Source organism: Pseudomonas sp. AP3_22 TE3818 (assembly GCF_053628995.1).
The window spans coordinates 5643535-5698430 of sequence record NZ_JBRJHL010000001.1 but is presented as its reverse complement, the minus strand read 5'-3'; the positions used below and the strand labels follow the sequence as shown (position 1 = coordinate 5698430).

Here is a 54896-nt window from a genome sequence, read left to right as displayed (position 1 = left end):
GACCGTCGGGATGGTGACGGCGTTTTGCCTGGGGCTGGCTGAAGACGTGCTCTACGGTACCTTGCTGGGGCAGAATGCCTTGATCCTGACCCTCATCACCTATCTGGTACTGGCGCTGCAACAACGCCTGCGGATGTTCCCGATGTGGCAGCAGAGCCTGGTGATCCTGGTGATCTTCGGCCTCGCCCAGCTGGTACAACTCTGGCTCAGTGCCTTGACCGGCAATCGTCAGCCGACGCTGGCGCTGGTGTTGCCGGCACTGGTCAGTGCGTTGCTCTGGCCCTGGATCAGTTTCGGTTTGCGCGGACTGCGTCGACGCTACAAAATCAATTAATTCGCTCAGGCATTAGACAGGGAGAGGTCTTGATGAAACGGTTGTACCTCGCCTCTGGCTCGCCACGCCGGCGTGAATTGCTCACGCAGATCGGCGTTCCGTTCTCCGCCGTCAGTGCGGACATCGATGAAACTCCTATAGATCAAGAGTCCCCGTCGGCCTATGTCGAGCGTCTGGCACGTGGCAAGGCCGAGGCCGGGCGCGGCAGCGTCGTGTCTGACGAGCCGTTCTGCGTGCTCGGAGCCGATACCGCCGTGGTGCTCGATGGAAAAATTCTCGGCAAACCGGTTGATCAAGCGGATGCCTGCGCCATGCTGATGATGTTGTCAGGGTGTGAGCATGAAGTCCTGACCGCGATTGCGCTGCTCTACGGCGAACGCTGCGAGTCCCGGGTTGTCACCAGTCGCGTGCGTTTTCGTGATATCAGTCGTGAAGAAGCCGCAGCCTACTGGGCCAGTGGCGAACCAAGGGACAAGGCGGGCGGTTATGGCATTCAAGGACTGGGTGCGGTGTTTGTCGCCGGGCTCAATGGAAGTTATTCAGCGGTGGTCGGACTGCCGCTTTGCGAAACCGCGGAACTGCTCGGCCATTTCGGCATACCCTGTTGGCAAACCCGGAACGCACACTAAGCAACGTTCTGAACAGATGCGGCCATTATCGTGAACATGCCTGAACGAGACCCTGCCATGAGTGAAGAGATCCTGATCAACATCACGCCGATGGAGTCGCGCGTGGCGGTGGTCGAAAACGGTGTCCTGCAAGAGGTCCACGTCGAGCGTACGCAAAAGCGCGGGATCGTCGGCAACATCTATAAAGGCAAAGTCGTGCGGGTATTGCCGGGGATGCAGGCGGCATTCGTCGATATCGGCCTGGATCGCGCGGCGTTCATTCACGCGTCGGAAATTTCCCTGCGCGAAGGCCCGGCGGTCGAGAGCATCAGCGCACTGGTGCACGAAGGCCAGAGCCTGGTGGTGCAAGTGACCAAGGACCCGATCGGTTCCAAAGGCGCACGCCTGACCACCCAGCTGTCGATCCCTTCGCGCTACCTGGTGTACATGCCGCGCACGGCCCATGTCGGGATTTCCCTGAAGATCGAAGACGAAGCCGAGCGCGAACGTCTCAAGCAAGTGGTCACCGATTGCGTGGCCAAGGAAGGTATCAAGGAGGCCGGCGGTTTCATCCTGCGCACGGCCGCCGAAGGCGCCGGCGCCGATGAAATCCTCATGGACATCCGCTACCTGCGAAGGCTCTGGGATCAGATCAGCGCCCAGATCAAAACCATCAGCGCGCCCAGCGTGATCTACGAAGACCTCGGTCTGGCGCTGCGCACCCTGCGTGACCTGGTAAGCCCGAAAATCGAGAAGATTCGCATCGACTCCCGGGAAACCTTCCAGAAGACCACGCAATTTGTCGCCGAATTGATGCCGGAGATTGCCGACCGTCTGGAGCATTACCCGGGCGAGCGGCCGATTTTCGACCTGTATGGCGTCGAAGACGAAATCCAGAAGGCCCTCGAGCGCAAGGTCCCGCTCAAGTCCGGCGGATATCTGGTGGTCGACCCGGCGGAAGCCATGAGCACCATCGACGTCAATACCGGGGCGTTCGTCGGCCATCGCAACCTCGAAGAAACCATCTTCAAGACCAACCTCGAAGCCGCGACGGCCATCGCCCGTCAATTGCGCCTGCGCAACCTCGGCGGAATCATCATCATCGACTTCATCGACATGGAGGATGAAGAGCACCAGCGCCAGGTGCTGCGCACGCTCGAGAAGCAGCTGGAACGCGATCACGCCAAGACCAACATCATCGGTATCACCGAGTTGGGCCTGGTGCAGATGACCCGCAAGCGCACCCGCGAAAGCCTTGAACAAGTCTTGTGCGAACCGTGCAACGCCTGTCAGGGGCGCGGCAAGCTCAAGACGCCGGAAACCGTGTGTTACGAAATCTTTCGCGAAATCCTGCGTGAGGCTCGCGCCTATCAGGCAGAGGGCTATCGTGTATTGGCCAACCAGAAAGTTGTCGACCGCCTGCTCGACGAGGAGTCGGGCAACGTCGCCGAGCTGGAAGGGTTTATCGGGCGCACCATCCGTTTCCAGGTCGAAACCATGTATTCCCAGGAACAATACGACGTGGTGCTGCTCTGAAGCGTTTCGTTTTGATTATTCGAGAATGGCTGGCCTCAGCTTTTTGCAAAACTTTTGCCATGGGGGCCATCTGACATGGACCGTCTGACACGCATTTTGGCCGCACTGACCCGCTGGGGTCTGGGCCTGTGCGCGTTGGTTTTGGTATTGATGGCGCTCTACGTCAGCCTTGGCCGGGAACTGACGCCGCTGGTCGCCGAGTACCGTACCGATATCGAAACCAAAGCCAGCGATGCCTTGGGCATGCCGCTGCAAATCGGTGAGCTGGAAGGCAACTGGAGTGGATTCGCCCCCGTATTGATGGCGCACGACGTGACCGTCGGCGAGGGCGCCAATGCCCTGCACCTGGATCAGGTGCGCGCGGTGCCGGACCTTTGGGCCAGTCTGCTGGCGCGTGAGGTACGCATCGCTCATCTGGAGCTCAGTGGCCTGAAGATCAGCGTCAAGGAAGGCGACGACGGTCAGTGGGCGCTGGAAGGTTTGCCGGTGCAACAGGATCAGCGGACCGATCCGGAACAATTGCTCAATCGCATGCAGATGATCCAGCAACTGTCGGTACTCGACAGCCAGGTGACCTTGCAGCCGTTTGCACAGTCGCCGTTGACCCTGACCTATGTCGGCCTGAATCTGAAAACCGGTGCGTCGCGGCAGCGGCTCGACGCCCGCCTGACCCTGCCCGACGGCCAGCCCGTGGCCATGAGCCTGCGTACCCGCATTCGAGCCAGCCAATGGCAGGACGGTGAAGCCGAGTTCTACCTGAGCCTGCCGCAAAGCGACTGGTCGAAGTGGCTGCCCGAGCGCGTCAGCCAGCAATGGAATTTCTCCGAGATCAAGGCCGGCGGCGAGCTGTGGCTGACCTGGGGCAAAGGCCTCTTGCAAAGCGCCGCAGTGCGCTTGAATGCGCCACAACTCAAGGGCGCCTACGCCGAGCGCAAGCCGATCCACATCAACAACCTGGCACTCAATGGATACTTCGAGCGCAGTGCCGAAGGCATGCGGGTGACCCTGGACTCCCTGGCAATGAACCTGGGCGACGTTCGCTGGGAAACGCATTTGCAGCTCAAGCAAAGCGCCGCCACCGACAAGACCGAAGAGCTCTGGCATCTACAGGCCGACCGCGTCGACCTGACCCCGCTTACGCCGCTGCTCAATGCCCTGGCGCCGTTTCCGCAAGGCTTTGCCACCGTTGTCGAGCGGCTCAAGGTGAAGGGCGGACTGCGCAATGTATTGATCGACGTGCGACCCAATGCCACCGACGACAGCAAGTTCAGCTTTGCCGCCAACCTCGACCAGGTGGGCTTCGATGCCTATCACGGTGCGCCGGCGGCGCGAAATGTCAGCGGCAGCATCAGCGGTGACCTGGGGCACGGCGAACTGCGTATGGACAGCAAGGACTTCATGCTGCACCTGGACCCGATTTTCGCCAAGCCATGGCAATACATTCAGGCCAACGCGCGGCTGACCTGGAAACTCGATAAAGAAGGCTTCACCCTGATTGCGCCGTATCTGAAGGTGCTGGGCGAAGAGGGCAAGATTGCCGGCGATTTCCTGATTCGCCTGCATTTCGATCACACCCAGGAAGACTATATGGACCTGCGGGTGGGCATGGTGGACGGCGACGGTCGCTACACCGCCAAGTACTTGCCGACGGTCCTCGGCCCGGCGCTGGACGAATGGCTGCGCACGGCGATTCTCAAGGGCGCGGTGGACCAGGGCTTCTTCCAGTATCAAGGGTCGCTCAACCACGGTGCTGCAGACGTCGATCGCAGCATCAGCCTGTACTTCAAGGTTCACGATGCCGAACTGGCCTTCCAGCCGGGCTGGCCCCATGTCAGCAAGGTCAGCGGCGATGTGTTTGTCGAAGACAGTGGCGTGCGGATCCTGGCCAGCAAAGGCCAGTTGCTCGACACCCAGGTCAGCGATGTTTACGTCAACATTCCTCATGTGCCTGCCGGGCAGAACGTTCATTTGTTCCTCGATGGCGGATTTGCCGGTGGTTTGGGCGATGGCCTGAAAATCCTTCAGGAAGCGCCGATCGGCACCGGGGCGACCTTTGCCGGCTGGGAAGGCGAGGGTGATCTGACAGGCAAGTTGAAGCTGGATATTCCGCTGGCAAAAGGCGAGGAACCGAAGATCCTCGTCGATTTCAAGACCGCCAAGGCACGCTTGAAACTGGCCGAACCTGTGCTGGAACTGACCCAGCTCAAAGGTGACTTCCGTTTCGACAGCGCCAAAGGTCTGAGCGGGCAGAACATCAGCGCCCGGGCATTCGACAAGCCGGTCACCGCACAGATTTTTGCCGATGGCAGCCCGGGTAAGCTCAATACCAGGGTGATCGCGTCGGGCCAGGTCGAGGTCAAGAAACTGACCGACTGGCTGAAGGTGACCCAGCCTCTGCCGGTAAGTGGCGTGATCCCTTATCAACTGCAACTGAGCCTGAATGGCGCCGACAGCCAGTTGCTGGTCAACTCCAACCTCAAGGGCGTGGCGGTCGATTTGCCTGCGCCCTTCGGCATGGCCGCCGATGCCGGGCGCGACACGACGTTTCGCATGACGTTGCAGGGCGACGAGCGGCGCTATTGGGTCAACTACGGGGATCTGGCGAGTTTCACGTTTGCGGCCCCGGCCAGCAATTTCGCCGAGGGACGCGGGGACTTGTTCCTCGGTGGCGGCGAGGCTGTGTTGCCGGGCACCAAAGGCCTGCGGGTACGGGGCGTGTTGTCGGAGCTGGACGTAGGCCCGTGGAAGGATCTGGTGGATAAATACGCCGGGCAGGACCCCGGTGGCAGCGCCAAGCAATTGCTCAGCGGTGCGGATTTCAAGGTGGGCAAGCTCAGCGGTATCGGCACCACGCTTGATCAGGCCTCGATCCAGCTGGCGCGCAAACCCTCCGCCTGGGCGCTGCAACTCGACAGCCAGCAGATCAAGGGCAGCGCCAACCTGCCCGATTCTAAGGCCACGCCAGTCGCGATCAATCTGCAAACCGTGCGCTTGCCGGCACCGGACCCGACCGTACTGGCCGATGAGAACTCGCCGGATCCGCTGGCGTCGGTGGACCCGACGAAAATCCCCGCGATGGACATCACGATCAATCAGCTATTCCAGGGCCAGGATCTGGTCGGTACCTGGTCGCTGAAGGTTCGCCCGACGGCCAGGGGCATCGTGTTCAACTCGCTGGATCTGGGACTCAAGGGCATGCTGCTGGTGGGCAGCGGTGGCTGGGAAGGCGTACCCGGTGCCAGCAACAGCTGGTACAAAGGCCGCATCAGCGGCAAGAACCTCGCCGATGTGCTCAAGGGCTGGGGGTTTGCGCCGAGCGTCACCAGCCGGGACTTTTATATGGATGTCGATGGCCGCTGGCCCGGTTCGCCGGCCTGGGTGGCGACCAAGCGTTTCTCCGGCTCGCTCGATGCGACACTCAATCAGGGCCAGTTCGTCGAAGTCGAAGGCAGTGCCCAGGCCCTTCGGGTATTTGGTTTGCTCAACTTCAACTCCATCGGCCGGCGCCTGCGCCTGGACTTCTCCGACCTGTTCGGCAAAGGCCTGAGTTATGACCGGGTCAAGGGGCTGCTGGTCGGGACGAATGGTGTGTATGTCACCCGTCAGCCGATCCAGCTGACTGGCCCGTCGAGCACCATCGAACTCGACGGCACGCTGAACATGGTGGCCGATCAGATCGATGCGAAACTGATGGTGACCCTGCCGGTGACCAATAACCTGCCGATTGCCGCGCTGATCGTCGGCGCACCGGCGGTCGGCGGGGCGTTGTTCCTGATCGACAAGCTGATCGGTGACCGGGTCTCCCGTTTCGCCAGTGTGAAGTACAGTGTCAAAGGGCCGTGGAAAGAACCGAAAATCACCTTCGACAAGGCTTTTTGAAAAACCATCCTTCGGGCCTGTGGAGTAGCATGGCCATTGCGGCTCGCCCCCCTGTAGGAGCGAGCTTGCTCCGGGCGGCGTTCCGACGATGAGTTTGAATGCGACGCGTTATTTCAGACAACCTGCGTCATCGTTCACCTCCATCGCGAGCAAGCTCGCTCCTACAGGGGCTGTGTTGATTTCAATAAGGAAAAGGCCATGTCTGTAGCGGTGATTCAAATGGTCAGCCAGAGCGATGTGCTGGCCAATCTGGTCCAGGCCCGTCGACTGCTCGAACAAGCGGCCGCCGGCGGCGCGAAACTCGCGGTATTGCCGGAAAATTTCGCCGCCATGGGCCGGCGCGACGTTGCCGACATCGGGCGCGCCGAAGCCCTGGGCGAAGGCCCGATCCTGCCCTGGTTGAAACAGACCGCACGCGACCTCAAGTTATGGATAGTGGCCGGCACGTTGCCGTTGCCGCCGGTGGATCAGCCGACGGCGAAGGCGCATGCCTGTTCGTTGCTGGTCGATGACCAGGGCGAAACGGTGGCGCGCTACGACAAGCTGCACCTGTTCGATGTGGATGTGGCGGACAATCGTGGCCGTTACCGTGAATCCGATGACTATGCTTATGGCAGTGGAGTAGTCGTGGCGGACACACCGGTCGGTCGGGTCGGCCTGACGGTTTGCTATGACCTGCGCTTTCCCGAACTGTACAGCGAACTGCGCGCTGCCGGCGCGGAACTGATTACCGCTCCCTCGGCCTTCACGGCGGTGACCGGCGCGGCGCATTGGGATGTGCTGATTCGTGCGCGGGCCATCGAGACCCAATGTTATGTGCTCGCGGCTGCCCAGGGCGGCACGCATCCGGGGCCGCGGGAAACCTTCGGGCATGCCGCCATCGTCGACCCGTGGGGGCGCGTGCTGGCACAACAGGATCAAGGCGAGGCCGTGCTGCTGGCCGAACGCGACAGCAGCGAACAGGCGTCCATCCGGGCGCGGATGCCGGTGTCCAGTCACCGGCGCTTTTTCTCGCAGGGCGCCCAGCGACCTGCATCAGAAACATGAATTTAAGGCGTAAAGCATATGAGCGAGTTGTTGTCCTCAGTCAGTGAACACCTGCTGGCGCCCGGTGGCGTCACGATCGAGAGCCTGCAAGGCGTGCTTGGCGATCTGGCCGGTCCGGGCATCGATGCCGCCGACCTGTATTTCCAGGGGCAGATCTCCGAGTCCTGGGCGCTGGAAGACGGCATCGTCAAGGAAGGCAGCTTCAACCTTGACCAGGGTGTCGGCGTGCGTGCGCAATCGGGTGAAAAAACCGGTTTTGCCTACAGCAATGCCATCACCCTTGAAGCCCTGGGCGCGGCGGCGCGTGCCGCCCGTTCGATTTCCCGGGCCGGGCAGCACGGTACGGTGCAGGCATTCACCAGCCAGGATGTCGCGCAGTTGTATGCGCCGGACAACCCCCTGGAAGTGCTGAGCCGTGCCGAAAAGGTCGATTTGCTCAAGCGCGTCGACGCTGCGACCCGTGCACTTGACCCACGCATCCAGCAGGTCACCGTGAGCATGGCCGGTGTCTGGGAACGGATTCTGGTGGCGTCCACCGACGGCGGCCTGGCGGCGGATGTACGTCCGCTGGTGCGCTTCAACGTCAGCGTGATCGTCGAGCAGAACGGTCGCCGCGAGCGCGGCGGTCATGGCGGTGGCGGCCGGACCGATTACCGCTATTTCCTCGGCGAAGACCGCGCCATGGGCTACGCCCGTGAAGCGTTGCGTCAGGCGCTGGTCAACCTTGAAGCCATTCCGGCTCCTGCCGGTACCTTGCCGGTGGTACTCGGCTCCGGCTGGTCGGGCGTGCTGCTGCACGAAGCCGTCGGTCATGGTCTGGAAGGTGACTTCAACCGCAAGGGCAGTTCGGCTTATAGCGGGCGTATGGGCGAGATGGTTGCCTCCAAGCTGTGCACCATCGTCGATGACGGCACCCTGGCCGGTCGCCGTGGCTCCTTGAGCGTCGATGACGAAGGCACGCCGACCGAGTGCACCACGCTGATCGAAAACGGCGTACTCAAGGGCTACATGCAGGACAAGCTCAACGCCCGCCTGATGGGGGTGGCCCGCACCGGTAATGGTCGTCGCGAATCCTATGCGCACCTGCCGATGCCGCGCATGACCAACACCTACATGCTCGCCGGCGAAAGCGATCCGCAGGAAATCATCGCCTCGGTGAAACGCGGCATCTATTGCGCCAACCTCGGCGGCGGTCAGGTGGACATCACCAGCGGCAAGTTCGTGTTCTCCACCAGTGAGGCGTACCTGATCGAGGACGGCAAGATCACCGCTCCGGTCAAGGGCGCGACCCTGATCGGCAACGGGCCGGAAGCCATGAGCAAAGTGTCGATGGTGGGTAATGACCTGTCGCTGGACAGCGGCGTGGGCACATGTGGCAAGGATGGGCAGTCGGTGCCGGTGGGTGTCGGCCAGCCAACGCTGAAGATTGATGCGATCACCGTGGGTGGCACGGGCGCGTAAGACGTGAAGCTTCGGGTGAGTCGTCTGGCGACTCACCCGATCAGAGATTCAGCGCAGTCCGCGTTGAGTCTCGTCCAGCTCACGGATGTACTTGAAGATTTTACGGCTGGAAGCAGGAGGCTTGTTTTGCGCAACCTCATGCTGGGCCTGACGGATCAGGGAGCGCAGTTGCTGGCGATCCGCGTCGGGATACTCGACGACGAATTTTTCCAGTACGGCGTCGTCACCGGCAATCAGACGATCGCGCCAGCGTTCCAGGTTATGGAAGCGTTCGTTGTATTGACGGGTGGAGGCATCGAGTTGATCGAGCAGAACCAGAATCGCGTCAGTGTCCTGATCGCGCATCAGTTTGCCGATGAACTGAAGGTGCCGTTTACGCGCGATGTTCGCGGTGTGCTTGGGTGCATCAGCCAGGGCCCGGCGCAATCCGTCGGTCAATGGCAGTTTGTTGAGCAAGTCAGGCTTGAGCGTTGTAAGGCGCTCGCCGAGGTCAACCAGAGCATGCAGCTCGCGTTTGACCTGGGATTTGCTTTTTTCTCCCGTATCGAGGGAGTCGTCGTAAGAATCAACCATGGTGGCAGTCCGCAAAGAAACGCCGCCATGATAACCAGTCGGGGGCCGCTTGTCCGGCCCGGTCGCTCGATGACCGTTACCGAAAGCAGAATTTGAGTGGAGAACAGCATGAGTGCAGTTGAAAGCGTCGGCCCACAAGCATTGCCGGCACTGCAGGAACAGGTCGAGCAGATCATCGCTGAAGCCAGGCGCCAGGGGGCCAGCGCCTGTGAAGTGGCCGTCTCCCTGGAGCAGGGCCTTTCGACGTCGGTGCGCCAGCGTGAAGTCGAAACGGTCGAATTCAACCGCGATCAGGGTTTTGGCATCACCCTGTACGTAGGCCAGCGCAAGGGCTCGGCCAGCACGTCGGCCAGCGGTCCGGAAGCGATTCGCGAAACGGTGGCCGCTGCTCTGGCTATCGCCAAGCACACCTCGGAAGACGAAGCCTCGGGCCTGGCGGATGCCGCGTTGATGGCGCGGGATCTTCAGGATTTCGACCTGTTTCACCAGTGGGACATCACGCCGGAGCAAGCCATCGAGCAGGCCCTGGCCTGCGAAGCCGCGGCGTTTGCCGCCGACAGCCGGATCAAGAACGCCGACGGTACCACCCTCAGCACCCATCAGGGCTGCCGCGTTTATGGCAACAGTCACGGGTTTATTGGTGGTTATGCGTCGACTCGCCACAGCCTCAGCTGCGTGATGATTGCCGAAGCGGACGGCCAGATGCAGCGTGATTACTGGTACGACGTGAACCGTCAGGGTAACTTGCTGGCCGATCCGGTAAGCATCGGCCAGCGTGCCGCGCAACGGGCGGCGAGCCGTCTGGGCGCGCGTCCGGTGCCGACCTGCGAGGTGCCGGTGCTGTTTTCCGCAGAGTTGGCGGGTGGCCTGTTCGGCAGCTTCCTGTCGGCGATTTCCGGCGGCAGCCTGTATCGCAAATCGTCGTTCCTTGAAGGCACGCTGGGGCAGAAGCTGTTTCCAGAGTGGCTGACCATCGACGAGCGCCCACACTTGATGCGTGCCATGGGCAGCGCGGCGTTCGATGGAGATGGTCTGGCAACCTATGCCAAACCGTTCGTCGAAAAAGGCGAGTTGGTGTCGTACATCCTCGGCACCTACTCCGGCCGCAAGCTCGGCATGCCGAGCACCGCCAATGCCGGCGGCGTGCACAACCTGTTCGTCACCCATGGCGATGAAGACCAGGCGGCCTTGCTGCGGCGCATGGGGCGCGGGCTGTTGGTGACTGAGCTGATGGGGCAGGGCCTGAACATGGTGACCGGTGACTATTCCCGCGGCGCGGCGGGTTACTGGGTCGAGAACGGCGAAATCCAGTTCGCGGTCCAGGAAGTGACCATCGCCGGCAACATGCGCGACATGTTCAAACAGATCGTGGCCGTGGGTAATGATCTTGAGTTGCGTAGCAACATTCGTACAGGTTCGGTGTTGATCGAGCGGATGACGGTGGCGGGCAGCTAAGCCAGGGCCACGGCACAAAAAAAGGCGCGCCACCCATCGGGTGGCGCGCCTTTTTATTGGCCGTCTGGTGCATTGCATTGACGGAATTTGGGGCCGCTTCGCGCCCCGGCGGGAGCAAGCTCCCTCGCCACAAAATCAACAGGAAAGGAGGGTGTAGTTGTTACTCGCCTTCGTCGAAGAAATTGTTGATCAACGCCACCAGCGCATCCAGGGCTTCCTGTTCCTGCTCGCCTTCTGTGCTCAAGTGGATCGTGGTGCCTTTGCCGGCGGCCAGCATCATCATCGCCATGATGCTTTTGCCATCGACCATGGACTCTGGTGTGCGACCGGCCCGGATCTGGCACGGGAACTGACCCGCGACCCCAACGAATTTTGCAGAAGCGCGGGCGTGCAGGCCCAGTTTATTGATGATTTCGATTTCCAGAGCAGGCATCGCGATGTGAATCCTTTAGCTGAGGTCGCGGTGGCGAACCTGGACGTTCTTCAGGGTTTTTTGCAGCACCTGCCCCAGACGCTCGGTCAGGTAGACGGAGCGGTGATGTCCGCCAGTGCAGCCAATGGCAATGGTGACGTAGGCGCGGTTGCTGGCGGCAAAACGAGGCAGCCACTTTAGCAGGTATGTGGAAATGTCCTGGAACATCTCTTCGACATCCGGCTGTGCCGCCAGGTATTCGGCAACCGGTTGATCGAGCCCGGACTGCTCGCGCAGTTCCGGTTTCCAGTAAGGGTTGGGCAGGCAGCGCACATCGAACACCAGGTCGGCGTCCACCGGCATGCCGCGCTTGAACCCGAAGGATTCCACCAGGAACGCAGTACCGGGTTCCGGCTGGTTCAACAGGCGCAGCTTGATGGTGTCGCGCAGTTGATAGAGGTTCAGGCTGGTGGTGTTGATCTTGAGATCGGCGAGGTCGGCGATCGGCCCGAGCAGGACGCTTTCGACGTTGATGGCTTCGGCCAGCGAGCGGTTGGCGTTGCTCAGGGGGTGACGCCGGCGGGTTTCCGAGAAGCGCTTGAGCAGGGTTTCTTCGTCGGCATCCAGGTACAGGACATCGCACTGGATGTGGCGGCTGCGGACTTCTTCGAGCAGCTCGGGGAAGCGTGACAGGTGGCTGGGCAGGTTGCGGGCATCAATGGAAACGGCCACCAGCGGCTGCATCAGCTCGGTATGAATTAACGCTCGTTCGGCCAGTTCCGGCAGCAGGCCGGCAGGCAGATTGTCGATGCAGTAGTAGCCGTTGTCCTCAAGAACATTGAGGGCGGTACTTTTACCCGAGCCGGAACGGCCACTGACGATGATCAAGCGCATGATTACTGACCGTTTTGCTCGTCCAGGACAACCTGATACAGGGCTTCGTTGCTTGCGGCATGGCGCAGTTTTTCGCGAACGTCCTTGCGGTCGAGCATGCTGGCGATCTGTCGCAGCAGCTCAAGGTGCGCATCGGTAGCGGCTTCCGGAACCAGCAGAACGAACAGCAGGTCAACCGGCGCGCCGTCGATGGCGTCGAAATCGATTGGGGCGTCCAGGTGCATCAAGGCACTGATGGGCGATACACAACCCTTGAGACGGCAGTGTGGAATAGCGATGCCGTTGCCAAAACCGGTGGAGCCGAGTTTTTCACGGGCAATCAGCGCCTCGAAGACATCTTGCATCTCCAGAGCCGGCACTTCGCGGGCGATCAGATTGGCAATTTGTTCGAGGGCTTTCTTTTTACTGCCGCCCGGCACGTTCACGAGGGAACGGCCGGGGGTCAGGATACTTTCAAGTCGGATCATGGGTTGGGAGTGTTAACGACCGGTTGCGCCCTGAAGGAGGCTCTGGGTCTTTTCCTTATGCTTTTTGAGTTGTTTATCCAGCTTGTCGGTGAGTGCATCGATCGCAGCGTACATATCGGTATGTTCCGCATTGGCGACCACTTCATTCCCGGGAATATGCAGCGTGGCTTCGATTTTCTGCTTCAGCTTTTCGACGGTCATCGTGACCTGCACGTTAGTGATCTTGTCGAAATGTCGCTCCAATCGTTCGAGTTTTTCGCCGATGTAGGTGCGAAGAGGTTCGGTCACTTCCAGTTGGTGTCCACTGATGTTGACTTGCATACAGCTTCTCCTTCGTTGCCAGTGCATAAAGCGGTAGATCAGATGATCTACCACTGGAACGCTGTGGCGTGGCTCTACATCAACCGCTTGCGTTCGCTCGAAGGCGCGATCCCGAGGGATTCGCGGTACTTGGCGACGGTGCGGCGAGCCACCTGAATGCCTTGTGCCTCCAGTAAACCAGCGATCTTGCTGTCACTCAACGGCTTTTTCTGATTTTCCGCGGCAACCAGTTTTTTGATGATCGCCCGGATCGCCGTGGACGAGCATTCGCCGCCTTCGGAGGTGCTTACGTGACTGGAGAAAAAGTATTTCAGTTCATAAATGCCCCGGGGGGTGTGCATGAACTTCTGGGTGGTCACCCGTGAAATCGTCGACTCATGCATGCCGACCGCTTCGGCGATGTCATGCAGGACCAGCGGCTTCATGGCCTCGTCGCCATATTCGAGGAACCCGCGCTGATGCTCCACGATCTGGGTGGCAACCTTCATCAGGGTTTCATTGCGGCTCTGCAGGCTCTTGATGAACCAGCGGGCCTCCTGCAACTGATTGCGCATGAACGTGTTGTCGGCGCTGGTATCGGCGCGGCGCACAAAACCGGCGTACTGGGCGTTGACCCGCAGCCGTGGCACCGACTCCTGATTCAGCTCCACCAGCCAGCGCTCGTTGTCCTTGCGTACGATAACGTCAGGAACGACGTACTCGGCTTCGGTGGACTCGATCTGCGAGCCCGGGCGCGGGTTGAGGCTCTGGACCAGTTCTATGACCTGGCGCAGCTCATCTTCCTTGAGCTTCATGCGGCGCATCAACTGGCTGTAGTCGCGGCTGCCGAGCAGGTCGATGTAATCGGTGACAAGGCGCTTGGCTTCGGCCAGCCAAGGGGTCTTGGCGGGCAACTGACGCAATTGCAGCAGCAGGCATTCGCCCAGGTTGCGTGCGCCGATGCCGGCCGGCTCGAATTGCTGGATGCGGTGCAGGACGGCTTCGATTTCGTCCAGTTCGATGTCCAGTTCCGGATCGAAGGCTTCGAGGATTTCCTCGAGGGTTTCGTCCAGATAGCCCTGATTGTTGATGCAGTCGATCAGGGTCACGGCGATCAGGCGATCGGTGTCGGACATCGGAGCCAGGTTCAGCTGCCACAGCAAGTGGCTTTGCAGGCTTTCACCGGCCGAGGTGCGGGTGGTGAAGTCCCACTCGTCATCGTCATTGCTGGGCAGGCTGCTGGCGCTGGTCTGGTAAACGTCTTCCCACGCGGTGTCGACGGGGAGTTCGTTGGGGATGCGCTCGTTCCAGTCACCCTCTTCGAGGTTATCAACCGTCGGGGCGCTTTCCTGGTAGGAGGGTTCCTGGATATCGGTGTTGGGCTTTTGTTCGGCGTTGTCGGCCAAGGGGTCGGAATTGTCGAAGTCGTCGCCTTCTTCCTGGCGTTCGAGCATCGGATTGGACTCCAGGGCCTCCTGGATTTCCTGTTGCAGGTCCAGGGTCGACAATTGGAGCAGGCGGATGGCCTGTTGCAGCTGAGGTGTCATCGTCAGCTGCTGGCCCATTCTCAAGACTAGCGATGGTTTCATGGCAGGGGCTTAACACCTTATTCGCCGGCGCACATGCGCCATCCACTACAGGGCGCCGGGGCGCCAAACATAAGCAAATTATATGCCTGAAACTGAAGGATTTGCCTAGAGCGCTGTAACAATAAAAAACTATAAATTTGTGTTGCGCTGCTGCCCTTGTTGGGAACTGAACACGCGGGGTCGCAGGAGGCGCCGATGAATCGCGAGACCGGTGCCCGGGCAGTTGCCTGGGCACACCTCAGCGTTTACAGGCGGAACTCATGGCCCAGGTACACTTCCTTCACCAGATTGTTGGCCAGGATGGTCTCTGCATCACCTTCGGCGATCAGTTGACCGTCATTGACGATATAGGCGGTTTCACAGATGTCCAGGGTTTCACGAACGTTGTGGTCCGTGATCAGCACGCCAATGCCTTTGGCCTTGAGGTGGTAAATGATCTGTTTGATGTCGCCGACTGAAATCGGGTCCACGCCGGCAAACGGTTCATCGAGGAGGATGAACTTCGGGTTGGTGGCCAGGGCGCGGGCGATTTCCACGCGGCGGCGCTCACCACCGGACAGGCTCATGCCGAGGTTGTCGCGGATGTGGCTGATGTGGAATTCCTGCAGCAGGCTTTCCAGCTCCTTGCGACGACCGGCCTTGTCGAGCTCCTTGCGGGTCTCGAGGATGGCCATGATGTTGTCGGCCACCGACAGTTTGCGGAAGATCGATGCTTCTTGCGGCAAATAGCCGATACCGGCTTTTGCACGGCCGTGCATCGGCTGGTGGCTGACGTCCAGGTCATCGATCAGGACGCGGCCCTGGTCGGCTTGCACCAGGCCGACGATCATGTAGAAGCAGGTGGTCTTGCCGGCGCCGTTCGGGCCAAGCAGGCCGACGATCTGACCGCTGTCGATGGACAGGCTGACATCACGCACGACCTGGCGGCTCTTGTAGCTCTTGGCCAGATGCTGAGCTTTCAGAGTTGCCATTACTGGGCCTTTTTCTCGTCGGTTTTCTTCTTCGGCTGGATCACCATGTCGATGCGCGGACGCGCCTCGGTGACCTTGCTGCCGGTGGCGCGCCCGGCGCTGGCCAGCTTCTTCTCGGTGTCGTAGACGATTTTCTCGCCCTGGGTGACGTTGTTGTCCTTGTCGACAACCTTGGCCTTGTCGATCAACACGACGCGATTTTGCGTGGCGTGATACTGGATAGTCACGCCCCAGCCCTGAACAGGCTTGGTATCGCCAGCCGTCTGCAATTGCTCGAAGTACGCCAGGTTGCCCACCGAGGTCACTACGTCAATGTCGCCAGTCGGGGTGCGGGTGATGGTAACGGTGTTGCCTGTCACCTTCATCGAGCCTTGGGTGATGATCACGTCACCCTTGTAGGTAGCAATACCTTGTTTGTCGTCCAGTTGGGCATCGTCGGCCTGAATGCGGATAGGCTGCTGTTGGTCTTCCGGCAGAGCCCAGGCGCTCACGCTTCCCAGTGCTGCGCCCAGACTGAGCAAAATCGGGAGGGTTTTAACGAGCCTCATACTGTCCTCTTACGTTCGATAGCAGGTGTATCCTGCTTTCTTTCAAATACGCTTTCATTCCCTTGCCAGTCGATACACCGCCAGCGCCGTCGATTCTAACGTCTTGCTCGGTCTGCGCATATTGCTGCTGCGGGAACACGGTCATGCGGGTGCTGGTGATCAGGGTCTTGCGGTTTTTCTCGTCGAAGCGCGTGATGCGCACGTCATCGATCAGCTCGACCTGCGTGCCATCAGGGTTGACCTCGCCGCGCAGGCTCTGGACGTGCCACGGGAACTCGGTGCCGCGGAACACGTTCAGGTCGGGGTTGGTCAACAGTGTCACCTCGGTCGCCTTCAGGTGCTCGACCTTGTCGGACACCAGATCATATTGCAGCTTGCCGTCCGGCAGGTACTGCACGCTGTGGGCGTTGATGGCGTAATAGTCGATCGCGCTTTCATCGACCGGCGTTACCGGCTTGTCGAGGAAGCGTTCCGGGCTGATGTTCCAGTAGCCAACCGCGGCGAATATCGCCGCGATGCAACTGTACAGCAGGGTGTTGCGAAACTTTTTGCTCAGCATGTCGGGCTCACAGGTACGCCGCATTGGCCGCATCGAGGCGGTCCTGGGCGCGCAGGATCAATTCGCAGAACTCGCGAGCGGCACCTTCGCCGCCACGGGCGAGGGTGATGCCGTGAGCATGTTCGCGCACGAAGCTGGCGGCATTGGCCACCGCCATGCCCAGGCCTACGCGGCGAATCACCGGCAGGTCCGGCAGGTCGTCGCCGAGGTAGGCCACCTGCTCATAGCTCAAATTCAGTTGGGCCAGCAGCTCGTCGAGTACCACCAGTTTGTCCTCGCGGCCCTGATACAGGTGCGGGATGCCGAGGTTTTTGGCCCGCCGCTCGACCACCGGGGTCTTGCGGCCACTGATGATCGCAGTCTGCACGCCAGCGGCCATCAGCATCTTGATGCCCTGGCCGTCGAGCGTGTTGAACGTCTTGAATTCGCTGCCGTCTTCGAGGAAGTACAGGCGTCCATCGGTCAGCACGCCGTCGACATCGAACACCGCCAGTTTGATCTGTTTGCCGCGTTGCAGCAGGTCCGCACTCATTACATTACTCCTGCACGCAGCAAGTCGTGCATGTTCAAGGCGCCGACCGGGCGGTCTTCGCTGTCGACCACGACCAGCGCGCTGATTTTATGATCTTCCATGATTTTCAGTGCTTCGGCGGCCAGCATTTCGGCGCGGGCGGTCTTGCCATGGGCCGTCATGACCTGGTCGATGACAACGCTGTGGATGTCGATGCTGCGGTCCAGTGTGCGGCGCAAGTCACCATCGGTGAAGATTCCGGCCAACTTGCCGTCGGCCTCGAGGATGACGGTCATGCCCAGGCCCTTGCGGGTCATTTCCATCAAGGCGTCCTTGAGCAGGGTGCCGCGCTGGACCTGCGGCAGTTCCTGGCCGGCGTGCATGACATTTTCCACTTTCAGCAGCAGGCGTCGGCCCAGGGCGCCGCCGGGATGGGAAAAGGCGAAGTCTTCGGCGGTGAAACCACGGGCTTCCAGCAGCGCGACCGCCAGGGCGTCACCCATGACCAGGGCGGCGGTGGTCGACGAGGTGGGTGCCAGGTTCAACGGGCAGGCTTCGTGTTCGACGTGAACATTCAGGTTGACCTCGGCGGCCTTGGCCAGCGGCGAATCGGGGTTGCCGGTCATGCTGATCAACTGTATGCCCAGGCGCTTGATCAGTGGCAGCAGGGTGACGATTTCATTGGTGGAGCCGGAATTCGAGAGCGCCAGAATGATGTCGTCGCGGGTAATCATGCCCATGTCACCATGGCTGGCTTCCGCCGGGTGCACAAAAAATGCCGTGGTGCCGGTGCTGGCCAGGGTTGCGGCGATCTTGTTGCCGACGTGCCCCGACTTGCCCATGCCAACCACGACCACGCGGCCTTTGCTGGCCAGAATCATCTCGCAAGCGCGTACGAAATCTGCGTCGATATGGGGTAGCAAGCCTTGTACGGCTTCTACTTCGAGGCGGATGGTGCGTTGTGCTGATTGAATCAGGTCGCTGGATTGGCTCATGTCAGAAATCGTATAGCCTGATGAAAAGGCGGCGATTATAGCGGTTATGATCGAATCCCTCACGCAAGTTCGTCGTGCATTGTTATTTTCAGTCACCGGAAAGCTTCTAAATGGGGCTTTCACCCTGTCATGCAGTTGAACATGACCCGGCTTTGGCCTTGGGCGCGCAGCCTTTGCAGTGATATAGTTCGCCGCCAGTTCGGCCTGCCCGGGAGGTATGTGCTTTTGTCAGAAAGCCAGGCGTCCGAGTGAGAGGCTGCATCGCAAGGAGTTTAGATGAGTGCCGATAACGCCTACGCGGTCGAGCTGAAGGGACTGTCCTTCAAGCGCGGTGCGCGCAGCATTTTCAACAATGTCGATATCCGTATCCCGCGCGGCAAGGTCACCGGCATCATGGGGCCTTCCGGGTGTGGCAAGACCACGCTTCTGCGTCTGATGGGCGCCCAACTGCGCCCCACCAAGGGCGAAGTCTGGGTCAACGGTCAGAACCTGCCGAAACTGTCGCGCAGTGACCTGTTCGATGCGCGCAAGCATATGGGCGTGCTGTTTCAGAGCGGCGCGCTGTTTACCGACCTCGATGTCTTCGAGAATGTCGCGTTTCCGCTGCGGGTTCACACTCAACTGCCAGAAGAAATGATCCGCGACATCGTCCTGCTCAAATTGCAGGCCGTCGGTTTGCGCGGTGCCATCGACCTGATGCCCGACGAGCTTTCCGGCGGCATGAAGCGCCGAGTTGCGCTGGCCCGGGCAATTGCGCTCGATCCACAGATCCTCATGTACGACGAGCCCTTTGTCGGCCAGGATCCCATCGCCATGGGCGTTCTGGTGCGTCTGATTCGTTTGCTCAACGATGCGCTGGGCATCACCAGCATCGTGGTTTCCCACGACCTGGCCGAGACCGCGAGCATTGCCGATTACATTTATGTGGTGGGCGATGGTCAGGTGTTGGGGCAGGGGACCCCGGACGAATTGATGAACTCGGATGAACCGCGCATTCGTCAGTTCATGACCGGCGAACCCGATGGCCCGGTTCCGTACCACTTTCCAGCGACGGATTACCGCGCAGATATTCTGGGGAAGCGCTGATGCGCAGAATTTCATTGATGGAACGCGTTCGCCGCTTCGGCCAGGCCGGCATCGATGTGCTGGCGGTGTTCGGGCGTTCGGCCTTGTTCCTGTTTCATGCCTTGCTTGGTCGCGGTGGTATCGGTGGCGGCTTCGGGCTGCTGGTCAAGCAGCTGCATTCGGTGGGCGTGATGTCCCTGGTGATCATCGTGGTCTCCGGGGTGTTCATCGGCATGGTGCTGGCGCTGCAGGGCTTCAACATCCTTTCCAGCTACGGTTCGGAGCAGGCTGTCGGGCAGATGGTTGCGCTGACGCTGCTGCGGGAACTGGGGCCGGTGGTGACCGCCTTGCTGTTCGCCGGGCGCGCCGGTTCGGCGTTGACCGCGGAAATCGGCAACATGAAGTCCACCGAGCAGTTGTCCAGCCTGGAAATGATCGGGGTTGACCCGCTCAAGTACATCATCGCGCCACGTTTGTGGGCCGGCTTCATTTCCCTGCCGGTGCTGGCGATGATTTTCAGCGTGGTGGGCATCTGGGGCGGCTCGTGGGTCGCTGTCGACTGGCTGGGGGTCTATGAAGGTTCCTACTGGTCGAACATGCAGAACAGCGTGACGTTCACTGAGGATGTGCTCAACGGGATCATCAAAAGCATCGTCTTTGCCTTTGTCGTGACCTGGATCGCCGTATTCCAAGGCTATGACTGCGAACCCACTTCCGAGGGGATCAGTCGTGCCACTACCAAGACCGTTGTCTATGCCTCGTTGGCAGTGCTCGGCCTGGACTTTATTCTGACCGCCTTGATGTTTGGAGATTTCTGATGCAAAACCGCACCCTGGAAATCGGTGTCGGCCTTTTCTTGCTGGCTGGCATCCTGGCTTTGCTCTTGTTGGCGTTGCGGGTCAGTGGGCTGTCCCCGACTCCGAGCACCGACACCTATAAACTTTACGCCTACTTCGACAATATCGCCGGTTTGACTGTCAGAGCAAAGGTGACCATGGCCGGTGTGACCATCGGCAAGGTCACGGCCATCGATCTGGATCGCGACAGCTTTACCGGTCGGGTGACCATGCAGCTGGAAAAACGCATCGATAATCTGCCGGCGGACTCCACTGCATCTATCCTGACCGCAGGACTGTTGGGCGAGAAGTACATTGGTATCAGCGTGGGCGGGGAAGACACCTTGCTCAAGGATGGTGGAACCATCCATGACACGCAGTCATCGCTGGTGCTCGAGGACCTGATCGGTAAATTCCTGCTCAATACCGTTAGCAAAGAAGCTAAATGAGGAACTGTTAAATGATCTCTACCTTGCGACGTGGCCTGTTGGTAATGCTCGCGGTGTTTCCGTTGGTGTCCCACGCCGTAGCGGCGCCTTCGGCGCACGATCTGGTGCAGGACACAACCAACCGTATGCTCGCGGACCTGGCGGCAAACAAAGAGAAGTACAAGCAGGATCCGCAAGACTTTTATACGGCGCTGAACACCATCGTCGGGCCGGTCGTGGATGCCGAGGGTATTTCCAAGAGCATCATGACGGTCAAGTACTCGCGCAAAGCTACGCCTGCGCAGATGAAGACCTTCGAAGAAAACTTCAAGCGGGGCCTGTTCCAGTTCTATGGCAATGCCTTGCTGGAGTACAACAACCAGGGCATCACCGTTGAACCGGCCAAAGACGAGTCGGGCGACCGTACCAGCGTTGGCATGACTGTCAAAGGCAGCAGCGGCGCGATCTATCCGGTGTCCTACACGCTGGAAAAGATCAACGGCGAGTGGAAACTGCGTAACGTCATCATCAATGGCATCAATATCGGCAAGCTGTTCCGCGATCAGTTCGCCGATGCGATGCAGCGCAATGGCAACGACCTGGACAAGACCATCAATGGTTGGGCCGGGGAAGTCGCCAAGGCCAAGGAAGCCACCGACAAGAAGCCAGAGCAGTCAGCCCAATGAGTGAGTCGGCAGTCCAGATGGACGAAGCGGGTGAGCTGCGACTCAGTGGCGTGCTGGATTACCGCACCGGCCCTGGCCTGCGTGAGCAGGGCAAGGTGCTGATCAAGGCCAGCAAGGCTGCGGCGCTGGTGGTCGATTGTTCGGCGGTGACCAAGTCCAGCAGTGTCGGTTTGTCATTGCTGCTGTGCTTCATCCGCGATGCCCAGGCGGCCGGCAAGGCGTTGAGCATCCGTGGAATGCCGGAAGACATGCGTGAAATCGCTCAGGTCAGCGAGCTGACCGAGCTGTTGGCGCATCCCTAACCCGCATCTATAAAGAAGCCCCCCGTCAGAGTCCTGCTTCGCGGGGTTCGCAGGCGCGGGGCTTTTTTGTATGATGTCCGACCCGCGCGCACAGGGCGCCGATTGAGGTTGAGCATGCAGGCCGTAGAAGTGAAGAGCTTCCTTGAAGGAAAGCTGCCAAACACGAAGGTGGAAGTTGAAGGCGAAGGCTGCAATTTCCAGCTGAACGTGATTAGCGATGAACTGGCGGCGTTGAGCCCGGTGAAGCGTCAGCAGCAGGTCTATGCCCATTTGAACCCATGGATCACCGATGGCAGCATCCATGCGGTCACAATGAAATTTTTCAGCAGCGCGGCCTGGGCCGAGCGCACCTGAGCCCAAGGGCGTCGAGATTCTTATGGATAAATTGATTATTACTGGCGGTGCTCGTCTTGACGGCGAAATCCGCATCTCCGGGGCAAAGAACTCTGCCCTGCCGATCCTGGCTGCCACGCTGCTCTGCGATGGTCCGGTGACCGTTGCCAACCTGCCGCACCTGCACGACATCACCACCATGATCGAACTGTTCGGTCGCATGGGGATCGAGCCGGTGATCGACGAAAAACTCGCCGTCGAAATCGACCCGCGCACCATCAAGACCTTGGTCGCACCGTACGAACTGGTTAAAACCATGCGTGCGTCGATCCTGGTGCTGGGCCCGATGGTTGCCCGTTTCGGCGAAGCCGAAGTCGCGCTGCCTGGCGGTTGCGCCATCGGTTCGCGTCCGGTTGACCTGCACATCCGTGGCCTGGAAGCCATGGGCGCGGTCATCGACGTCGAAGGCGGCTACATCAAGGCCAAGGCGCCTGAGGGCGGCTTGCGCGGTGCGCACTTCTTCTTCGACACCGTCAGCGTGACCGGTACCGAAAACATCATGATGGCTGCCGCGCTGGCCAAGGGCCGTAGCGTTCTGGCCAACGCCGCGCGCGAACCTGAAGTGGTCGACCTGGCGAACTTCCTCAACGCCATGGGCGCCAAGGTTTCCGGCGCCGGCACCGACACCATCACCATCGATGGCGTCGAGCGTCTGCACACCACCACTTACAAAGTGATGCCGGACCGTATCGAAACGGGCACCTATCTGGTGGCGGCGGCTGTGACCGGTGGTCGTGTGAAGGTCAAGGACACGGATCCGACCATCCTCGAAGCCGTTCTGGAAAAACTCCGGGAGTCCGGTGCCGAAATCACCTGCGGCGAAGACTGGATCGAGCTGAACATGCACGGCAAGCGTCCGAAAGCCGTCAACGTGCGGACCGCTCCGTACCCAGCGTTCCCGACCGACATGCAGGCGCAGTTCATCTCCCTCAACGCCATTGCCGAAGGCACGGGTGCTGTGATCGAGACGATCTTCGAAAACCGCTTCATGCACGTCTACGAGCTGCACCGCATGGGCGCCAAGATCCAGGTCGAGGGCAACACCGCGATCGTCACCGGGACCGAGAAGCTCAAGGGCGCGCCAGTGATGGCGACCGACCTGCGTGCTTCGGCCAGCCTGGTCATCTCGGCCCTGATCGCCGAGGGCGACACCCTGATCGACCGCATCTACCACATAGATCGTGGCTACGAGTGCATCGAAGAAAAACTGCAGATGCTGGGCGCCAAGATCCGTCGCGTACCGGGCTAGTACTGCTGCATGGGCATAAGGACATGCCCGTTGATTTGTTGAAGTCGAGCCGTTTTCGGCTCGATGTGTGTCCGGCGCCATTTGCGACCGGGCATGAGTACCTTGATAAGGACTGACGTTTCCCATGTTGACCATCGCACTGTCCAAGGGCCGCATCCTTGACGATACCTTGCCGCTTCTGGCTGAAGCGGGCATCGTGCCGACCGAGAATCCGGACAAGAGCCGCAAGCTGATCATCCCCACGACCCAGGACGATGTCCGTCTGCTGATCGTGCGTGCCACCGATGTGCCGACCTATGTCGAACATGGTGCTGCCGACCTCGGCGTCGCCGGTAAAGATGTGCTGATGGAATACGGCGGCCAGGGCCTGTACGAGCCGCTGGACCTGCAAATTGCCCAGTGCAAGCTGATGACCGCCGGTAAAGTCGGTGCTGTCGAGCCCAAGGGCCGTCTGCGCATCGCCACCAAGTTCGTCAATGTTGCCAAGCGCTACTACGCCGAACAGGGTCGTCAGGTCGATATCATCAAGCTCTACGGTTCGATGGAGCTGGCGCCGCTGATCGGTCTGGCGGACAAGATCATCGACGTGGTCGACACCGGTAACACGCTACGGGCCAACGGCCTGGAGCCACAGGATTTCATCGCGGCCATCAGCTCCCGCCTGATCGTCAACAAGGCTTCGATGAAAATGCAGCACGCCCGTATCCAGGCGTTGATCGACACCCTGCGCAAGGCAGTGGAGTCTCGACACCGCGGCTGATTCACCTGCGCGACCGCAAGGCGCGCCGTCTATCCGCCTCATAGCCAGAATTCTCAGGTGCCCAAGCGGATCGAATGTTAGCTTCGGGCGCCTGAGTTTTTTGCCATTCCTATGAGGCTCTCGCTATGACCGCACTGACTGCAATTCGCCGACTCAACGCTGCTGACCCGGATTTCGCGCATCATCTGGATCATCTGCTGAGCTGGGAAAGTGTGTCTGACGACTCGGTCAATCAGCGGGTGCTGGACATCATCAAGGCCGTGCGCGAGCGCGGTGACGCGGCGCTGGTGGACTTCACCCGTCAGTTCGACGGCCTGGACGTGAAGTCCATGGCCGACCTGATCCTGCCGCGCGAGCGTCTGGAGTTGGCACTGACCCGCATCTCCGTGGCCCAGCGCGAAGCACTGGAAGTCGCCGCAGCCCGCGTGCGCAGCTACCACGAGAAGCAGAAGCAGGACTCCTGGAGTTACACCGAGGCGGACGGCACCGTACTGGGCCAGAAAGTCACGCCGCTGGATCGTGCCGGTCTGTACGTGCCGGGCGGCAAGGCGTCGTACCCGTCGTCGGTGCTGATGAACGCGATTCCGGCCAAGGTTGCCGGCGTGACTGAAGTGGTCATGGTCGTGCCGACCCCGCGCGGTGAAATCAACGAGCTTGTGCTGGCTGCGGCCTGCATCGCCGGTGTCGACCGCGTGTTCACCATCGGCGGTGCCCAGGCCGTTGCGGCGCTGGCTTACGGCACCGAAAGCGTGCCGAGGGTCGACAAGGTCGTCGGCCCGGGCAACATCTATGTGGCTACCGCCAAGCGCCACGTGTTTGGCCAGGTCGGCATCGACATGATCGCCGGCCCTTCGGAAATCCTCGTGGTGTGCGACGGCCAGACCGATCCGGACTGGATTGCCATGGACCTGTTCTCCCAGGCCGAGCACGACGAAGACGCCCAGGCCATTCTGGTCAGCCCCGATGCCGGGTTCCTCGACAAGGTCGCCGCCAGCATCGCCAAATTGATGCCGACCATGGAGCGTGCCGCAATCATTGAAACCTCGATCAATGGCCGTGGTGCACTGATCAAGGTTCGCGACATGGAACAGGCCATCGAAGTGGCCAACCGCATCGCGCCGGAGCACCTCGAGTTGTCCGTTGCCGACCCGCAGGCCTGGCTGCCGCAGATCCGTCACGCCGGTGCGATCTTCATGGGCCGTCACACCTCCGAAGCCTTGGGCGACTACTGCGCAGGCCCGAACCACGTGTTGCCGACCTCCGGCACCGCGCGTTTCTCCTCGCCGCTGGGTGTGTACGACTTCCAGAAACGCTCGTCGATCATCTTCTGCTCCGAGCAGGGTGCATCGGAACTGGGCAAGACCGCATCCGTGCTGGCCCGTGGCGAGTCGCTGACCGCGCACGCGCGTAGCGCCGAATACCGCATCGTTGACGACAAGCAGGGGAACTGAACATGAGTAAATTCTGGAGCCCGTTCGTCAAGAATCTGGTGCCTTACGTGCCGGGCGAGCAGCCGAAACTGGCAAAGCTGGTAAAGCTCAACACCAACGAAAACCCGTACGGTCCATCGCCCAAGGCCTTGGCCGCGATGCAGACCGAACTGAACGACAACCTGCGCCTGTACCCGGACCCGAACAGCGACCTGCTGAAGAGCGCCGTCGCCAGGTACTACGGCGTGCAAGGCAATCAGGTGTTCCTCGGCAACGGTTCCGACGAAGTCCTGGCGCACATCTTCCACGGTTTGCTGCAGCACGATCAGCCGCTGCTGTTCCCGGACATCAGCTACAGCTTCTATCCGGTCTACTGCGGACTGTATGGCATCAACTTCGACGCGGTGCCGCTGGACGAGCAATTCCAGATCAATCCGGCGGACTACGCCAGGCCGAACGGCGGGATCATCTTCCCCAACCCGAACGCACCGACCGGCTGCCTGCTGGCGCTGGACGCGGTGGAGCAGATTCTCAAGGCCAGCCCGGATTCGGTGGTCGTGGTGGACGAGGCTTACATCGATTTCGGCGGCGAGACGGCAATCACTCTGGTCGATCGTTATCCCAACCTGCTGGTGACCCAGACCCTGTCCAAGTCCCGCTCCCTGGCCGGTCTGCGGGTTGGCCTGGCGGTGGGGCATCCGGACCTGATCGAAGCGCTGGAGCGGATCAAGAACAGCTTCAACTCCTATCCGCTGGATCGCATGGCGAATGTCGGCGCCGCTGCCGCGTTCGAGGATCGTGAGTATTTCGACAAGACCTGCCGGTTGGTGATCGAGAATCGCGAGAAGGTCGTCGGGCAATTGCAGGCCAAGGGATTTGAAGTGCTGCCGTCAGCGGCGAACTTCATTTTCGCCCGTCACCCCCGGCACGATGCGGCGGGGTTGGCGGCGAAGTTGCGTGAGCAGGGCGTGATCGTCCGGCACTTCAAGCAGGAGCGGATTGCCCAGTTCCTGCGGATCTCCATCGGCACGCCAGAGCAGAACCAGGCACTGATCGACGGTCTGGGCGACCTCTAAGCCACCGCCAACCCTGTGGGAGCGGGCTTGCTCGCGAAAGCGGTGTGTCAGTTAACTTCTGCGTCGACTGACACACCGCTTTCGCGAGCAAGCCCGCTCCCACATTGGTTTTGGAGGGCGCTTACTCTTCTTCTTTCTCTTTGACCGGTGCCGGCGGCGGACGCAAACCGATTTCCGCGGTCAGCTTGAGTTCCTTGCCGTTGCGCATCACCTGGATCGCGACCTTGTCGGTCGGCTTGATCCGCGCCACCTGATTCATCGAGCGCCGCCCATCACCGGCCGGTTCGCCATCGATGGCAAGAATCACGTCACCCAGTTGCAGGCCGGCCTTCTGTGCCGGACCATCGCGGAAAATCCCCGCCACGACAATGCCCGGACGCCCGGACAAGCCGAACGATTCGGCCAATTCCTGGGTCAGCGGCTGCACTTCGATACCCAGCCAGCCACGAATCACCTGGCCGTGCTCGATGATCGACTTCATCACTTCCATTGCCAGTTTTACCGGGATCGCGAAGCCGATTCCCTGGGAGCCGCCGGACTTGGAGAAGATCGCCGTGTTGATGCCGGTCAGGTTGCCAATGGCGTCCACCAGTGCACCGCCCGAGTTGCCGGGGTTGATCGCGGCATCGGTCTGGATGAAGTCTTCGTAGTTGTTCAGGCCCAGTTGATTGCGCCCGGTGGCACTGATGATGCCCATGGTCACGGTCTGGCCGACGCCGAACGGGTTACCGATGGCCAGCGCCACGTCGCCGATGCGGATGTTGTCGGAGCGCCCGACGGTGATCGACGGCAGGTTTTTCAGGTCGATTTTCAGCACCGCGAGGTCAGTCTCCGGGTCGCTGCCGATCACCCGGGCCAGGGTTTCCCGGCCGTCCTTGAGCGCCACGACGATCTGGTCGGCGCCGCTGGTCACGTGGTTGTTGGTCAGGATGTAGCCTTCCGGGCTCATGATCACGCCGGAACCGAGGCTCGATTCCATGCGTTTCTGCTTGGGCGAGTTATCGCCGAAGAAACGGCGGAACTGCGGATCTTCGAACAACGGATGATTGGGTTTGTTGATGACTTTGGTGGTGTACAGGTTCACCACCGACGGCGCTGCGGTGGTGACCGCGTCGGCATAAGACACCGGGCCCTGTTGCATGCTGGTGGTTTGCGGCGCTTGCTGCAGATTGACGTCGAGGCTCGGGAGCCCGACCCACTGCGGGTAACGCTGGATTATCAAAAGAGCGACAAGCACGCCGGCCAACAGCGGCCAGCCGGAAAAACGCAGCGCCTTGAGCATTAAGCAGTTCCTGAGAGAGTTGCAGGCGGTATGAGACCGCTCATAATGACGCGCATTATACGAGGCCGCACGCGCCTCTGAACGGGATATTTAGGAGTCTTTCATGGCCGTCGCCCTGAGCACCCTGGTCGAAGAAGCCGACCGTTACCTCAACAGCGCCAAAATCGCCGATTACTGCCCCAATGGCTTGCAAGTCGAAGGCCGTCCGCAAGTGATGCGCATTGTCAGTGGCGTCACTGCCAGCCAGGCGTTGCTCGACGCCGCCGTGCAGGCCAATGCCGATCTGGTACTGGTGCACCACGGCTACTTCTGGAAGGGTGAAAACCCGTGTATCACCGGCATGAAGCAGCGCCGTTTGAAGACCTTGCTCAAGCACGATATCAGCCTCCTGGCCTATCACCTGCCGCTGGATCTGCACCCGGACGTCGGCAATAACGTGCAGCTTGCGCGGCAGCTCGACATTACCGTCGAAGGTCCGCTGGACCCGGATAACCTGAAGGTTGTCGGCCTGGTCGGTTCGCTGAACGAGCCGATGCTGCCCCGGGATTTCGCTCGCCGCGTACAGGAAGTCATGGGCCGTGAGCCGCTGTTGATCGAAGGCAGCGCCATGATCCGCCGCGTCGGCTGGTGCACCGGTGGCGGCCAGGGATACATCGATCAGGCCATTTCGGCCGGCGTCGACCTGTACCTCAGCGGCGAAGCTTCCGAGCAGACCTTCCACAGTGCACGGGAAAACGACATCAGCTTCATCGCCGCCGGTCACCATGCCACCGAGCGCTACGGCGTTCAGGCGCTGGGGGATTATCTGGCGCGGCGCTTTGCGCTGGAGCACATCTTCATCGATTGCCCAAACCCGATCTGAATCCGGGATCCCCTGTAGGAGCGAGCTTGCTCGCGATGGTCGTCAACGATAACGCTGGAAGCCTGACACCCCGCGGTGGTCTCAGGTTCATCGCGAGCAAGCTCGCTCCTACAGGGGGGGGGCGATGTGCCCAAACAGCGGGGCATATTCATATGCTCTTTCGATCTAGTTGGCGTCCTGATTAGAAGAGGTCGCTGTGCTAGGATCCCCGCTCGAACACGGCCCGCTGGCCGTTCATAAGAAAGCTTTCGTGAGTAGCCATGGTCGACAAACTGACGCATCTGAAACAGCTGGAGGCGGAAAGCATCCACATCATCCGCGAGGTGGCCGCCGAGTTCGACAACCCGGTGATGCTGTACTCCATCGGTAAAGACTCCGCCGTGATGCTGCATCTGGCACGCAAGGCGTTCTTCCCGGGCAAGCTGCCGTTTCCGGTGATGCACGTCGACACTCGCTGGAAATTCCAGGAGATGTACGCCTTCCGCGACAAGATGGTCGCCGAGCTGGGCCTCGACCTGATCACCCACGTCAACCCGGACGGCGTGGCGCAGAACATCAACCCGTTCACCCACGGCAGCGCCAAGCACACCGACATCATGAAGACCGAGGGCCTCAAGCAGGCACTCGACAAGCATGGTTTCGACGCAGCCTTCGGCGGCGCCCGTCGCGATGAAGAGAAATCCCGCGCCAAGGAGCGCGTGTACTCGTTCCGCGACAGCAAGCACCGCTGGGACCCGAAGAACCAGCGTCCCGAGCTGTGGAACGTCTACAACGGCAAGGTCAACAAGGGCGAGTCGATCCGCGTCTTCCCGCTGTCGAACTGGACCGAACTGGACATCTGGCAGTACATCTACCTTGAAGGCATCCCGATCGTCCCGCTGTACTTCGCCGCCGAGCGTGAAGTCATCGAGAAGAACGGCACGCTGATCATGATCGATGATGAGCGCATCCTCGAGCACCTGAGCGATGAAGACAAAGCGCGCATCGTCAAAAAGAAAGTGCGTTTCCGTACCCTTGGTTGCTACCCGTTGACGGGCGCGGTGGAGTCCGAGGCCGAAAGCCTCACGGACATCATTCAGGAAATGCTCCTGACGCGAACTTCCGAGCGCCAGGGCCGTGTCATCGACCACGATGGCGCAGGCTCGATGGAAGACAAAAAACGTCAAGGTTATTTCTAAGGGGCTGTCATGTCGCATCAATCTGATTTGATCAGCGAGGACATCCTCGCCTACCTGGGCCAGCACGAACGTAAAGAACTGCTGCGCTTTTTGACCTGCGGTAACGTCGACGACGGCAAGAGCACTCTGATCGGGCGCCTGCTGCACGACTCCAAGATGATCTACGAAGATCACTTGGAGGCGATCACCCGCGACTCGAAAAAAGTCGGCACCACCGGCGAAGACATCGACCTCGCGTTACTGGTCGACGGTCTGCAGGCCGAGCGTGAACAAGGCATCACCATCGATGTCGCGTACCGCTATTTCTCTACCGCCAAGCGCAAATTCATCATCGCCGACACCCCCGGCCATGAGCAGTACACCCGCAACATGGCCACCGGTGCGTCCACCTGTGACCTGGCGATCATCCTGGTCGACGCCCGCTACGGCGTGCAGACCCAGACCCGTCGCCACAGCTTCATCGCCTCGTTGCTGGGCATCAAGCACATCGTCGTCGCCATCAACAAGATGGACCTCAAGGACTTCGACCAAGGCGTGTTCGAGTCGATCAAGGCCGACTACCTGCAGTTCGCCGAAGGCCTGAAGATGAAGCCCACCAGCATGCACTTCGTGCCGATGTCGGCACTGAAGGGCGACAACGTGGTGAACAAGTCCGAGCGCTCGCCGTGGTACACCGGCCAGTCGCTGATGGAAATCCTCGAGACCGTGGAAGTGGCGGGCGATCGCAACTTCACCGATCTGCGTTTCCCGGTGCAGTACGTCAACCGTCCGAACCTGAACTTCCGTGGCTTCGCCGGTACGCTGGCCAGCGGCATCGTCAAGAAAGGCGACGAAGTCGTGGTGCTGCCGTCGGGCAAGAGCAGCCGCGTGAAGTCCATCGTCACCTTCGAAGGTGAGCTGGAACACGCAGGTCCAGGTCAGGCAGTCACGCTGACCATGGAAGACGAAATCGACATCTCCCGTGGCGACCTGTTGGTGCACGCCGACAACGTGCCGCCGGTGACCGACAGCTTCGAAGCCATGCTGGTGTGGATGGCTGAAGAGCCGATGCTGCCGGGCAAGAAATACGACATCAAGCGCGCCACCAGTTACGTGCCGGGCTCCATCGCCAGCATCGTCAACAAAGTCGACGTGAACACCCTGGAAGAAGGTCCAGCCAGCGCGTTGCAGTTGAACGAAATCGGCAAGGTCAAGATCGCGCTCGACGCGCCGATTGCCCTCGACGGTTACGACAGCAACCGCACCACCGGTGCCTTCATCATCATCGACCGCCTGACCAACGGCACTGTCGGCGCCGGCATGATCGTCGCCCAGCCTTTGGCCCATGGCACCAGCACGCACCACGGCAAGCTGGCCCACGTCGCCACCGAAGAACGCGCACAGCGCTTCGGCCAGCAACCGGCCACCGTGTTGTTCAGCGGCCTGTCGGGCGCGGGCAAGAGCACCCTGGCGTATGCGGTTGAACGCAAGTTGTTCGATCTGGGTCGTGCAGTGTTCGTACTCGATGGCCAGAACCTGCGTCACGACCTGAACAAGGGGCTGCCACAGGATCGCGCCGGGCGTACCGAGAACTGGCGTCGTGCCGCGCACGTTGCGCGTCAGTTCAACGAAGCCGGTCTGCTGACCCTGGCAGCGTTCGTTGCGCCGAGTGCCGAAGGTCGTGAACAGGCCCGGGAACTGATCGGCAAGGAACGTCTGCTGACGGTCTACGTCCAGGCTTCGCCGACCGTCTGTGCCGAGCGTGATCCGCAAGGCCTGTACGCGGCGGCCGGGGATAACATCCCGGGTGAGTCCTTCCCGTACGACGTACCGCTGGATGCCGATCTGGTGATCGACACCCAGTCCGTGTCGCTGGAAGAAGGCGTCAAGCAAGTGCTGGCTCTGCTGCGTGAGCGCGGTGCGATTTAAGCGCTAGCCAGAAATGAAAAACCCGCCGATGAGTGATCATCGGCGGGTTTTTTTGTGTCCTTGAAATCGTCATCGCTGGCAAGCCAGCTCCCACAGTGTTTGAGGTGTTCACGTTTCTTGTGTACGGCGCGATTCCTGTAGGAGCTGGCTTGCCAGCGAAGAGGCCAGTACAGGCACCTCAAGACTTCGCTGGATACTCGCGATGCATCTGTTCCAGCAACGCATCCTTGTTCTGCCACATCTGATTGATCCAGCCCTGGAACTGCAATCGATACTCACCATCCTGGTCGTAGTTCTTGCCGATGAACTGTGGCGGAATCTTCAGCTGCTGAAAACGCACCACCGCGTCTTTCACGCATCCACATAGCAGGTCCCAGAACCAGGAAACCTCTGAAAATCTAAAGTCAGAAGGAATGGCCAGAATCCTTGATCGGAAATGGACTACAAAAAGGTCGGAAGTAGTGAAGTTTAATTGTTTTGTAAGTGAGAATAATATTTGTGGCAGCGTAGAAGTGTTTTCGCGCAACTTGTATCAAGTGAAGCAATTGCAAGGAAGTAGTTGGTGGTTTAAGAAAACTTGTGCTCGAGGATCAAGGTGTGCGAAATAAATTTTTTCCAGTTCCGGTTGGTTATGTTTCTAGTGTTTTTGAAATCGTTTTTTGTGCAGTCGTCTTGTTGTTGTATGTTGTTTTTTTTCTTTATATTTATAGTAAGTTGATAGATGTTCCTCCGGTTCCTGATAAATTAGTTATGGAAGAAGCCTTTGTATATAGAGGGCTTTCGCAAGCTTCAAAGACAACATCTTTTTTGTATCTGAGGGTTGGGGTTGATGAGGCTGCTTATAAATATATCATTGAGGCTTCGAGTCGCGATGTTGTGTACGCGAACTTTGATAAGCCGCGAAAGCTGTGGGTGGCGGTAGATTCTGATCGAAGTAAAAAATTTGTTTGGGGAGTATATGATGATAATTATGGGTTGTTGATAAGTCGTCAGGATATATTGCGCTGGATCAACTCAGTTAATGTTGATAATTATTTTATACTTTCTTTGGCGTTTATTTCGTCATTGTATTTTCTCTATATTATTTTTTGGACTGGTGTTTGGAACAGGTGTGCAGCTAAAAGGATGGCTTGTGAAAATAAATAAGGTTGATGGTGAGGTATTTGTAATTGACGATTTTCTAACTCAGGAGGAGGAGGAATGTATAAATGTTCAACTCAAGGGCTCAGTTTGGAGATACAACTGGCCAAATTATGAGGAGCTTCCGTTTGTTAGGCCTTGTTGGCATGTTTTTATTGCGGGTAAAGGTCGGCCGGATCGGAAATCATGTTTGGATGAATTAGGTAAAAGTGAATCTTGGCGTTTTCTTGTCCGCTTCTGGGAAAGGCTATCAATATTACATGATTTCAAAATCACGTTGTTAGGTGTTTATGCAAATGGGCAAACATTTGGGCAGGACACGATTATACATCGGGATAACAAGACGCACCCAGGGATGACAGTGATCGTATTTTGTAATGAACACTGGCCAACTTCCTGGGGAGGTGAGCTTGTATTCTACGATGACAAAAAAGAAAATATTATTAAATCAGTACTTCCAAAATCGCGGCGTGTGGTGATTTTTGATGGGCGAATTCCACATGCGGCGAGATCGCCTTCAGTAAAGTGTGATCAGGTAAGGATGACGCTTGCGTTCAAAACTGTGATTAAGGAGTAATATATGGCCGGGAAAGCCGAAATATTTGTAGCTGTCGTCAATGATGGTGTAACTATTGGCTCAGGGGCGACTGCAGTAGCAGATCAGTTTTTAGTCAACGGAACTGGAATGGTGTTGCTGAGTCAGTCGGCGCAAACCGGTGCTGTGATAGCGAGTGTTACCTCTGTGACAAAGTTGGCAGGCCCTTATGTTCCGATTGTAAATATGCCCGCCAATGTAGTCGCCGGTACGATAACTTTTCTAAAAATAGGGATCGACTTCAGAGATGGGCGCGCAATCAAGACGGGTGACGTTGTCAGTCTGGTAGGTAATGTTGCGGGGGTGATTGCAACCATGGCTGTTTTGCTAACTGCGCCATTTTCGGTTGTTGCTACCTTGAGTGTTGTAGCTATCGGTACCGGGATATATTCGATTTATAACTCAGAAGTGCTCCATACTATTGCGACAAATGCCAAGAATTTCTTCAGCGATAAAGGGTTGGAAAGCTACCTTGACTATGTATGTGCGCCCGATATGCAGATTGTCCACAAAAACACCCTGAGGGATGTCTACGGCAATCAAATGCTTTCCTGTAATTGGATATCTGAAACCGGAGAGCTACAGCCCTCAGCGGTACCTGTTTTCGATGAGAATATTGGCGGTGGAGGGGTATATGCCCCAATATCTCCTGTTTTACCGGCTCCACCTCCTGACGTTATCCCAGTTGTAACCATTGGACCGCTTGAGGTTAATGATGGCTCTGATGACAGCGGTGATGAGTATGGTTGCTGTACAGGAGGAAGTGATGGTTATGTGTAGCGGCCCGTATGTTTAGATTTTCTGCTCCTCACGTTTGACCTCCGATGTTTAATACAGATTAACTAGCTATTTGACACTCTTAAGAGCTAAGCCCGAGTCAGGCTGAACTTGAGATGGCGGTTGCGTGTGGATAATCGTCAGCCTGGCTTCGTAAAGCTTGCGTGCAATAACGCTCCGACCGGTGTCACTGGAAATGGGCGTCAAGCAAGTGCTGGGTCTGCTGCGTGAGCGTGGTGCGATTTAAGCGCTAGGCAGAAATGAAAAAACCGCCGATGAGTGATCATCGGCGGGTTTTTTTGTGTCCTTGAAATCGTCATCGCTGGCAAGCCAGCTCCCACAGTGTTTGAGGTGTTCACGTTTCTTGTGTACGGCGCGATTCCTGTAGGAGCTGGCTTGCCAGCGAAGAGGCCAGTACAGGCACCTCAAGACTTCGCTGGATACTCGCGATGCATCTGTTCCAGCAACGCATCCTTGTTCTGCCACATCTGATTGATCCAGCCCTGGAACTGCAATCGATACTCACCATCCTGGTCGTAGTTCTTGCCGATGAACTGTGGCGGAATCTTCAGCTCTTCAAAGTGCACCACCACATCCGCAATGTTCCCGCACAACAAGTCCCAGAAACCAGGACGCCCGGCGGGGTAGTGGATGGTCACGTTGACCATCGACTCCAGTTGCTCACCCATCGCATCCAGCACAAAGGCAATGCCTCCGGCCTTGGGCTTGAGCAGGTACTTGAAAGGTGATTTCTGCTGGGCATGCTTGCCCTCGGTGAAGCGCGTGCCTTCGACAAAGTTGAAAATGCCCACCGGGTTGTCGCGGAATTTCGCGCAGGTCTTGCGGGTGGTTTCCAGGTCCTTGCCTTTTTTCTCCGGGTGCTTCTCCAGGTACGTCTTTGAGTAGCGCTTCATGAACGGAAAGCCCAGTGCCCACCAGGCCAGACCAATCACCGGAACCCAGATCAGCTCTTGTTTGAGAAAGAACTTCAACGGTTGGATGCGTCGATTGAGCACGTATTGCAGCACCAGGATGTCGACCCAGCTCTGGTGGTTGCTGGTGATCAGGTACGAGTGCCGGTAGTCGAGGCCTTGCAGGCCGCTGATGTGCCAGCGCGTGCGGCGCACCAGGTTCATCCAGCCTTTGTTGAGGCTGATCCAGGCTTCATGGGTATGGCTCATCAGCCAGCCCGCGATGCGTTGGGTGAGGGCGAACGGCAATACCTTGACGAGCGCCACGCAGAACAGGAACGAGCACAGCAAAATCGTGTTCAAGGCCAGCAGCAGCGCGGCGATCACGCCGCGCAACGGGGCGGGTAGGAAGTCCAGCATTTACACATCCATAGGTCGATTGGCGGCTTGAATCGCGGTCAGGGCGATGGTGTAGACGATGTCGTCGACCTGCGCGCCGCGCGGCAAATCGTTCACCGGTTTGCGCAGGCCTTGCAGCATCGGCCCGAGGCTGACGCAGTCGGCGCTGCGCTGCACGGCTTTGTGGGTGGTGTTGCCGGTGTTGAGGTCGGGGAACACGTACACCGTGGCACGACCGGCCACCTGGCTGTTCGGCGCCAGCTGCCGGGCCACGCTTTCGTTGGCCGCGGCGTCGTACTGCAAGGGGCCGTCGATCAGCAGCGAGTGCTGTTGTTCGTGGGCGAGCAGAGTGGCCTCGCGGACCTTTTCGACTTCCTCGCCGCTGTCCGATTCACCGCTGGAGTAGCTGATCATCGCCACCCGCGGCGTGATGCCGAAGGCGGCGGCCGAGTCGGCGCTTTGCAGGGCGATCTCGGCCAGTTCGCTGGCGCTCGGGTGCGGGTTCATCACGCAGTCGCCGTAGACCAGCACTTCTTCGGGGAACAGCATGAAGAACACCGAAGACACCAGGGTGCAGCCTGGCGCCGTTTTGATCAGCTGCAGGGCCGGGCGGATGGTGTTGGCGGTGGTGTTGATCACGCCCGACACGAGGCCGTCGACTTCATCCAGGGCCAGCATCATGGTGCCGATCACCACGGTGTCTTCGAGTTGCTGCTCGGCCATCGGCGCATTGAGGCTTTTGCTTTTGCGCAACGCGACCATCGGCTCGACGTAGCGTTCGCGGATCAAGTCCGGATCGATGATTTCCAGGCCGGGCGGCAGCTCGATGCCCTGGGCGCGCGCGACGGCCTGCACGTCCTCGGGCTTGGCCAGCAGCACGCAGCGAGCGATGCCGCGGGCCTGGCAGATCGCGGCGGCCTGCACGGTCAGCGGCTCGCTGCCTTCGGGCAGCACGATGCGCTTGTTGGCCGCCTGGGCGCGCTGGATCAGTTGATAGCGGAACACCGCTGGCGACAGGCGCATCTCGCGCGGTGTCCCGCAGCGCTGGTGCAACCAGTTGGCATCGAGATGGCCGGCGATGAAATCGGTGATGATTTCGGCGCGCTCGCGGTCATCGATGGGGATTTCCTTGTTCAGGCCATTGAGCAGGTTGGCGGTGTCATAGGAGCCGGTACTCACCGACAGCACCGGCAGCCCGGCCTGCAGGGCGCCGCGGCACAGGTCCATGATGCGTGGGTCGGGCAGGGTGTCGCTGGTCAGCAGCAGGCCAGCGAGCGGCACGCCGTTCAAGGCCGCGAGGCTGACGGCGAGGATGATGTCGTCGCGGTCGCCAGGGGTCACCACCAGCACGCCGGGCTTGAGCAACTCCACGGTGTTGCGCATGGTGCGGGCGCAAATGATGATTTTGGTCATGCGCCGGGTTTCATAATCACCGGCGTTGAGCACTTGCGCCCCCATCAGGTCGGCGACGTCGCGGGTGCGCGGGGCGTTCAGTTCCGGCTGGAACGGAATGCAACCGAGCAAGCGGAAATCACCACTGCGCAGCAACGGCGAATGCTCTTTCAGGCGCGTGGCGAAGGCGTCCATGCTTTCGTCGGTCTTGACCTTGTTGAGGATTACGCCGAGGACTTTCGGGTCTTTTGGGCCGCCGAACAATTGCGCCTGCAGTTCGACGCGACCGGAGAGCTCGGTCAGCACTTCGTTTTCCGGTGCCGAGACCAGGATCACCTCGGCGTCGAGGCTCTTGGCCAGGTGCAGGTTGACCCGTGCGGCGTAACTGGCGCTGCGGGTCGGCACCATGCCTTCGACGATCAGCACGTCCTTGCCGATGGCCGCCTGCTGGTACAGGGTGATGATTTCTTCGAGCAACTCATCGAGTTGACCGTCGCCGAGCATGCGCTCGACATGCGCAAGGCCCAGTGGCTGAGGCGGTTTCAAGCCGTGGGTGCGCGCCACCAGTTCGGTGGAGCGTTCCGGGCCCGTGTCGCCCGGATGCGGCTGGGCAATCGGTTTGAAAAAGCCGACCTTGAGCCCGGCGCGCTCAAGGGTACGCACCAGCCCGAGGCTGATGGAGGTCAGACCCACACCAAAGTCGGTGGGCGCGATAAAAAAAGTTTGCATGCGGATTCTCTGGAGGTGCATTGCAAAGGCGATCATCTATATCTGACGATCTACCGAAATTCAGTCGCCAAGGTTATCGCTAACCGTGCCTTGTGCGCACCAACCGCAATCAAAGGGCTGGCCTATTTTTTCCTGGCGCTGCACAGGGTCCATGACCCAGACGCGGGATTGCCAGGGCGGCTGGTGCCGCAGGTGTTGGGTGTGGCCGCAGGAAAGCTCGGCCACCCAGTGGCCGTCCTCGTCTTGATGGAAGCCTGTGACCGTCGAATCCCGTTTGTCCGGGTTGTGTTCGCTTTCGGTCGATTGCTTCGCTAAACTTGGCCTTTCAATCTTCTTATGCAAAAGGTCTCGCCCCATGCTGATCGCCGCCAATAAGGCTGTCTCCATCGACTATACCCTGACCAACGACGCTGGTGAGGTCATCGACAGCTCCGCCGGCGGCGCGCCGCTGGTCTACCTGCAAGGCGCAGGCAACATCATCCCGGGCCTGGAAAGGGCTCTGGAAGGCAAGGCTGTCGGCGACGAGCTGACCGTAGCCGTTGAACCGGAAGACGCTTACGGCGAATACGCTGCCGAACTGGTCAGCACCCTGAGCCGCAGCATGTTCGAAGGCGTCGACGAGCTGGAAGTGGGCATGCAGTTCCACGCTTCCGCTCCGGACGGCCAGATGCAGATCGTGACCATCCGTGATCTGGACGGCGACGACGTGACCGTTGACGGTAACCACCCGTTGGCCGGTCAGCGCCTGAATTTCCAGGTCAAGATCGTTGCCATCCGTGACGCCAGCCAGGAAGAAATCGCTCATGGCCACGTCCATGGCGAAGGTGGCCATCACCACTGATTTCTGCGCTAAGCTCAGATAACTGGAGAGGCGCCCCGAGGGCGCCTTTTTAGTCTGCGGCTGTCCCTGACGACACCGCCAAGTGGCTGTTTCGAGAAGAACACGGGAATCTGGAGTACGCCATGAGTGCTTTTCACGACCTTAAATTGACAGCCCTGGATGGACAGGAGCTACCTCTGGCGCCTTTCAAAGGCCAAGTCGTATTGGTGGTCAACGTCGCCTCCAAATGCGGCCTGACCCCGCAGTACGCGGCGCTGGAAAACCTCTACCAACAATACAAGGGCAAAGGCTTCAGCGTGTTGGGCCTGCCGTGCAACCAGTTTGCCGGGCAGGAGCCGGGGACCGAGCAGGAGATCAAGGATTTCTGCAGCCTCAACTATGGTGTGACCTTTCCGTTGTCCAGCAAGCTGCAAGTCAACGGGCATGACCGTCATCAGTTGTACCGCTTGCTGGCGGGCGAGGGCGCGGAATTCCCCGGCGATATCACCTGGAACTTCGAGAAGTTCCTGCTGGGCAAGGACGGCCGCGTACTGGCGCGGTTCTCGCCACGCACGGCGCCGGATGATCCGACCATTGTTCATGCGATTGAAAAAGCGCTGAGCTGATTCCCCTCCCCTGTAGGAGCGAGCTTGCTCGCGATGAACCTGAGAACGCCGCGCTGTGCCTGGATTACAGTGTCATCGTTGACGACCATCGCGAGCGGGCTCACTCCTACAGTACTCCCTGCCTTTTGACCCTTAATCACGCTGATCAATAATGCTGTTCAATGCGTTGGACTCTCCATATTATCACCGTCATAAAGTCCTTCTTCCGTGGAGCGTCCCATGCCCGTAAAAGCCCTGTTCAAACCGTTCCACCTCGGCACCCTCGAATTGCCGACCCGTGTCGTCATGGCGCCGATGACCCGCTCCTTTTCTCCGGGCGGCGTGCCGAATTCCAAAGTGATCGAATACTACCGTCGTCGCGCCGCTGCGGGCGTCGGCCTGATCATCACCGAAGGCACCACCGTCGGTCACAAGGCTTCCAACGGCTACCCCAACGTTCCGCACTTCTATGGTGAAGCGGCGCTGGCCGGCTGGAAGAAAGTCGTCGACGCCGTTCACGCCGAAGGCGGCAAGATCGTTCCGCAGTTGTGGCATGTGGGCAGCGTACGTCGTATCGGCACCGAACCGGACGCCAGCGTACCGGGCTATGGCCCGTCGGAAAAAATCAAGGACGGCCAGGTCGTTGTGCACGGCATGACCCAGCAGGATATCCAGGACGTGATCGCCGCGTTCGCCCAGGCTGCCAAGGATGCCCAGAGCATCGGCATGGACGGCGTGGAAATCCACGGTGCCCACGGTTACCTGGTCGACCAGTTCTTCTGGGAAGGCAGCAACCAGCGTACCGACGAATACGGCGGCAGCCTGGCCAACCGTTCGCGCTTCGCCATTGAATTGATTCAGGCCGTGCGTGCCGCAGTCGGAGAAGGTTTCCCGATCATCTTCCGCTTCTCCCAGTGGAAGCAGCAGGACTACACCGCACGTCTGGTGCAAACCCCGGAGGCGTTGGGCGAGTTCCTCAAACCGTTGGCCGATGCTGGCGTGGATATTTTCCACTGCTCGACCCGCCGCTTCTGGGAGCCGGAGTTCGAGGGTTCCGAGCTGAACCTGGCTGGCTGGACCCGCCAACTCACCGGCAAGCCGACCATCACCGTGGGCAGCGTCGGCCTGGATGGCGAGTTTCTGCAGTTCATGGTCAACACCGACAAGGTGGCACAACCGGCCAGCCTGGAAAAACTGCTGGAGCGCCTGAACAACGATGAGTTCGACCTGGTGGCGGTCGGTCGTGCGTTGTTGGTGGACCCGGACTGGGCACAGAAAGTGCGCGATGGTCGTGAGGAAGACATCCTGCCGTTCAGCCGCGAGGCGTTGATGACACTGGTATAAGCGGCGTCTGCAGTGACGCCATCGCCGGCAAGCCGGCTCCTACAGGTGTTTTCAGAATCTGTAGGAGCCGGCTTGCCGGCGATAACGTTCGCCAAAACACCAAAGATTCAAGGCACGGTGGGTGCATTCGGCACCACCATCTCCCCGGTACAAGCCCCCCGCAACTGTCCCTCGAACTGCTCGATGATCGTCGCCCAGCCTTGGCGACTGGCATGCTGGCGTGCATTGAGCCGCACATTGCGCAAGGTTTCCCTGTCCTCCAGCAGCCATGCCGCTGCATCGCAAAACGCTTCTTCATCCCCCGGCATCGCCAACACACCGTTGTAGCCATGACGAATATGCTGGGCCGCCGCTGCCTGATCGTAGGCCACCACGCCGAGTCCCGAGGCCAGTGCTTCAAGCACCACATTGCCGAAGGTTTCAGTCAGGCTCGGAAACAGAAACACGTCGCCCGACGCGTAGTGACAGGCCAGGGCTTCACCCCGCTGGGTGCCGCAGAAAATCGCCTCGGGCATTTCGTTTTGCAGTTCCTGGCGCTGCGGACCGTCGCCGACCACGATCAGTTTCAGGGTGCGCCGGGGATAACTCGCCTTGAGGGTATTGAAGGTGCGTTTGAGCAAGCCAAGATTCTTTTCCGGGGCCAGGCGTCCGACGTGAATGACGACGATGTCTTCCTCGGTCAGTCCCCATTGCTCGCGCAGGGCACTTAATCGTTTGGCCGGGTGAAACAACTCACTGTCGACCCCTCGGGAGAGCAACGCCAGTCGTTCGAAATGCCGTCGTTCCAGCTCCAGGCGCTGACTGACGCTGGGCACCAGGGTCATGGTCGAACGGTTGTGGAACCAGCGCAGGTAGTGAGTCAGCAGGCGCGTGAGCAAACCTAGGCCGTACTGGTTGGAGTACTGCTGGAAATTGGTGTGGAAACCGCTGACCACGGAAATCCCCAGACGCCGTGCCGCACGCAAGGCCGACAGGCCCAACGGACCCTCGGTGGCAATGTAGAGCACGTCCGGACGGTGACGCGTCCAGCGCCGCAGCAGCTTGTGCATCGACGACTGACCCCATTGCAGACCGGGATAGCCCGGGAGCGGCCAACCGCGGCACAGCAGCAGTTCATCGTCGCTGGCCGACTGCTGGTCACAGCTCTGGCGTGGTCGCACCAGTTCCACCTGATGCCCTCGCGCGCGCAAACCGTCGCACAAGCGACCCAGGGTATTGGCCACGCCGTTGATTTCCGGAGGGAAGGTTTCGGTGATCAGGGTGATATGCAGAGCTGTCGTCATGACCCCAGTGTCGGCTGGGGCGATGTCGTCAGTGTGACGTCGGGATGATGGATTTGTGACGATGCAAACTTGTGTTCATCAAGCCTGGGCAGTTGAAACCGAGGCCGGTTACGCAGAATCCGATTCAGGAAACAGCGCACCGTTCGCCTGGACTGTCAGTTTTGAGAGGTTGTTTGCACGCTGTCGCAGGGCTAAAAAGGTTCCGCTTGCCGGCAATTCCGCCGCGAACTGGAGCACTAATATCATGACCGACCAGACAAAAAATCCATATCAATTACAACTTTCGTCAGAGGTGGCAAAAGGAACTGACGCAGTCGCGGTGAATCCGCCAACGACTCTTTACCCCCCACAAAACAGTCAACATGCCCCTGGATACGTGATGTTAGCGGGGGACTGTTTACAAGGCGCCAAGGTTCACATTTTGAATCCGGATAACACCATCTGGGCCGAGGCTATCGTTGAAGGCAAAAAGTGGCGATACCTCCATAAGTGGGTCGAGGGTCAGTGGTCCGTCAGGACTGGACAGATTGTGAATGGAGTGCCCTCCTATCCAAGCGTAGAGCGAAGGTTCACTGTGTCCGTAAAAAGCGATGCGCCATTGATTGCGGCACCCGTGGACGATAGCCGATACCGGCAAGGCCCTGTGCCAATTGTCGTGGGCTGTGACCCTGCAGCGAGCGCTGTTCAGATACTGAACTATGACGATAGTATCCTAGGCTCGGCCACAAAATTAATGCCTGGTCTTTGGCGTTTCACCCGTTCGTGGGACCGCGGTCTCAAGGGCGTCAAAGCGGTGGCGTTTGTGAACGGCATGTCTTCTTCGCCTAGCGGGATGATTATGTTTCAAGTTGAATAATCGAGTCGGAGAGGGCAATTCGCGAAACTGTTTTCATCTCCCCGCTGCAGGCGGTCAAATTCGAAGGTGACGGAGTACGGCCCCTCCTGAGGAATCTGCGGCAAGGATCAAGCGTCCTTACCGCAGGTTTTTTACCAAACGTCTCTGGGAGAATCAGGTCCGCTGATGAAGGGTCTTCAACTGGTTCTGCCAGTTTGCTGCCTGCATGACGTCTGTCATCGGGCAGGAATCCCCCGCGCCTCGGCACCCCGCTCACGCACCCAGAACAACGTCGCCCCCGCCACAGCCGCCGGCATCATCAGGATGTTGACCACCGGAATCAGCAACACCAGATAAACACTCCCGCCAAAACTCATGCTCTGCCAGCGCTTCTCGCGCAGCCAGCCAAGCATTTCGTTCCAGCCCAGCTTGTGGTTGTCCGCCGGGTAGTCGATGTACTGGATCGCCATCATCCACACCCCGAACAATAGCCATAGTGGCGCGGCGATGATGTTCACCACCGGGATGAACGAGAGGATGAACAGCCCGATCGCCCGCGGCAGGAAGTAGCCGAGCTTGCGCATTTCCCGGGCCAGGGTGCGCGGGATCATCGCAATCAGTTCGCCCCAGCTGAAGGCCGGAAAATCATCGGTGCCGCGCACCACCACTTCGACTTTCTCCGCGAGGAAGCCGTTGAATGGCGCGGCAATGACGTTGGCGAGCATGGTGAAGGTGAAGAACACCATCAGCACGACGAGGACTACGAACAGCGGCCAGAGGATGTAGCTGAGAAAACTCAGCCAGTCGGGCAGGGACGGCATCAGCGTGTCGACCCACAGGCTGAATTGATGGCCGGCCAGGTAGATCAATCCGACGAACAGCACCAGGTTGATCGCCAGCGGCAACAACACAAACAAACGCAGGCTGGGGCTCAGCACCAGCTTGAGGCCTTCACGCAGGTATTGCGGGCCGGACAGAACAGGGGCGGGCATAAGGTGCTCCGGGCAGAGGGTAAACGCGCCGACCTTACCGGCTTTGCTTCACAGGCGAAAGCGCGGTGGCGGTATCGACATTCACTGTAACAAAGACGTCGATATCGTCGGGCAGATTGCATAGAGACCACCTATGAGCTGGATTGTTAATCCGTATTTCCTTAATCTTCGCCCCCTCGATACGCTGCACCCAATCTTTTTACAGGACGGTCGGGTTCAAGCCTTCCCCAAGTGCTTTCAACCGTTCTTTTTTATTCCAGCCGGCAATCCGGCGTTCCGCGCCAGGTGTTCCGGGCCGGTCAACAGGAGCAGGTCATGTCTGAAGTCCGTCATTCGCGAGTGATTATTCTCGGTTCCGGCCCTGCCGGTTACAGCGCCGCGGTCTATGCCGCCCGTGCCAACCTCAAGCCACTGCTGATCACCGGCATGCAGGCCGGCGGTCAACTGACCACCACCACCGAAGTCGACAACTGGCCGGGCGACGTCCACGGCCTGACCGGCCCGGCGCTGATGGAGCGGATGCGCGAGCACGCCGAACGCTTTGAAACCGAGATCGTTTTCGATCACATCAATGCCGTGGACTTCGCTGCCAAGCCGTACACTCTGACTGGCGACAGTGCGACCTACACCTGCGACGCCCTGATCATCGCCACCGGCGCCAGTGCTCGTTACCTGGGCCTGCCGTCTGAAGAAGCGTTCATGGGCAAAGGCGTCTCCGCCTGCGCAACCTGCGACGGTTTCTTCTATCGCAACAAGCCGGTTGCCGTGGTCGGCGGTGGCAACACCGCTGTCGAAGAAGCCCTGTACCTGGCCAACATCGCCAGCAAAGTTACCCTGATCCACCGTCGCGAAACCTTCCGCGCCGAGAAGATCCTGATCGACAAGCTGAACGCCCGCGTTGCCGAAGGCAAGATCGAGCTGAAGCTGAACGCGACCCTGGACGAAGTACTGGGCGACAACATGGGCGTGACCGGTGCCCGCCTGAAGAACAACGACGGCAGCTTCGACGAAGTGAAAGTCGACGGCGTGTTCATCGCCATCGGCCACACCCCGAACACTTCGTTGTTCGAAGGCCAGCTGACGTTGAAAGACGGTTACCTGGTCGTGCAGGGCGGCCGTGACGGCAACGCCACCGCCACCAACCTCGAAGGCATCTTCGCCGCCGGTGACGTGGCCGACCACGTGTACCGTCAGGCCATCACCTCGGCTGGCGCCGGCTGCATGGCGGCACTGGATGCCGAGCGTTACCTCGACAATCTGCAGAACGCTTGATTCTGCTTTCGTCGAAATGAAAAAACCGGCTTCGGCCGGTTTTTTTATGCCCACAATTTTATGCCTGAGCACATTCCAGTGTGGGAGCGGGCTTGCTCGCGAAGAGGCCATCAAATTCAACATCATCATTGCCTGACACACCGCATTCGCGAGCAAGCCCGCTCCCACATTTAATTGATGTCGCCCACAAATGTTGTGCTGGCCTCAAATCCCTTGTGGGATTTGCTTTCACGCCAGTTTTGCCAGGCACGCCTCAAGAATATCCAGCCCTTCTTCCAGCACTGTCGCCTCAATGGTCAAGGGCGCCAGCAAGCGAATGATGTGCCGCGATTTGCCACTGGGCATCAGCAGCAGGCCCGCATCCCGCGCCAAAGCCAGCAGTTGGGCCAATTGTGCCGGGGCGGGCGAGCCATCGGCGTTGATCAGCTCGATGCCGCGCATGGCGCCGACGCCGGTCAGGCGTCCCAGATACGGCGTCAGGTTGTTCAAACGCCAGGTTTCATAGCGGCCGACAATCGCTTCTTCCTGCTGTGTGCCCCAGGCGTGCAGGTTGGCATCGGTCATTTCATCCAGCGTTGCCAGTGCGGCGGCGCAGGCGATGGGATTGCCCGAGTAAGTGCCACCGAGTCCGCCCTTGGGCAGGTTATCCAACAGCGATTTGCGCCCGACCACCGCCCCCAGCGGTACGCCGCCGGCGATGCTTTTGCCGAGCAGGACCAGGTCCGGTTCGATGCCCAGCCGCGAGAACGCGAACCGCTGGCCGGTGCGGCCGAAACCGGACTGGATTTCATCGGCGATCAGCACAATGGCCTTGTCGTCGCACAACTTGCGCAGCGCCTGGGCGAACTCGACGTCCATGGCCAGGAAGCCCGCTTCGCCCTGCACCGGTTCAACGATAAAGCAGGCGACGTCTTCGACATCAATCTCGACGCTGAACAGGCGCTCCATGGCTTTGAGGGCTTCGGCGCAGGTCACGCCGTTGTCCGGGCCGGGAAAGGGCAGGTGATACACCGGCCCCGGTAGCACGCCGATTTTCTGTTTGTAGGGCGCCACTTTGCCATTGAGGTTGAGCGTGGCCAGTGTGCGGCCGTGGAATGCGCCGTCGAAGGCGATGACCGCGCTGCGACCGGTGGCGCCACGGACGATCTTCAGGGCGTTTTCCGCCGCTTCCGCGCCGCTGTTGGTGAGCATGCCGCTGACCGGGTAACCCACCGGCATGAACGCACTGAGGCGATCCATCAGTTCGAGGTAAGGCACATGGGGCGCCGCGTTGAACGCATAGTGGGTCAGCCGCGTGGCTTGTTCGCGAATGGCCTCGACGATGCGCGGATGGCAATGGCCGAGGTTCAGCACGCCAATGCCACCGACAAAGTCGATGTAGCGTTTGCCATCGGTGTCCCAGACCTCGGCATTCTTGCCATGGCTGAGCGTGACAGGGTGAACGATGTTGATCGACTGGCTGATGGTTTCGCTGCGCATGAATGACCGACTCGGAAGAAGGAGGACTTCTTTTTATCTAAGCCGTGAGCGGTGCTACGGGGCAAACGAAATAAAGTTGCCGGGTCAATCTTAAAAGTCGGGACGTGCTGTGGAACACCTGTAGGAGCGAGCTTGCTCGCGAAGGTGGTGAACGATTACGCGTAAAACCAGATGCCCAGCGGCGCTCTTGGTTTCATCGCGAGCAAGCTCGCTCCTACAGTTTGATTAGCGGCGAGTCAGTGGCTGTTGGGTGAACTTCACGCCAGCCAGGCCGTGGGCAATCAGCGCCCGGATGTTGCCGTGGTCGCTGCCTTCTGGCGTTGCCAGCACCGAGCGGTAATGCTCGCCGAACGCCAACAGCGCTTCTTCATCGCTCAAGCCTTCGAGCAGCGCCAGACCCAAGGTCTTGCACGAGCCTTCGTTCTGCCCGGCCGCGTTTTCCACACCGCCGTTGTTGAAGGCCTGAGGCTGGTAGTCGTAACCGCCTGCAATGAACGCCAGGGTATCGGCGAAGGCGTGCTCGCCGCTGTTGAGGCTGGCGCGCAGGGTGTTCAAATCACTCATTGGGTTTTCCTTTGGCGAATGCCGCCTGTTGTTCGGCGCTGGCTTCTTGCTGATATTGGGCTTTCCATTCGGCGTACGGCATGCCGTAAACCACTTCGCGGGCTTCGTCGAGGCTGACGTCGATCTGGCGCTCGTCGGCCGCCGCCTTGTACCACTTGGACAGGCAGTTGCGGCAGAAGCCCGAGAGGTTCATCAGGTCGATGTTCTGCACATCCTTGCGGCTGTCCAGGTGGGCCACCAGCCGACGAAAGGCGGCGGCTTCGAGTTCCAGGCGTTGTTGATCGGTCATGGGGGTCTCTGCGAGACAGCTGCAAGCGGCAAGCTTGAAGCTGCCAGTTGATTGGCGATGAGTCCGAGTTTACAGCTTGCCGCTTGAAGCTTGTAGCTAGCGGCTCGCTGCAAGCGTTATCGACACCGACTCGGCGAATCGCAGCGCGTGGGGCTTGTCGACCTCGACTTCGGCGTAGAGCACCGATGCGTTGGCCATCACCAGGTCGAGAATTTCCTGGGTCAGGCGTTCGAGCAGCGCAAAGCGGTTGCCTTCCACGTGGGCGATGATCGCCTTGGTGATCGTGCGGTAGTTCAGCGCGTGATCGATGTCGTTGTCACGTACCGCTTCCTGCGCCGCGTACAGAATGGTGAGGTTGATCAGCACATCCTGCTTGTTGAGGATTTCGTCCTCATTGATGCCGATGAAGGTACGCAGGCACAGGTCTTTGACCCGGATGCGTGCCATGCCTGGCTGAAGTTGTGGCATTGCTACTTGCTCCGTCCAATCAATTGCAGGAACTCCTGGCGGGTGTTGCTCGACTCGCGGAAGGCGCCGAGCATCACGGAGGTGTTCATGGTCGAATTCTGTTTCTCGACGCCGCGCATCATCATGCACATGTGCTGCGCTTCGATGACCACTGCGACGCCTGCCGCACCGGTCACCTGTTGCACGGCGTCGGCGATTTGCCGGGTGAGGTTTTCCTGGATTTGCAGACGCCGGGCGAACATGTCCACCAGCCGCGCAATCTTCGACAGCCCCAGCACCTTGCCGGTTGGAATATAAGCCACATGCGCCTTGCCGATGAAGGGCAGCATGTGGTGTTCGCAAAGCGAATACAGCTCTATGTTGTCGACGATCACCATTTCATCGTTGTCGGAGGCGAACAGCGCGCCATTGACGATCTCTTCGACACTTTGTTCGTAACCATGGCAAAGGTACTGCATGGCTTTGGCTGCGCGCACCGGGGTGTCGAGCAGGCCCTCGCGGTCTGGATTCTCACCGAGGCCGATGAGGATCTCTCGATAATTCTGGGGCAGGGATAACGTCATGGAAAATCCTCGCGGGACACTTATTTGATGTGCCTTCCGCCGTTGACGGTCAGGGTGGTGCCGGTGACATAAGGGTTGTCGAGCAGATAGCGCAGGCTCTGGTAGATCACTTCGCAGCCGGGTTCGATGCCCAGCGCGGACTTGGCCAGTGCCTTGGCGCGGTAGGCCGCGTCGTCTTCAGGGTTGAACAGTAGCAGGGCCGGCGCAATCCCGTTGACCTTGATGTCCGGTGCGTATTTGGCGGCGAAGGACAGGGTCAGGCTGTCGAGTCCGGCTTTGCTGGCGCAATAGCCGATGTGCTTGCTGCTGCCCTTGCGGGTCACGTCATCGCTGATGTGCACGATGTCTGCGGGGCTCGAGCGTTGCAGCAGATCGGCGCAATGCAGGTTGATCAGGTAGGGCGCCAGCATGTGCACGCTGAACATGCGGGTGAACGCGGCGGCGTCAGTGTCCGGTGTTTCGGCAAGCCATTCGGAGGCGTTGTGGACAATCGCCCGCAAACAGTCTGTGTGGGTTTTCAGTTCACTAATGAAGGCGAGGATCCCGGCCTCGCTGGCGAAGTCCGCGAACACGGCGGTGGCCCCCAGGTCGCGCAGGGCTTGTACGCCGGGCCGCTCGCTGCGGTAGCTGAAAATCACGCGATGGCCGTCTTCCAGCAATCGCCGGGCGCAGTGCAGGCCGACACGCTGGCCGGCGCCGGTAATCAGGATAGGGGCTGCGGAAGAGGTCATGAACGGCTCGCGTCGCGGTGAGAGCAAAACTATACCAGCGACGGCAGCGCTCTACCTATTATGCAAAACGGGCCTGTGTGGGAGCGGGCTTGCTCGCGAAAGCGTTGTGTCAGCCGGAACAAATGTTGACTGACATACCGTCTTCGCGAGCAAGCCCGCTCCCACAAGGGTTGTCAGTGGTTTTGGGTAGTGGGTTGTGCGGGCAAGGGCCGCGTAGAGGCACTGTTCAGCCAGGTGGCAAGCAGTCGAGTCGACAAAGGGATGAAGAAATACACCATCAGCGGCGTCAGGCACAAGGTGCTGACGAGCACGCGGGGCAGTAGCGCCATCTCGCCCAGCAATGGCCCCAGCACAAAGTTGAACAGCAGCGAGACCGGAAAGAACGCCAGCCAGATCGCCACGGCCTGTTTCCAGCGTGGCGGGCGTTGGCCGGCGACGCCAAACCAGCCTTCGATGCCGCTGACCCGGTGTTCTGTCGGGTGGGCGAACAGGTCGCTGCCGCGTCCGAGCCAGGCGCTGCGAGAGACGGAATGTTCCCAGGCGTGCAGGGTCTGTTCGTCGGCGAAGCGGAAGATAATCTGGAATTCGTCATCGTCGGGCGGCGGTGCGAGTACGCCGGAGCCGAGGTAACCGGGAAAGTCGGTGGCCAGTTGTTCGCCTTCGCGCAGCCAGGCGATCAGGTCCTGATAACGTCCATTGGCAACGCGGCGCGCAACCATCAGCGTGACGGGTGGGGTAGACATTGTGTATCTCCATAAGGCATTTGCGTCGCTCCGGATAGGGGCTTCGCCAGGCGCAGCGCCGGGGTGGTGGGCTGCGACTTGAAACTAGCAAGGATTATTCCTGATTCTGCCCGTGGCGTCTGTGACGTTTATCCGCTCAATCGCAGTATCGATTTTTTACGGAAACTTTACGGGGCGGCGGCGTTAGAATAACGCTCGGACGATACAGGGATGTTTCAACAAGATGCCGATAGATACAGACGTCGCTTCAGGATCCACGCAGGCCGTCGCGCTCGAACAGGAAGAGCTCTTTCCCATTCGCGAGGTGGCGCGACTGACAGGTGTCAACCCGGTCACGCTTCGCGCCTGGGAGCGACGTTATGGCCTGATTGTTCCAACACGCACCGATAGCGGGCATAGACTGTATTCGATGTCCGATATTGAGCGTGTCCGCAGCATCCTCGGCTGGATCGAACGCGGTGTCGCGGTCAGCAGGATCGGCAAGATCCTGGCCAGGAGCGCGCCGCTCCAGGCGTTGTCGCACATTATCCCCAACAGCCTCGTGGAAGCCGATTACGCGCAGTGGCACCAGCAGGTTCTTGCGGCGGTCAACGGGTTTGACGACCTTCGGCTGGAGCAGCTTTACGGGCAAATCTTTTCCAGTTATGCCCTTTCGGTGGTGTTTCAGGACATTCTGATCCCCGTCTGGAAGCAGTTGTTGCAACGCCAGGACCAGTTCGGCGTAACCAGCGAGTGGCTGTTCCTGGATGGTTTTCTGCGTTCGCGGGTCGTGCAGCGCTTGCTGTTGACGCGCGAGAAGCAGCCGCGCCGCGTGGTCATCTGTGCCCTGGATGATCACTGCCGGGAGCTGGAGCTGTTGGTTGCCGCCCTGTTCCTGAGTTCCGGGCCATCGACCATTCGCGTATTGAACATAGGCCAGCCATTCGAGGAACTGGCGTTGATGTGTGCAAGGATCAAGCCCATGGCACTGGTGCTGTTTTCCAATCAGGTGCCGAATGCCGAGTTGCCGCGGCGCTTGAATCGCCTGGCCATGGGCCTGGAGTGTCGATTGTTGTTGGCTGGAGATGCTTCCGACCTGGCGCAGGAAAGCCTGGCCGGGTCATCGATTGGTTGCCTGGGCAATGAAGGGAAGGTCATGAGCCAGCGTCTGAAGCAGTTCCTGGCGGGAAGCCTGGATACTTGACGTTCAGAGATGCAGCGCTGGATGAGTCAAACGATGCTGTTGCAGGATGAACTGGCGCAGACGCTCGGTTTCGTCCGTATCGCTCTGGTTCAATTGATAGGCGTAGAAGCCCTGTTCGTTTTCTTTCTCGAAGGTACCGCGCAAGGCAATCCGCTCATAGCCTGAGGGGCTGAACCACAAGGCGAAATGCTTCGGTGGCTTGGTCTTGTTGCGAACCTCCAGCAAAACCCCTTTGCACGACACTTCGTGTACCCACAGGGTGCCGGGTTGACCCTGGGCATTTTCCAGCGCTACCGGCTCGTCCAGTACCAGACGCCAAGGCCGGACCATGGGCCCGTCTTCATAGATGCTCGGCACGCCGAGACGCAAATGCAACGCATGAAACTCGTCTTCCACCAGGTGCAGGGGGAAGGTTATTTGCTGGTTTTCGAAGCTGGCTTGAATGGTGACCTGCTCATGGGCCGCCAGGCGGGTGAGCAGGTCACGGATTTGCGATCCACCGTTGACGAGCAGGCTCGACGTCGCATCCCGCACATTGAGTTGCGGGTTGTGTTGCATGGTCTGGATGAAATCCAGCTCATCCTGGGTCAGGAGCGCGTCGCGTTGCATGGCCAGCTCGAAAGATATAATTACAAAGTCATTGGTGATTGTAGTAACTGACCATTAATTCTTAGTTTCGTTTGCGCCGTTCGTCGCCTTGAGCGCGGCAAGCTGGGCCTGGAGTTCAGCGACCTGCCCCTCCAGTTGAGCCACGCGCTGTTGCGCCTTGACCTGCACCGTGACGTCTTTCTGCACGCCGACAAAGTAGGTTTGCCCGTCCGCTGGATTTTTCACCGTTGAAAGGGACAGCTCATTCCAGAACGGTGTGCCGTCCTTGCGGTAGTTGCGCAGTATTTCCCGGCAGGAACCTTCTCGGTTCAAGGCGTCGCGAATCAACGGCAGGGCTTTCTGGTCGCGGTCCCCTGACTGCAGGAAACGACAATCCTGATAGAGGATTTCTTCGCTGGAGTACCCCGTCAGGCGTTCGAACGCGGGATTGACGTAAATGAGGATTTTGTCCTGATCGCCTTCCTTTTCGGCAATCACGATGCCGTCGTTGGAGGCGTTGATCACCATTTGCAGCAGTTGGGAATTAATCATCGGAATATCCTTTCCTGATTGATTGTCAATTGCATTCTAAGAGAATAATCACGACTGTGCTGTTAATATCCGGGTCTTTTACTCGGATTCAGGATCAGATTGATGAAAGTCGCCATCATTTCCGGCTCGGTGTACGGCACGGCCGAAGAAGTTGCCCGCCACGCCGCCAGCCTGTTGAAAGCCGCCGGTTACGAAACCTGGCACAACCCGCGTGCGACCCTCGCCGATATCCAGGCGTTTGGCCCAGAAGCCTTTTTGGCGGTGACCTCGACCACCGGCATGGGCGAATTGCCGGACAACCTGCAACCGTTGTATTCGACCATTCGTGACCAATTGCCAGCGGCCTGGCGCGGTTTGCCGGGGGCGGTGATCGGATTGGGCGATGCGAGTTATGGCGATACTTTTTGTGGCGGCGGCGAGCAGATGCGCGAATTGTTCGGTGAGCTGGGCATTCGCGAAGTGCTGCCAATGCTGCGCCTGGATGCCAGCGAAAGCGTGACCCCCGAATCGGACGCCGAGCCTTGGCTGGCGGAGCTGATCAGCGCACTGCGCGAGTGACGGATAACCCGCCATCAACGCCAGTCAGGGTTCTGACAGTGCGGCAAAAGCGGCCTGTCAGCCCCTTGCTGGCGCCGGTCATTTGACAGGGATCCAGAGCAGCAGGGCGACTGACTCGCTGGGCCATCAAGCTGGCTGCCAATGCAACTACACGAACCTCAAGGGCTGACTAGACTCGGTAAACATAGGAAACACTCCATAATAAAAAACACCGAGGCTCCTTGCCGTGACTGTCGCTCCCGTCCAATCGCCACACAGTCTCAAAGACCAGGTCAGTGCTGCCGAGTGGCAGACTCGCGTTGACCTTGCGGCCTGTTATCGCCTGGTCGCTCAACACGGTTGGGATGACCTGATCTTTACCCACATCTCCGCCAAGGTGCCCGGCACCGAAGATTTCCTGATCAATCCGTTCGGGTTGATGTTTCACGAAATGACCGCGTCGAGCCTGGTCAAGGTGGATCAGGCCGGCAACAAGCTGATGGACAGTCCTTACGAGATCAATCCGGCGGGTTACACCATCCACAGCGCCGTGCATGAAGTGCGTCACGATGTGGTTTGTGTGCTGCACACCCACACGGCTTCAGGGGTGGCGGTCTCGGCCCAGAAGCAGGGCATTCTGCCGATCAGCCAACAGTCGTTGTTCGTGCTTTCCAGCCTGGCCTACCATGCCTACGAAGGTGTGGCGCTCAACCATGAAGAGAAAGTGCGGCTGCAGGCCGACCTCGGTGAAAACAATTTCCTGATGCTGCATAACCACGGTCTGCTGACCTGCGGCAGCACCATCGCCGATACGTTCCTGATGATGTTTACCTTTCAACGTGCCTGTGACATTCAGGTCATGGCGCAAAACGGTGCGGCTGAACTGATTGCCATCGAACCGCAGATTCTGGCTGGCGCCAAAGCCATGATCGCGGGTGTCACCAGAAGTGCTCAAGGAATGGGCGGAGCGCTGGCGTGGCCGGCGCTGCTGCGCAAGCTCGATAAACTGGACCCGGGTTATAAACTCTAATGGCACTCGCCGAGATTCCTCTGTGTGTCTGGCGCAAACGCAGCCAGACGTTCTTGTTCCGTGGCCACAGCATCCGTTACTGGACGGCGGGGCAGGGTGAGCCGCTGTTGCTGATTCACGGTTTTCCGTCCGCCAGTTGGGACTGGCATTACCTGTGGCAGCCATTGACCCAGCGCTTTCGCGTGATCGCTTGCGACATGCTCGGCTTCGGCGATTCGGCCAAGCCGGCGAATCACGAATACAGCCTGCTGGAGCAAGCGGATCTGCAACAGGCACTGCTTGAGCACCTGAATGTCGGGCAGCCGGTGCACCTGTTCGCCCACGACTATGGCGACAGCGTGGCCCAGGAACTGCTGGCCCGGCATTACGAGTCGCGGGTGGAGTTGGCCAGTTGTGTGTTTCTCAACGGCGGGTTGTTTCCGGAAACCCACCGTCCGGTATTGATGCAAAAACTCTTGCTCAGCCCTTTGGGCTGGATGATCGGCCGCGCCTTCAGCCGTGATGGCCTGGTGAGAAGCTTTCGGCAGATTTTCGGTCCGCAAACCCGGCCCAGTGAAAGCCAGATGGATGATTTCTGGAGCCTGGTCCAAAGCCATCGCGGGCCACGCATCATGCACAAATTGATCGCCTACATTCCGGAACGGCGTGTCTGGCGCAACCGTTGGGTGCGCGCGATGCAACGCGGTGAAGTGCCGCTGCGAGTGATCGATGGCGGGGTCGATCCGATCTCCGGTGTGCATATGGTCGAGCGTTACCGGGAACTGATCCCTGATGCGGACACCGTGGTGTTGCCCGACATCGGTCACTACCCGCAGATCGAGGCACCCTGCGAGGTCCTCAGGCACTACCTGGCGTTTCGCGATCAGTTGCTCTTGCCGCCGCGTAAGGTGGCGTGTTCCTGATTCGCAGCGTGAACCTGCTCTGCTCCTGTGGCGAGGGAGCTTGCTCCCGTTCGGCTGCGAAGCAGTCGTAAACCTGCTGAACGCGTTATATCTGAATCACTGCGCTGTATGGTTTGGGGCCGCTTCGCAGCCCAACGGGGGCAAGCCCCCTCGCCACAGGGTTTGTGTCCATTTCTCTATCAATCATCCCCCAGCCTTATCGCGCACCATTCAGCCTCCCCCGTGTTGATTGTGACCCGCTGCGCCGTGCCGGACACTCGGACTCATCGTCCCTTGGCCTGCTGGAGTCCCCCCATGAATGAGTCTGTGCGCTTCGAAGATAAAGTCGTGATCATCACCGGTGCCGGTGGCGGCCTGGGACGGGCGCATGCACTGCTGTTCGCCAAACAGGGCGCCAGGGTTCTGGTCAACGACCTGGGCGGCTCGACCCAGGGCGAAGGCGCCAACGCTTCGGCCGCCGCCCGCGTGGTCGCGGACATTCGCGAGGCCGGCGGCATCGCCGAGGCCAACCACGATTCGGTCACTGACGGTGACAAGCTGGTCCAGCACGCCCTGGACGTCTTCGGTCGCGTCGACGTG

59 protein-coding genes and 1 pseudogene (2 of these 60 only partly in view) are annotated in these 54896 nt (G+C 59.5%); 33 read left to right on the top strand and 27 right to left on the bottom strand.

Annotated features, from left to right (window positions below; genetic code table 11):
* The 6 genes from mreD to tldD form a co-directional block, all read left to right on the top strand.
* Nucleotides 1–334, top strand: the 3' portion of a protein-coding gene (gene mreD, locus AB7M25_RS26015) for a rod shape-determining protein MreD (protein WP_007970244.1). Its footprint begins 158 nt before the window's first position; the window shows 334 of its 492 coding nt (coding positions 159–492); its start codon lies beyond the left edge, outside the window; its stop codon occupies nucleotides 332–334.
* A 32-nt stretch (nucleotides 335–366) separates the two neighbouring features.
* The gene (locus tag AB7M25_RS26010) at nucleotides 367–963 is read left to right on the top strand and encodes a Maf family protein (protein ID WP_454238159.1); all 597 of its coding nucleotides are present in this window, start codon (nucleotides 367–369) and stop codon (nucleotides 961–963) included.
* A 57-nt stretch (nucleotides 964–1020) separates the two neighbouring features.
* Complete coding sequence (gene rng, locus AB7M25_RS26005; RefSeq protein WP_007970246.1) at nucleotides 1021–2478, top strand: ribonuclease G; 1458 nt, start codon at nucleotides 1021–1023, stop codon at nucleotides 2476–2478.
* A gap of 75 nt (nucleotides 2479–2553) precedes the next feature.
* The gene (locus tag AB7M25_RS26000; RefSeq protein WP_429560310.1) at nucleotides 2554–6357 is read left to right on the top strand and encodes a YhdP family protein; all 3804 of its coding nucleotides are present in this window, start codon (nucleotides 2554–2556) and stop codon (nucleotides 6355–6357) included.
* Nucleotides 6358–6555: 198 nt separating this feature from the next.
* A complete protein-coding gene (locus tag AB7M25_RS25995) occupies nucleotides 6556–7404 on the top strand; it encodes a carbon-nitrogen hydrolase family protein (RefSeq protein ID WP_429560309.1) in 849 nt (282 codons plus the stop codon).
* Between the two features lie 18 nt (nucleotides 7405–7422).
* Nucleotides 7423–8865, top strand: a complete 1443-nt coding sequence (gene tldD / locus AB7M25_RS25990; RefSeq protein ID WP_429384180.1) for a metalloprotease TldD — start codon at nucleotides 7423–7425, stop codon at nucleotides 8863–8865.
* Between the two features lie 48 nt (nucleotides 8866–8913).
* Here tldD and yjgA read toward each other — a convergent pair whose 3' ends face one another.
* Nucleotides 8914–9438: a ribosome biogenesis factor YjgA gene (gene yjgA, locus AB7M25_RS25985; RefSeq protein WP_007970253.1), complete on the bottom strand. Its 525-nt coding sequence runs from the start codon at nucleotides 9436–9438 to the stop codon at nucleotides 8914–8916.
* A gap of 108 nt (nucleotides 9439–9546) precedes the next feature.
* Here yjgA and pmbA point away from each other — a divergent pair, with 108 nt between their 5' ends.
* Nucleotides 9547–10893: a metalloprotease PmbA gene (gene pmbA / locus AB7M25_RS25980; RefSeq protein ID WP_429384177.1), complete on the top strand. Its 1347-nt coding sequence runs from the start codon at nucleotides 9547–9549 to the stop codon at nucleotides 10891–10893.
* Between the two features lie 160 nt (nucleotides 10894–11053).
* On the opposite strand, the gene AB7M25_RS25975 is transcribed toward pmbA, so the two are convergent.
* From AB7M25_RS25975 to AB7M25_RS25930, 10 genes are all read right to left on the bottom strand, one after another.
* Entirely contained in the window at nucleotides 11054–11326 is a 273-nt protein-coding gene (locus AB7M25_RS25975) for an HPr family phosphocarrier protein (RefSeq protein ID WP_007970256.1), read from the bottom strand.
* Nucleotides 11327–11341: 15 nt separating this feature from the next.
* Nucleotides 11342–12199 carry an RNase adapter RapZ gene (gene rapZ / locus AB7M25_RS25970; protein ID WP_429384173.1) on the bottom strand — a complete coding sequence of 286 codons (858 nt, stop codon included), beginning with the start codon at nucleotides 12197–12199 and terminating at the stop codon, nucleotides 11342–11344.
* A 2-nt stretch (nucleotides 12200–12201) separates the two neighbouring features.
* The gene (gene ptsN / locus AB7M25_RS25965; protein WP_007986694.1) at nucleotides 12202–12666 is read right to left on the bottom strand and encodes a PTS IIA-like nitrogen regulatory protein PtsN; all 465 of its coding nucleotides are present in this window, start codon (nucleotides 12664–12666) and stop codon (nucleotides 12202–12204) included.
* 12 nt (nucleotides 12667–12678) lie between these two features.
* Nucleotides 12679–12987 (bottom strand): ribosome hibernation-promoting factor, HPF/YfiA family, encoded by a 309-nt coding sequence (gene hpf / locus AB7M25_RS25960; RefSeq protein ID WP_007941242.1) that lies wholly within the window; start codon nucleotides 12985–12987, stop codon nucleotides 12679–12681.
* 74 nt (nucleotides 12988–13061) lie between these two features.
* A complete protein-coding gene (locus tag AB7M25_RS25955) occupies nucleotides 13062–14555 on the bottom strand; it encodes an RNA polymerase factor sigma-54 (protein WP_095944267.1) in 1494 nt (497 codons plus the stop codon).
* A 245-nt stretch (nucleotides 14556–14800) separates the two neighbouring features.
* Nucleotides 14801–15526 carry an LPS export ABC transporter ATP-binding protein gene (gene lptB, locus AB7M25_RS25950; RefSeq protein ID WP_046040048.1) on the bottom strand — a complete coding sequence of 242 codons (726 nt, stop codon included), beginning with the start codon at nucleotides 15524–15526 and terminating at the stop codon, nucleotides 14801–14803.
* Nucleotides 15526–16074, bottom strand: coding sequence for a lipopolysaccharide transport periplasmic protein LptA (gene lptA, locus AB7M25_RS25945; RefSeq protein ID WP_429384167.1), 549 nt, complete (start codon nucleotides 16072–16074; stop codon nucleotides 15526–15528). The genes lptB and lptA overlap by 1 nt, the downstream gene beginning before the upstream one ends.
* Complete coding sequence (gene lptC / locus AB7M25_RS25940) at nucleotides 16061–16633, bottom strand: LPS export ABC transporter periplasmic protein LptC (protein ID WP_104450947.1); 573 nt, start codon at nucleotides 16631–16633, stop codon at nucleotides 16061–16063. Before lptC ends, lptA begins: the two co-directional genes overlap by 14 nt.
* Before the next feature lie 7 nt (nucleotides 16634–16640).
* On the bottom strand, nucleotides 16641–17165 hold the full coding sequence (locus AB7M25_RS25935; RefSeq protein WP_008018712.1) for a KdsC family phosphatase: 525 nt from the start codon (nucleotides 17163–17165) through the stop codon (nucleotides 16641–16643).
* Complete coding sequence (locus AB7M25_RS25930; protein ID WP_429384162.1) at nucleotides 17165–18139, bottom strand: KpsF/GutQ family sugar-phosphate isomerase; 975 nt, start codon at nucleotides 18137–18139, stop codon at nucleotides 17165–17167. Before AB7M25_RS25930 ends, AB7M25_RS25935 begins: the two co-directional genes overlap by 1 nt.
* Nucleotides 18140–18415: 276 nt before the next feature.
* Here AB7M25_RS25930 and AB7M25_RS25925 point away from each other — a divergent pair, with 276 nt between their 5' ends.
* The 10 genes from AB7M25_RS25925 (at nucleotide 18416) to hisC (ending at nucleotide 26364) form a co-directional block, all read left to right on the top strand.
* Nucleotides 18416–19225, top strand: a complete 810-nt coding sequence (locus AB7M25_RS25925; RefSeq protein ID WP_104450949.1) for an ATP-binding cassette domain-containing protein — start codon at nucleotides 18416–18418, stop codon at nucleotides 19223–19225.
* Nucleotides 19225–20022, top strand: coding sequence for a lipid asymmetry maintenance ABC transporter permease subunit MlaE (gene mlaE, locus AB7M25_RS25920; RefSeq protein WP_007970268.1), 798 nt, complete (start codon nucleotides 19225–19227; stop codon nucleotides 20020–20022). Before AB7M25_RS25925 ends, mlaE begins: the two co-directional genes overlap by 1 nt.
* Nucleotides 20022–20489, top strand: a complete 468-nt coding sequence (gene mlaD / locus AB7M25_RS25915; protein WP_007970271.1) for an outer membrane lipid asymmetry maintenance protein MlaD — start codon at nucleotides 20022–20024, stop codon at nucleotides 20487–20489. The genes mlaE and mlaD overlap by 1 nt, the downstream gene beginning before the upstream one ends.
* Before the next feature lie 11 nt (nucleotides 20490–20500).
* Entirely contained in the window at nucleotides 20501–21154 is a 654-nt protein-coding gene (locus tag AB7M25_RS25910; protein ID WP_104450950.1) for an MlaC/ttg2D family ABC transporter substrate-binding protein, read from the top strand.
* Nucleotides 21151–21456 (top strand): STAS domain-containing protein, encoded by a 306-nt coding sequence (locus AB7M25_RS25905; protein ID WP_454238158.1) that lies wholly within the window; start codon nucleotides 21151–21153, stop codon nucleotides 21454–21456. The genes AB7M25_RS25910 and AB7M25_RS25905 overlap by 4 nt, the downstream gene beginning before the upstream one ends.
* A gap of 114 nt (nucleotides 21457–21570) precedes the next feature.
* Nucleotides 21571–21810, top strand: a complete 240-nt coding sequence (locus AB7M25_RS25900; protein WP_007901566.1) for a BolA family protein — start codon at nucleotides 21571–21573, stop codon at nucleotides 21808–21810.
* A 22-nt stretch (nucleotides 21811–21832) separates the two neighbouring features.
* Nucleotides 21833–23098 (top strand): UDP-N-acetylglucosamine 1-carboxyvinyltransferase, encoded by a 1266-nt coding sequence (gene murA, locus AB7M25_RS25895; protein WP_102702535.1) that lies wholly within the window; start codon nucleotides 21833–21835, stop codon nucleotides 23096–23098.
* Nucleotides 23099–23222: 124 nt separating this feature from the next.
* A complete protein-coding gene (gene hisG / locus AB7M25_RS25890; RefSeq protein ID WP_007970278.1) occupies nucleotides 23223–23858 on the top strand; it encodes an ATP phosphoribosyltransferase in 636 nt (211 codons plus the stop codon).
* A gap of 125 nt (nucleotides 23859–23983) precedes the next feature.
* Nucleotides 23984–25309, top strand: coding sequence for a histidinol dehydrogenase (hisD, locus tag AB7M25_RS25885; RefSeq protein ID WP_454238157.1), 1326 nt, complete (start codon nucleotides 23984–23986; stop codon nucleotides 25307–25309).
* A gap of 2 nt (nucleotides 25310–25311) precedes the next feature.
* Complete coding sequence (gene hisC, locus AB7M25_RS25880) at nucleotides 25312–26364, top strand: histidinol-phosphate transaminase (RefSeq protein WP_429384156.1); 1053 nt, start codon at nucleotides 25312–25314, stop codon at nucleotides 26362–26364.
* 121 nt (nucleotides 26365–26485) lie between these two features.
* On the opposite strand, the gene algW is transcribed toward hisC, so the two are convergent.
* The gene (gene algW, locus AB7M25_RS25875; RefSeq protein WP_103394174.1) at nucleotides 26486–27646 is read right to left on the bottom strand and encodes a Do family serine endopeptidase AlgW; all 1161 of its coding nucleotides are present in this window, start codon (nucleotides 27644–27646) and stop codon (nucleotides 26486–26488) included.
* Between the two features lie 103 nt (nucleotides 27647–27749).
* Between algW and AB7M25_RS25870 the strand changes: the two genes are divergently transcribed.
* The 3 genes from AB7M25_RS25870 to cysN all read left to right on the top strand — a co-directional run bounded on the left by AB7M25_RS25870 (nucleotide 27750) and on the right by cysN (nucleotide 31594).
* Nucleotides 27750–28508 carry a Nif3-like dinuclear metal center hexameric protein gene (locus tag AB7M25_RS25870; protein ID WP_429384153.1) on the top strand — a complete coding sequence of 253 codons (759 nt, stop codon included), beginning with the start codon at nucleotides 27750–27752 and terminating at the stop codon, nucleotides 28506–28508.
* Between the two features lie 260 nt (nucleotides 28509–28768).
* Nucleotides 28769–29686, top strand: coding sequence for a sulfate adenylyltransferase subunit CysD (cysD, locus tag AB7M25_RS25865; RefSeq protein ID WP_007970286.1), 918 nt, complete (start codon nucleotides 28769–28771; stop codon nucleotides 29684–29686).
* A 9-nt stretch (nucleotides 29687–29695) separates the two neighbouring features.
* Nucleotides 29696–31594, top strand: a complete 1899-nt coding sequence (cysN, locus tag AB7M25_RS25860; protein ID WP_103394176.1) for a sulfate adenylyltransferase subunit CysN — start codon at nucleotides 29696–29698, stop codon at nucleotides 31592–31594.
* A gap of 178 nt (nucleotides 31595–31772) precedes the next feature.
* Here cysN and AB7M25_RS25855 read toward each other — a convergent pair.
* Nucleotides 31773–31973 (bottom strand): annotated as a pseudogene (locus AB7M25_RS25855) (acyltransferase); the annotation flags it as partial.
* A 218-nt stretch (nucleotides 31974–32191) separates the two neighbouring features.
* On the opposite strand from AB7M25_RS25855, the gene AB7M25_RS25850 reads away from it, so the two are divergent.
* Genes AB7M25_RS25850 through AB7M25_RS25840 form a run of 3 tightly spaced genes read left to right on the top strand, consistent with a single transcriptional unit; the run spans nucleotide 32192 to nucleotide 34109 of the window.
* Nucleotides 32192–32740 carry a hypothetical protein gene (locus tag AB7M25_RS25850; RefSeq protein WP_454238156.1) on the top strand — a complete coding sequence of 183 codons (549 nt, stop codon included), beginning with the start codon at nucleotides 32192–32194 and terminating at the stop codon, nucleotides 32738–32740.
* A complete protein-coding gene (locus tag AB7M25_RS25845; protein ID WP_429519586.1) occupies nucleotides 32727–33311 on the top strand; it encodes a 2OG-Fe(II) oxygenase in 585 nt (194 codons plus the stop codon). Before AB7M25_RS25850 ends, AB7M25_RS25845 begins: the two co-directional genes overlap by 14 nt.
* Before the next feature lie 3 nt (nucleotides 33312–33314).
* Entirely contained in the window at nucleotides 33315–34109 is a 795-nt protein-coding gene (locus tag AB7M25_RS25840; RefSeq protein WP_429384146.1) for a hypothetical protein, read from the top strand.
* 422 nt (nucleotides 34110–34531) lie between these two features.
* Here the strand turns inward: AB7M25_RS25840 and AB7M25_RS25835 are convergent, their stop codons facing one another.
* Genes AB7M25_RS25835 through AB7M25_RS25825 form a run of 3 tightly spaced genes read right to left on the bottom strand, consistent with a single transcriptional unit; the run spans nucleotide 34532 to nucleotide 37924 of the window.
* Entirely contained in the window at nucleotides 34532–35437 is a 906-nt protein-coding gene (locus AB7M25_RS25835; RefSeq protein WP_454238155.1) for an acyltransferase, read from the bottom strand.
* Nucleotides 35438–37537, bottom strand: coding sequence for a phosphate acetyltransferase (pta, locus tag AB7M25_RS25830; RefSeq protein WP_429384142.1), 2100 nt, complete (start codon nucleotides 37535–37537; stop codon nucleotides 35438–35440).
* 60 nt (nucleotides 37538–37597) lie between these two features.
* Nucleotides 37598–37924, bottom strand: a complete 327-nt coding sequence (locus tag AB7M25_RS25825; RefSeq protein WP_454238154.1) for a DUF3565 domain-containing protein — start codon at nucleotides 37922–37924, stop codon at nucleotides 37598–37600.
* On the opposite strand from AB7M25_RS25825, the gene AB7M25_RS25820 reads away from it, so the two are divergent.
* The 3 genes from AB7M25_RS25820 to AB7M25_RS25810 all read left to right on the top strand — a co-directional run bounded on the left by AB7M25_RS25820 (nucleotide 37893) and on the right by AB7M25_RS25810 (nucleotide 40306).
* Nucleotides 37893–38378: an FKBP-type peptidyl-prolyl cis-trans isomerase gene (locus tag AB7M25_RS25820; RefSeq protein WP_007986735.1), complete on the top strand. Its 486-nt coding sequence runs from the start codon at nucleotides 37893–37895 to the stop codon at nucleotides 38376–38378. The two genes, AB7M25_RS25825 and AB7M25_RS25820, sit on opposite strands and share 32 nt — an antisense overlap.
* A gap of 122 nt (nucleotides 38379–38500) precedes the next feature.
* A complete protein-coding gene (locus AB7M25_RS25815) occupies nucleotides 38501–38983 on the top strand; it encodes a glutathione peroxidase (RefSeq protein ID WP_429384139.1) in 483 nt (160 codons plus the stop codon).
* A 219-nt stretch (nucleotides 38984–39202) separates the two neighbouring features.
* Entirely contained in the window at nucleotides 39203–40306 is a 1104-nt protein-coding gene (locus AB7M25_RS25810; protein ID WP_429384137.1) for an NADH:flavin oxidoreductase, read from the top strand.
* Nucleotides 40307–40413: 107 nt separating this feature from the next.
* Here the strand turns inward: AB7M25_RS25810 and AB7M25_RS25805 are convergent, their stop codons facing one another.
* Nucleotides 40414–41613: a glycosyltransferase family 4 protein gene (locus AB7M25_RS25805; protein ID WP_429384423.1), complete on the bottom strand. Its 1200-nt coding sequence runs from the start codon at nucleotides 41611–41613 to the stop codon at nucleotides 40414–40416.
* 31 nt (nucleotides 41614–41644) lie between these two features.
* Between AB7M25_RS25805 and AB7M25_RS25800 the strand changes: the two genes are divergently transcribed.
* Complete coding sequence (locus AB7M25_RS25800; protein ID WP_429384135.1) at nucleotides 41645–42445, top strand: hypothetical protein; 801 nt, start codon at nucleotides 41645–41647, stop codon at nucleotides 42443–42445.
* Nucleotides 42446–42660: 215 nt separating this feature from the next.
* On the opposite strand, the gene cysZ is transcribed toward AB7M25_RS25800, so the two are convergent.
* Nucleotides 42661–43416: a sulfate transporter CysZ gene (gene cysZ / locus AB7M25_RS25795; protein WP_429384132.1), complete on the bottom strand. Its 756-nt coding sequence runs from the start codon at nucleotides 43414–43416 to the stop codon at nucleotides 42661–42663.
* Between the two features lie 315 nt (nucleotides 43417–43731).
* Between cysZ and trxB the strand changes: the two genes are divergently transcribed.
* On the top strand, nucleotides 43732–44688 hold the full coding sequence (gene trxB / locus AB7M25_RS25790) for a thioredoxin-disulfide reductase (RefSeq protein WP_007970300.1): 957 nt from the start codon (nucleotides 43732–43734) through the stop codon (nucleotides 44686–44688).
* Between the two features lie 228 nt (nucleotides 44689–44916).
* Here the strand turns inward: trxB and AB7M25_RS25785 are convergent, their stop codons facing one another.
* The 7 genes from AB7M25_RS25785 to AB7M25_RS25755 all read right to left on the bottom strand — a co-directional run bounded on the left by AB7M25_RS25785 (nucleotide 44917) and on the right by AB7M25_RS25755 (nucleotide 49525).
* Entirely contained in the window at nucleotides 44917–46167 is a 1251-nt protein-coding gene (locus AB7M25_RS25785; RefSeq protein WP_454238153.1) for a 2-aminoadipate transaminase, read from the bottom strand.
* 225 nt (nucleotides 46168–46392) lie between these two features.
* On the bottom strand, nucleotides 46393–46731 hold the full coding sequence (locus AB7M25_RS25780) for a HopJ type III effector protein (protein WP_429384128.1): 339 nt from the start codon (nucleotides 46729–46731) through the stop codon (nucleotides 46393–46395).
* The gene (locus AB7M25_RS25775) at nucleotides 46724–47020 is read right to left on the bottom strand and encodes a DUF1244 domain-containing protein (protein WP_007970303.1); all 297 of its coding nucleotides are present in this window, start codon (nucleotides 47018–47020) and stop codon (nucleotides 46724–46726) included. Before AB7M25_RS25775 ends, AB7M25_RS25780 begins: the two co-directional genes overlap by 8 nt.
* Nucleotides 47021–47116: 96 nt before the next feature.
* A complete protein-coding gene (gene folX / locus AB7M25_RS25770) occupies nucleotides 47117–47488 on the bottom strand; it encodes a dihydroneopterin triphosphate 2'-epimerase (protein ID WP_007970304.1) in 372 nt (123 codons plus the stop codon).
* Nucleotides 47489–47490: 2 nt separating this feature from the next.
* Nucleotides 47491–48051: a GTP cyclohydrolase I FolE gene (gene folE, locus AB7M25_RS25765; RefSeq protein ID WP_102701473.1), complete on the bottom strand. Its 561-nt coding sequence runs from the start codon at nucleotides 48049–48051 to the stop codon at nucleotides 47491–47493.
* A 20-nt stretch (nucleotides 48052–48071) separates the two neighbouring features.
* On the bottom strand, nucleotides 48072–48782 hold the full coding sequence (gene folM, locus AB7M25_RS25760) for a dihydromonapterin reductase (protein WP_429384124.1): 711 nt from the start codon (nucleotides 48780–48782) through the stop codon (nucleotides 48072–48074).
* Nucleotides 48783–48955: 173 nt separating this feature from the next.
* The gene (locus tag AB7M25_RS25755) at nucleotides 48956–49525 is read right to left on the bottom strand and encodes an antibiotic biosynthesis monooxygenase (RefSeq protein WP_429519599.1); all 570 of its coding nucleotides are present in this window, start codon (nucleotides 49523–49525) and stop codon (nucleotides 48956–48958) included.
* A gap of 223 nt (nucleotides 49526–49748) precedes the next feature.
* Between AB7M25_RS25755 and AB7M25_RS25750 the strand changes: the two genes are divergently transcribed.
* Nucleotides 49749–50708, top strand: a complete 960-nt coding sequence (locus AB7M25_RS25750) for a MerR family transcriptional regulator (protein WP_429384120.1) — start codon at nucleotides 49749–49751, stop codon at nucleotides 50706–50708.
* Nucleotides 50709–50711: 3 nt separating this feature from the next.
* Here the strand turns inward: AB7M25_RS25750 and AB7M25_RS25745 are convergent, their stop codons facing one another.
* Together AB7M25_RS25745 and AB7M25_RS25740 are read right to left on the bottom strand one after the other, a co-directional pair.
* The gene (locus tag AB7M25_RS25745; RefSeq protein ID WP_429384118.1) at nucleotides 50712–51317 is read right to left on the bottom strand and encodes a hypothetical protein; all 606 of its coding nucleotides are present in this window, start codon (nucleotides 51315–51317) and stop codon (nucleotides 50712–50714) included.
* 54 nt (nucleotides 51318–51371) lie between these two features.
* Nucleotides 51372–51848, bottom strand: a complete 477-nt coding sequence (locus AB7M25_RS25740; protein WP_429384116.1) for a PAS domain S-box protein — start codon at nucleotides 51846–51848, stop codon at nucleotides 51372–51374.
* Nucleotides 51849–51950: 102 nt separating this feature from the next.
* Between AB7M25_RS25740 and AB7M25_RS25735 the strand changes: the two genes are divergently transcribed.
* The 4 genes from AB7M25_RS25735 to AB7M25_RS25720 all read left to right on the top strand — a co-directional run.
* Nucleotides 51951–52406, top strand: coding sequence for a flavodoxin (locus tag AB7M25_RS25735; protein ID WP_429519602.1), 456 nt, complete (start codon nucleotides 51951–51953; stop codon nucleotides 52404–52406).
* A gap of 226 nt (nucleotides 52407–52632) precedes the next feature.
* A complete protein-coding gene (locus tag AB7M25_RS25730) occupies nucleotides 52633–53415 on the top strand; it encodes a class II aldolase/adducin family protein (protein ID WP_429384110.1) in 783 nt (260 codons plus the stop codon).
* Nucleotides 53415–54317 carry an alpha/beta fold hydrolase gene (locus AB7M25_RS25725; RefSeq protein WP_454238152.1) on the top strand — a complete coding sequence of 301 codons (903 nt, stop codon included), beginning with the start codon at nucleotides 53415–53417 and terminating at the stop codon, nucleotides 54315–54317. The genes AB7M25_RS25730 and AB7M25_RS25725 overlap by 1 nt, the downstream gene beginning before the upstream one ends.
* A 294-nt stretch (nucleotides 54318–54611) precedes the next feature.
* Nucleotides 54612–54896, top strand: partial view of an SDR family oxidoreductase gene (locus AB7M25_RS25720; RefSeq protein WP_429384106.1) — the beginning only. It continues 627 nt past the right edge of the window; the window shows 285 of its 912 coding nt (coding positions 1–285); the start codon lies at nucleotides 54612–54614; its stop codon lies off the right edge, out of view.

Bases quoted from the DNA above. Each gene is read 5' to 3' on its own strand.
- AB7M25_RS25735 (WP_429519602.1), top strand. From the start codon at position 51,951: ATGAAAGTCGCCATCATTTCCGGCTCGGTGTACGGCACGGCCGAAGAA.
- AB7M25_RS25955 (WP_095944267.1), bottom strand. From the start codon at position 14,555: ATGAAACCATCGCTAGTCTTGAGAATGGGCCAGCAGCTGACGATGACA.
- AB7M25_RS26010 (WP_454238159.1), top strand. From the start codon at position 367: ATGAAACGGTTGTACCTCGCCTCTGGCTCGCCACGCCGGCGTGAATTG.
- folX (WP_007970304.1), bottom strand. From the start codon at position 47,488: ATGCCACAACTTCAGCCAGGCATGGCACGCATCCGGGTCAAAGACCTG.
- AB7M25_RS25810 (WP_429384137.1), top strand. From the start codon at position 39,203: ATGCCCGTAAAAGCCCTGTTCAAACCGTTCCACCTCGGCACCCTCGAA.
- AB7M25_RS25870 (WP_429384153.1), top strand. From the start codon at position 27,750: ATGGCCGTCGCCCTGAGCACCCTGGTCGAAGAAGCCGACCGTTACCTC.
- AB7M25_RS25750 (WP_429384120.1), top strand. From the start codon at position 49,749: ATGCCGATAGATACAGACGTCGCTTCAGGATCCACGCAGGCCGTCGCG.
- lptC (WP_104450947.1), bottom strand. From the start codon at position 16,633: ATGCTGAGCAAAAAGTTTCGCAACACCCTGCTGTACAGTTGCATCGCG.
- AB7M25_RS25820 (WP_007986735.1), top strand. From the start codon at position 37,893: ATGCTGATCGCCGCCAATAAGGCTGTCTCCATCGACTATACCCTGACC.
- AB7M25_RS25900 (WP_007901566.1), top strand. From the start codon at position 21,571: ATGCAGGCCGTAGAAGTGAAGAGCTTCCTTGAAGGAAAGCTGCCAAAC.
- folM (WP_429384124.1), bottom strand. From the start codon at position 48,782: ATGACCTCTTCCGCAGCCCCTATCCTGATTACCGGCGCCGGCCAGCGT.
- pmbA (WP_429384177.1), top strand. From the start codon at position 9,547: ATGAGTGCAGTTGAAAGCGTCGGCCCACAAGCATTGCCGGCACTGCAG.
- AB7M25_RS25925 (WP_104450949.1), top strand. From the start codon at position 18,416: ATGAGTGCCGATAACGCCTACGCGGTCGAGCTGAAGGGACTGTCCTTC.
- hisD (WP_454238157.1), top strand. From the start codon at position 23,984: ATGACCGCACTGACTGCAATTCGCCGACTCAACGCTGCTGACCCGGAT.
- AB7M25_RS25775 (WP_007970303.1), bottom strand. From the start codon at position 47,020: ATGACCGATCAACAACGCCTGGAACTCGAAGCCGCCGCCTTTCGTCGG.
- AB7M25_RS25995 (WP_429560309.1), top strand. From the start codon at position 6,556: ATGTCTGTAGCGGTGATTCAAATGGTCAGCCAGAGCGATGTGCTGGCC.
- AB7M25_RS25780 (WP_429384128.1), bottom strand. From the start codon at position 46,731: ATGAGTGATTTGAACACCCTGCGCGCCAGCCTCAACAGCGGCGAGCAC.
- AB7M25_RS25745 (WP_429384118.1), bottom strand. From the start codon at position 51,317: ATGCAACGCGACGCGCTCCTGACCCAGGATGAGCTGGATTTCATCCAG.
- yjgA (WP_007970253.1), bottom strand. From the start codon at position 9,438: ATGGTTGATTCTTACGACGACTCCCTCGATACGGGAGAAAAAAGCAAA.
- folE (WP_102701473.1), bottom strand. From the start codon at position 48,051: ATGACGTTATCCCTGCCCCAGAATTATCGAGAGATCCTCATCGGCCTC.
- AB7M25_RS25740 (WP_429384116.1), bottom strand. From the start codon at position 51,848: ATGATTAATTCCCAACTGCTGCAAATGGTGATCAACGCCTCCAACGAC.
- rng (WP_007970246.1), top strand. From the start codon at position 1,021: ATGAGTGAAGAGATCCTGATCAACATCACGCCGATGGAGTCGCGCGTG.
- cysN (WP_103394176.1), top strand. From the start codon at position 29,696: ATGTCGCATCAATCTGATTTGATCAGCGAGGACATCCTCGCCTACCTG.
- cysD (WP_007970286.1), top strand. From the start codon at position 28,769: ATGGTCGACAAACTGACGCATCTGAAACAGCTGGAGGCGGAAAGCATC.
- pta (WP_429384142.1), bottom strand. From the start codon at position 37,537: ATGCAAACTTTTTTTATCGCGCCCACCGACTTTGGTGTGGGTCTGACC.
- ptsN (WP_007986694.1), bottom strand. From the start codon at position 12,666: ATGATCCGACTTGAAAGTATCCTGACCCCCGGCCGTTCCCTCGTGAAC.
- AB7M25_RS25930 (WP_429384162.1), bottom strand. From the start codon at position 18,139: ATGAGCCAATCCAGCGACCTGATTCAATCAGCACAACGCACCATCCGC.
- AB7M25_RS25825 (WP_454238154.1), bottom strand. From the start codon at position 37,924: ATGGAGACAGCCTTATTGGCGGCGATCAGCATGGGGCGAGACCTTTTG.
- AB7M25_RS25785 (WP_454238153.1), bottom strand. From the start codon at position 46,167: ATGCGCAGCGAAACCATCAGCCAGTCGATCAACATCGTTCACCCTGTC.
- AB7M25_RS25755 (WP_429519599.1), bottom strand. From the start codon at position 49,525: ATGTCTACCCCACCCGTCACGCTGATGGTTGCGCGCCGCGTTGCCAAT.
- tldD (WP_429384180.1), top strand. From the start codon at position 7,423: ATGAGCGAGTTGTTGTCCTCAGTCAGTGAACACCTGCTGGCGCCCGGT.
- AB7M25_RS25975 (WP_007970256.1), bottom strand. From the start codon at position 11,326: ATGCCTGCTCTGGAAATCGAAATCATCAATAAACTGGGCCTGCACGCC.
- AB7M25_RS25935 (WP_008018712.1), bottom strand. From the start codon at position 17,165: ATGAGTGCGGACCTGCTGCAACGCGGCAAACAGATCAAACTGGCGGTG.
- AB7M25_RS25840 (WP_429384146.1), top strand. From the start codon at position 33,315: ATGGCCGGGAAAGCCGAAATATTTGTAGCTGTCGTCAATGATGGTGTA.
- hisC (WP_429384156.1), top strand. From the start codon at position 25,312: ATGAGTAAATTCTGGAGCCCGTTCGTCAAGAATCTGGTGCCTTACGTG.
- mlaE (WP_007970268.1), top strand. From the start codon at position 19,225: ATGCGCAGAATTTCATTGATGGAACGCGTTCGCCGCTTCGGCCAGGCC.
- AB7M25_RS25835 (WP_454238155.1), bottom strand. From the start codon at position 35,437: ATGCTGGACTTCCTACCCGCCCCGTTGCGCGGCGTGATCGCCGCGCTG.
- murA (WP_102702535.1), top strand. From the start codon at position 21,833: ATGGATAAATTGATTATTACTGGCGGTGCTCGTCTTGACGGCGAAATC.
- cysZ (WP_429384132.1), bottom strand. From the start codon at position 43,416: ATGCCCGCCCCTGTTCTGTCCGGCCCGCAATACCTGCGTGAAGGCCTC.
- AB7M25_RS25905 (WP_454238158.1), top strand. From the start codon at position 21,151: ATGAGTGAGTCGGCAGTCCAGATGGACGAAGCGGGTGAGCTGCGACTC.
- trxB (WP_007970300.1), top strand. From the start codon at position 43,732: ATGTCTGAAGTCCGTCATTCGCGAGTGATTATTCTCGGTTCCGGCCCT.
- rapZ (WP_429384173.1), bottom strand. From the start codon at position 12,199: ATGCGCTTGATCATCGTCAGTGGCCGTTCCGGCTCGGGTAAAAGTACC.
- hpf (WP_007941242.1), bottom strand. From the start codon at position 12,987: ATGCAAGTCAACATCAGTGGACACCAACTGGAAGTGACCGAACCTCTT.
- lptA (WP_429384167.1), bottom strand. From the start codon at position 16,074: ATGAGGCTCGTTAAAACCCTCCCGATTTTGCTCAGTCTGGGCGCAGCA.
- mlaD (WP_007970271.1), top strand. From the start codon at position 20,022: ATGCAAAACCGCACCCTGGAAATCGGTGTCGGCCTTTTCTTGCTGGCT.
- algW (WP_103394174.1), bottom strand. From the start codon at position 27,646: ATGCTCAAGGCGCTGCGTTTTTCCGGCTGGCCGCTGTTGGCCGGCGTG.
- AB7M25_RS25815 (WP_429384139.1), top strand. From the start codon at position 38,501: ATGAGTGCTTTTCACGACCTTAAATTGACAGCCCTGGATGGACAGGAG.
- lptB (WP_046040048.1), bottom strand. From the start codon at position 15,526: ATGGCAACTCTGAAAGCTCAGCATCTGGCCAAGAGCTACAAGAGCCGC.
- AB7M25_RS26000 (WP_429560310.1), top strand. From the start codon at position 2,554: ATGGACCGTCTGACACGCATTTTGGCCGCACTGACCCGCTGGGGTCTG.
- AB7M25_RS25910 (WP_104450950.1), top strand. From the start codon at position 20,501: ATGATCTCTACCTTGCGACGTGGCCTGTTGGTAATGCTCGCGGTGTTT.
- hisG (WP_007970278.1), top strand. From the start codon at position 23,223: ATGTTGACCATCGCACTGTCCAAGGGCCGCATCCTTGACGATACCTTG.
- AB7M25_RS25725 (WP_454238152.1), top strand. From the start codon at position 53,415: ATGGCACTCGCCGAGATTCCTCTGTGTGTCTGGCGCAAACGCAGCCAG.